Origin of the sequence: Herbaspirillum sp. YR522, from assembly GCF_000282575.1 — a bacterium.
GTDB lineage: Bacteria > Pseudomonadota > Gammaproteobacteria > Burkholderiales > Burkholderiaceae_D > Herbaspirillum.
This window is the reverse complement of record NZ_AKJA01000037.1, coordinates 1-56626: the sequence shown is the minus strand read 5'-3', so window position 1 is coordinate 56626 and position 56626 is coordinate 1. Positions and strand designations below refer to the sequence as shown.

56 protein-coding genes (1 of these 56 cut by a window edge) are annotated in these 56626 nt (G+C 62.9%); 37 read left to right on the top strand and 19 right to left on the bottom strand.

The window, feature by feature from the left end; translation table 11 throughout:
* On the bottom strand, positions 1 to 1028 hold the 5' portion of the coding sequence (gene thrC, locus PMI40_RS06580) for a threonine synthase (RefSeq protein ID WP_008113398.1). The gene continues 433 nt to the left of window position 1, outside the view; 1028 of the gene's 1461 nt are visible here — the first part of the coding sequence; the start codon lies at positions 1026 to 1028; its stop codon lies beyond the left edge, outside the window.
* Positions 1029 to 1379: 351 nt separating this feature from the next.
* Between thrC and PMI40_RS06575 the strand changes: the two genes are divergently transcribed.
* On the top strand, positions 1380 to 1817 hold the full coding sequence (locus tag PMI40_RS06575; protein ID WP_008113396.1) for a surface-adhesin E family protein: 438 nt from the start codon (positions 1380 to 1382) through the stop codon (positions 1815 to 1817).
* A gap of 102 nt (positions 1818 to 1919) precedes the next feature.
* Here the strand turns inward: PMI40_RS06575 and PMI40_RS06570 are convergent, their stop codons facing one another.
* A complete protein-coding gene (locus tag PMI40_RS06570; RefSeq protein ID WP_008113393.1) occupies positions 1920 to 3230 on the bottom strand; it encodes a homoserine dehydrogenase in 1311 nt (436 codons plus the stop codon).
* A gap of 82 nt (positions 3231 to 3312) precedes the next feature.
* Positions 3313 to 4542, bottom strand: coding sequence for a pyridoxal phosphate-dependent aminotransferase (locus PMI40_RS06565; protein WP_040501749.1), 1230 nt, complete (start codon positions 4540 to 4542; stop codon positions 3313 to 3315).
* A gap of 280 nt (positions 4543 to 4822) precedes the next feature.
* Here PMI40_RS06565 and PMI40_RS06560 point away from each other — a divergent pair, with 280 nt between their 5' ends.
* The 10 genes from PMI40_RS06560 (at position 4823) to PMI40_RS06515 (ending at position 15282) form a co-directional block, all read left to right on the top strand.
* Entirely contained in the window at positions 4823 to 5203 is a 381-nt protein-coding gene (locus PMI40_RS06560; protein WP_008113389.1) for an Mth938-like domain-containing protein, read from the top strand.
* A 56-nt stretch (positions 5204 to 5259) separates the two neighbouring features.
* A complete protein-coding gene (locus PMI40_RS06555) occupies positions 5260 to 6978 on the top strand; it encodes a glycosyltransferase family 39 protein (protein ID WP_008113388.1) in 1719 nt (572 codons plus the stop codon).
* Complete coding sequence (locus PMI40_RS06550) at positions 6975 to 7346, top strand: EamA family transporter (RefSeq protein WP_008113387.1); 372 nt, start codon at positions 6975 to 6977, stop codon at positions 7344 to 7346. The genes PMI40_RS06555 and PMI40_RS06550 overlap by 4 nt, the downstream gene beginning before the upstream one ends.
* Before the next feature lie 106 nt (positions 7347 to 7452).
* Positions 7453 to 8574, top strand: a complete 1122-nt coding sequence (locus PMI40_RS06545; RefSeq protein WP_008113386.1) for a DegT/DnrJ/EryC1/StrS aminotransferase family protein — start codon at positions 7453 to 7455, stop codon at positions 8572 to 8574.
* A 118-nt stretch (positions 8575 to 8692) separates the two neighbouring features.
* Positions 8693 to 9649, top strand: a complete 957-nt coding sequence (locus PMI40_RS06540) for a glycosyltransferase (protein WP_008113380.1) — start codon at positions 8693 to 8695, stop codon at positions 9647 to 9649.
* The gene (locus PMI40_RS06535) at positions 9646 to 10563 is read left to right on the top strand and encodes a formyltransferase (protein ID WP_008113378.1); all 918 of its coding nucleotides are present in this window, start codon (positions 9646 to 9648) and stop codon (positions 10561 to 10563) included. Before PMI40_RS06540 ends, PMI40_RS06535 begins: the two co-directional genes overlap by 4 nt.
* Before the next feature lie 36 nt (positions 10564 to 10599).
* A complete protein-coding gene (locus PMI40_RS06530; protein ID WP_008113377.1) occupies positions 10600 to 11655 on the top strand; it encodes a bifunctional UDP-4-keto-pentose/UDP-xylose synthase in 1056 nt (351 codons plus the stop codon).
* A gap of 154 nt (positions 11656 to 11809) precedes the next feature.
* Entirely contained in the window at positions 11810 to 12751 is a 942-nt protein-coding gene (locus PMI40_RS06525) for a polysaccharide deacetylase family protein (RefSeq protein ID WP_008113375.1), read from the top strand.
* A 46-nt stretch (positions 12752 to 12797) separates the two neighbouring features.
* Positions 12798 to 13274, top strand: coding sequence for a peroxiredoxin (locus tag PMI40_RS06520; protein WP_008113374.1), 477 nt, complete (start codon positions 12798 to 12800; stop codon positions 13272 to 13274).
* Positions 13275 to 13587: 313 nt separating this feature from the next.
* Complete coding sequence (locus PMI40_RS06515) at positions 13588 to 15282, top strand: PhoH family protein (RefSeq protein WP_008113373.1); 1695 nt, start codon at positions 13588 to 13590, stop codon at positions 15280 to 15282.
* A gap of 474 nt (positions 15283 to 15756) precedes the next feature.
* On the opposite strand, the gene PMI40_RS06510 is transcribed toward PMI40_RS06515, so the two are convergent.
* The 7 genes from PMI40_RS06510 to rpsF form a co-directional block, all read right to left on the bottom strand.
* A complete protein-coding gene (locus PMI40_RS06510; RefSeq protein WP_008113372.1) occupies positions 15757 to 16764 on the bottom strand; it encodes an inorganic phosphate transporter in 1008 nt (335 codons plus the stop codon).
* An 82-nt stretch (positions 16765 to 16846) separates the two neighbouring features.
* Positions 16847 to 17473 carry a DUF47 domain-containing protein gene (locus tag PMI40_RS06505; RefSeq protein ID WP_008113371.1) on the bottom strand — a complete coding sequence of 209 codons (627 nt, stop codon included), beginning with the start codon at positions 17471 to 17473 and terminating at the stop codon, positions 16847 to 16849.
* Positions 17474 to 17613: 140 nt separating this feature from the next.
* Positions 17614 to 19059 carry a replicative DNA helicase gene (locus tag PMI40_RS06500; protein WP_008113369.1) on the bottom strand — a complete coding sequence of 482 codons (1446 nt, stop codon included), beginning with the start codon at positions 19057 to 19059 and terminating at the stop codon, positions 17614 to 17616.
* A 205-nt stretch (positions 19060 to 19264) separates the two neighbouring features.
* A complete protein-coding gene (gene rplI / locus PMI40_RS06495; RefSeq protein ID WP_008113367.1) occupies positions 19265 to 19717 on the bottom strand; it encodes a 50S ribosomal protein L9 in 453 nt (150 codons plus the stop codon).
* A gap of 24 nt (positions 19718 to 19741) precedes the next feature.
* Entirely contained in the window at positions 19742 to 20026 is a 285-nt protein-coding gene (gene rpsR, locus PMI40_RS06490) for a 30S ribosomal protein S18 (protein ID WP_008113365.1), read from the bottom strand.
* Positions 20027 to 20068: 42 nt separating this feature from the next.
* A complete protein-coding gene (gene priB / locus PMI40_RS06485) occupies positions 20069 to 20407 on the bottom strand; it encodes a primosomal replication protein N (RefSeq protein WP_238540905.1) in 339 nt (112 codons plus the stop codon).
* Positions 20408 to 20773: a 30S ribosomal protein S6 gene (rpsF, locus tag PMI40_RS06480; RefSeq protein WP_008113362.1), complete on the bottom strand. Its 366-nt coding sequence runs from the start codon at positions 20771 to 20773 to the stop codon at positions 20408 to 20410.
* A gap of 295 nt (positions 20774 to 21068) precedes the next feature.
* On the opposite strand from rpsF, the gene lexA reads away from it, so the two are divergent.
* The 10 genes from lexA (at position 21069) to PMI40_RS06430 (ending at position 31171) form a co-directional block, all read left to right on the top strand.
* The gene (gene lexA, locus PMI40_RS06475; protein WP_008113361.1) at positions 21069 to 21722 is read left to right on the top strand and encodes a transcriptional repressor LexA; all 654 of its coding nucleotides are present in this window, start codon (positions 21069 to 21071) and stop codon (positions 21720 to 21722) included.
* A 190-nt stretch (positions 21723 to 21912) separates the two neighbouring features.
* Complete coding sequence (locus PMI40_RS06470; protein ID WP_008113359.1) at positions 21913 to 23874, top strand: tetratricopeptide repeat protein; 1962 nt, start codon at positions 21913 to 21915, stop codon at positions 23872 to 23874.
* Between the two features lie 362 nt (positions 23875 to 24236).
* Positions 24237 to 25328 carry a flagellin gene (locus PMI40_RS06465; RefSeq protein WP_008113358.1) on the top strand — a complete coding sequence of 364 codons (1092 nt, stop codon included), beginning with the start codon at positions 24237 to 24239 and terminating at the stop codon, positions 25326 to 25328.
* A 79-nt stretch (positions 25329 to 25407) separates the two neighbouring features.
* Positions 25408 to 25773: a flagellar protein FlaG gene (locus PMI40_RS06460; RefSeq protein ID WP_008113357.1), complete on the top strand. Its 366-nt coding sequence runs from the start codon at positions 25408 to 25410 to the stop codon at positions 25771 to 25773.
* 246 nt (positions 25774 to 26019) lie between these two features.
* A complete protein-coding gene (fliD, locus tag PMI40_RS06455) occupies positions 26020 to 28053 on the top strand; it encodes a flagellar filament capping protein FliD (RefSeq protein ID WP_008113356.1) in 2034 nt (677 codons plus the stop codon).
* A gap of 37 nt (positions 28054 to 28090) precedes the next feature.
* Positions 28091 to 28546, top strand: a complete 456-nt coding sequence (gene fliS / locus PMI40_RS06450) for a flagellar export chaperone FliS (protein ID WP_008113355.1) — start codon at positions 28091 to 28093, stop codon at positions 28544 to 28546.
* Positions 28547 to 28548: 2 nt separating this feature from the next.
* Complete coding sequence (locus tag PMI40_RS06445; RefSeq protein WP_008113351.1) at positions 28549 to 28878, top strand: flagellar protein FliT; 330 nt, start codon at positions 28549 to 28551, stop codon at positions 28876 to 28878.
* 2 nt (positions 28879 to 28880) lie between these two features.
* Positions 28881 to 30059: a flagellar hook-length control protein FliK gene (locus PMI40_RS06440; protein ID WP_008113350.1), complete on the top strand. Its 1179-nt coding sequence runs from the start codon at positions 28881 to 28883 to the stop codon at positions 30057 to 30059.
* Entirely contained in the window at positions 30046 to 30390 is a 345-nt protein-coding gene (locus PMI40_RS06435; protein ID WP_008113349.1) for an EscU/YscU/HrcU family type III secretion system export apparatus switch protein, read from the top strand. The genes PMI40_RS06440 and PMI40_RS06435 overlap by 14 nt, the downstream gene beginning before the upstream one ends.
* A gap of 25 nt (positions 30391 to 30415) precedes the next feature.
* Positions 30416 to 31171 carry a flagellar brake protein gene (locus PMI40_RS06430; RefSeq protein WP_008113347.1) on the top strand — a complete coding sequence of 252 codons (756 nt, stop codon included), beginning with the start codon at positions 30416 to 30418 and terminating at the stop codon, positions 31169 to 31171.
* A gap of 186 nt (positions 31172 to 31357) precedes the next feature.
* Here the strand turns inward: PMI40_RS06430 and fliE are convergent, their stop codons facing one another.
* Complete coding sequence (gene fliE / locus PMI40_RS06425) at positions 31358 to 31717, bottom strand: flagellar hook-basal body complex protein FliE (RefSeq protein WP_008113345.1); 360 nt, start codon at positions 31715 to 31717, stop codon at positions 31358 to 31360.
* A 255-nt stretch (positions 31718 to 31972) separates the two neighbouring features.
* Here fliE and fliF point away from each other — a divergent pair, with 255 nt between their 5' ends.
* The 16 genes from fliF to PMI40_RS06345 all read left to right on the top strand — a co-directional run bounded on the left by fliF (position 31973) and on the right by PMI40_RS06345 (position 48182).
* Positions 31973 to 33736: a flagellar basal-body MS-ring/collar protein FliF gene (gene fliF / locus PMI40_RS06420; protein WP_008113338.1), complete on the top strand. Its 1764-nt coding sequence runs from the start codon at positions 31973 to 31975 to the stop codon at positions 33734 to 33736.
* Positions 33729 to 34724: a flagellar motor switch protein FliG gene (gene fliG, locus PMI40_RS06415; protein WP_008113336.1), complete on the top strand. Its 996-nt coding sequence runs from the start codon at positions 33729 to 33731 to the stop codon at positions 34722 to 34724. The genes fliF and fliG overlap by 8 nt, the downstream gene beginning before the upstream one ends.
* 69 nt (positions 34725 to 34793) lie before the next feature.
* Positions 34794 to 35495 carry a flagellar assembly protein FliH gene (fliH, locus tag PMI40_RS06410; RefSeq protein ID WP_008113335.1) on the top strand — a complete coding sequence of 234 codons (702 nt, stop codon included), beginning with the start codon at positions 34794 to 34796 and terminating at the stop codon, positions 35493 to 35495.
* 51 nt (positions 35496 to 35546) lie between these two features.
* Positions 35547 to 36953 (top strand): flagellar protein export ATPase FliI, encoded by a 1407-nt coding sequence (gene fliI, locus PMI40_RS06405; RefSeq protein ID WP_008113333.1) that lies wholly within the window; start codon positions 35547 to 35549, stop codon positions 36951 to 36953.
* Between the two features lie 36 nt (positions 36954 to 36989).
* Positions 36990 to 37430: a flagellar export protein FliJ gene (fliJ, locus tag PMI40_RS06400; protein WP_008113332.1), complete on the top strand. Its 441-nt coding sequence runs from the start codon at positions 36990 to 36992 to the stop codon at positions 37428 to 37430.
* Positions 37431 to 37495: 65 nt separating this feature from the next.
* A complete protein-coding gene (locus PMI40_RS06395) occupies positions 37496 to 38746 on the top strand; it encodes a flagellar hook-length control protein FliK (protein WP_008113331.1) in 1251 nt (416 codons plus the stop codon).
* Positions 38747 to 38890: 144 nt separating this feature from the next.
* On the top strand, positions 38891 to 39406 hold the full coding sequence (gene fliL / locus PMI40_RS06390; RefSeq protein WP_008113329.1) for a flagellar basal body-associated protein FliL: 516 nt from the start codon (positions 38891 to 38893) through the stop codon (positions 39404 to 39406).
* Positions 39407 to 39428: 22 nt separating this feature from the next.
* Positions 39429 to 40433: a flagellar motor switch protein FliM gene (gene fliM, locus PMI40_RS06385; RefSeq protein WP_008113327.1), complete on the top strand. Its 1005-nt coding sequence runs from the start codon at positions 39429 to 39431 to the stop codon at positions 40431 to 40433.
* A 2-nt stretch (positions 40434 to 40435) separates the two neighbouring features.
* Positions 40436 to 40891, top strand: coding sequence for a flagellar motor switch protein FliN (gene fliN / locus PMI40_RS06380; protein WP_008113320.1), 456 nt, complete (start codon positions 40436 to 40438; stop codon positions 40889 to 40891).
* A 19-nt stretch (positions 40892 to 40910) separates the two neighbouring features.
* Positions 40911 to 41483 (top strand): flagellar biosynthetic protein FliO, encoded by a 573-nt coding sequence (gene fliO, locus PMI40_RS06375; RefSeq protein WP_008113319.1) that lies wholly within the window; start codon positions 40911 to 40913, stop codon positions 41481 to 41483.
* Positions 41467 to 42273: a flagellar type III secretion system pore protein FliP gene (gene fliP / locus PMI40_RS06370; RefSeq protein WP_008113318.1), complete on the top strand. Its 807-nt coding sequence runs from the start codon at positions 41467 to 41469 to the stop codon at positions 42271 to 42273. The genes fliO and fliP overlap by 17 nt, the downstream gene beginning before the upstream one ends.
* 11 nt (positions 42274 to 42284) lie before the next feature.
* Positions 42285 to 42554 carry a flagellar biosynthesis protein FliQ gene (gene fliQ / locus PMI40_RS06365; RefSeq protein WP_008113317.1) on the top strand — a complete coding sequence of 90 codons (270 nt, stop codon included), beginning with the start codon at positions 42285 to 42287 and terminating at the stop codon, positions 42552 to 42554.
* Between the two features lie 45 nt (positions 42555 to 42599).
* On the top strand, positions 42600 to 43403 hold the full coding sequence (fliR, locus tag PMI40_RS06360) for a flagellar biosynthetic protein FliR (protein ID WP_008113316.1): 804 nt from the start codon (positions 42600 to 42602) through the stop codon (positions 43401 to 43403).
* Positions 43404 to 43512: 109 nt separating this feature from the next.
* The gene (locus tag PMI40_RS06355) at positions 43513 to 44721 is read left to right on the top strand and encodes an efflux RND transporter periplasmic adaptor subunit (RefSeq protein ID WP_008113315.1); all 1209 of its coding nucleotides are present in this window, start codon (positions 43513 to 43515) and stop codon (positions 44719 to 44721) included.
* Between the two features lie 9 nt (positions 44722 to 44730).
* Complete coding sequence (locus PMI40_RS06350) at positions 44731 to 46722, top strand: MacB family efflux pump subunit (RefSeq protein ID WP_008113314.1); 1992 nt, start codon at positions 44731 to 44733, stop codon at positions 46720 to 46722.
* A gap of 14 nt (positions 46723 to 46736) precedes the next feature.
* Positions 46737 to 48182, top strand: a complete 1446-nt coding sequence (locus tag PMI40_RS06345; RefSeq protein ID WP_051001766.1) for an efflux transporter outer membrane subunit — start codon at positions 46737 to 46739, stop codon at positions 48180 to 48182.
* A gap of 63 nt (positions 48183 to 48245) precedes the next feature.
* Here PMI40_RS06345 and flgL read toward each other — a convergent pair whose 3' ends face one another.
* The 8 genes from flgL to PMI40_RS06305 all read right to left on the bottom strand — a co-directional run.
* Positions 48246 to 49379 (bottom strand): flagellar hook-associated protein FlgL, encoded by a 1134-nt coding sequence (flgL, locus tag PMI40_RS06340; protein ID WP_008113310.1) that lies wholly within the window; start codon positions 49377 to 49379, stop codon positions 48246 to 48248.
* 31 nt (positions 49380 to 49410) lie between these two features.
* Positions 49411 to 51711: a flagellar hook-associated protein FlgK gene (gene flgK / locus PMI40_RS06335; protein ID WP_008113308.1), complete on the bottom strand. Its 2301-nt coding sequence runs from the start codon at positions 51709 to 51711 to the stop codon at positions 49411 to 49413.
* Positions 51712 to 51860: 149 nt separating this feature from the next.
* On the bottom strand, positions 51861 to 52832 hold the full coding sequence (flgJ, locus tag PMI40_RS06330) for a flagellar assembly peptidoglycan hydrolase FlgJ (protein ID WP_008113307.1): 972 nt from the start codon (positions 52830 to 52832) through the stop codon (positions 51861 to 51863).
* Positions 52833 to 52866: 34 nt separating this feature from the next.
* On the bottom strand, positions 52867 to 53988 hold the full coding sequence (locus tag PMI40_RS06325) for a flagellar basal body P-ring protein FlgI (protein ID WP_008113306.1): 1122 nt from the start codon (positions 53986 to 53988) through the stop codon (positions 52867 to 52869).
* A gap of 41 nt (positions 53989 to 54029) precedes the next feature.
* A complete protein-coding gene (locus PMI40_RS06320) occupies positions 54030 to 54689 on the bottom strand; it encodes a flagellar basal body L-ring protein FlgH (RefSeq protein WP_008113305.1) in 660 nt (219 codons plus the stop codon).
* A 58-nt stretch (positions 54690 to 54747) separates the two neighbouring features.
* Complete coding sequence (gene flgG, locus PMI40_RS06315) at positions 54748 to 55530, bottom strand: flagellar basal-body rod protein FlgG (RefSeq protein WP_008113304.1); 783 nt, start codon at positions 55528 to 55530, stop codon at positions 54748 to 54750.
* Positions 55531 to 55572: 42 nt separating this feature from the next.
* The gene (gene flgF / locus PMI40_RS06310) at positions 55573 to 56310 is read right to left on the bottom strand and encodes a flagellar basal-body rod protein FlgF (RefSeq protein WP_008113301.1); all 738 of its coding nucleotides are present in this window, start codon (positions 56308 to 56310) and stop codon (positions 55573 to 55575) included.
* Between the two features lie 107 nt (positions 56311 to 56417).
* Positions 56418 to 56626 (bottom strand): flagellar basal body rod C-terminal domain-containing protein (locus PMI40_RS06305; protein WP_008113300.1); only part of this gene is annotated, 209 nt, incomplete at its 5' end.

Sequence of the window (56626 nt, the reverse complement as noted above, 5' to 3'; positions counted from 1 at the left end):
TCGCGGCCCAGCAGGTCATACACGAAGCGCTCGAAATTGGACGCCTTGCTGATGTCCATGCTGGGGCTGCTGGTGTGATAGGTCTCGGCCGACTTGCGCACCCGGTACACGCCGGTGCGGAAGAACTCGTCCAATACGTCGTTCTCGTTGGTGGCCACCACCAGCTTGTCGATCGGCAGGCCCATCATGCGCGCGATGTGGCCGGCGCAGATATTGCCGAAATTGCCCGACGGCACCGTAAAGGAAACCTTCTGGTCGTTGCTGTCGGTGGCCGCCAGGTACCCACGGAAGTAATACACCACCTGCGCCACCACCCGCGCCCAGTTGATCGAATTGACGGTCCCGATCTTCTGGGCCGCCTTGTAGTCCAGGTCGTTGGAAATCGCCTTGACGATATCCTGGCAGTCGTCGAACACGCCTTCGACGGCGATATTGAAGATATTCGGGTCCTGCAGGCTGAACATCTGGGCGGTCTGGAACGCGCTCATCTTCCTGTGCGGCGACAGCATGAACACGCGAATGCCCTGCTTGCCACGCATGGCGTACTCGGCCGCGCTGCCGGTGTCGCCCGAGGTGGCGCCGACGATGTTGAGCTCGGCGCCCTTCCTGGCCAGCGCGTATTCGAACAGGTTGCCCAGCAACTGCATCGCCATGTCCTTGAAGGCCAGGGTCGGGCCGTTCGACAGCGCCTGCAATACCAGCTTGTTGCCGTCCTTGTGCTCCAGCGTGCGCAAGGGCGTGATCTGGCTGGCATCGTCGCCGCTGCGGGCATTGCAATAGACGTCGGCGCCATAGGTCTTGTGCGCCAGCGCCTTGAGATCGGACTCGGGGATATCGGTGGCGAACTTGCGCAACACCTGGTAAGCCAGGTCGGCGTAGGACAGCGAGCGCCACTGGTCGAGCTCGGCGCCGCTCACCTGCGGATACTGCTGCGGCAGGTACAGCCCGCCGTCCGGCGCCAGGCCGCCGAGCAGGATTTCGGAAAAGGAAGGAGTGGCCGAGTGACCGCGGGTGGAGACGTATTGCATGGCGTTTGATGGCAGCAGGATGCGTGGAGATACGACAAGGGTCGCCATTATAACGTCCCTGCCCGCAAAACCTGGTATTTGACGTGGAGCCCTCGCGCCGGAAATGGAGTGGCTGGCGGCACGATGACCGCCTGCACTGCGTTACGAAGGTCGATGCAATCTCCCGCATCCAAGCCGGCCTGTCAGCATTGCAGTGAATACATGCCCGCGCGTGTGAAATAAAACGTTACCACCCTTGAAAGCCCGCGCACCTCGGGCTATGCTGCGGCACTTCGAGCAAAGCCCGCACGGTCGTGTCCGGCGGGCAAATCGCCTCGGCAAGCGTTTGAACTCAACAAGGAAGAAGACAGCATGACTCAAAAGATCAAGACGTTGCTGGCCAGCGCCGGCCTGTTTGGCACCCTGCTGGCGGCGGCCCCTGTCCATGCGGAGAACTGGCAGTCGCTGGGTGGTTCGGACCAGTCCGAACTGCTGATCGACACCGATTCCATCGTCGAAAGTGGCGGCATCCGCGAAGCGTGGTCGCTGTGGAACTTCAAGGAAGCGCGCGAAAACAAGGGTGATACCGGGTTTCCCACGCTCAAGTCGTACAAGGACCTGCACCAGTACAACTGCAAGGCCGGCAGCATGAAGCTGGTGCGCGAGATCATCTACGCCGACAGCGACGGCAAGGGCGACAAGCGCGACCATTCCGACGCCCTCAAGGGAATGGAGTTTTCCAAGCCCAAGCCGGTATCGGTAGGCGAAGCCATGCTGCAGGCGGTATGCGGCTTCGAGCTCAAGAAATAAGCCGCACCCCGCCGCACCAACGAAAAACGGAGCTTTATGCTCCGTTTTTTCATGGCTGCAGGGTTGCCCCTGCCGTGCGCACTCCGGCCTCTCCGGCGTCGATCAGTTCAACTCTTCCAGGCGGATCTTGGTGACCTGGCCGACCACCGTGGCCAGGGCTTCGATGCTGGCGATGGCGGCCTCGATGTTCTTTTCCTGGGTCTGGTGGGTCAGCATGATGATGTCGGTCTGTTGCTCGCCTTGGCCCGGTTCCTTCTGCAGCATGGCGTCGATCGAGATCGACGAGTCGGCCAGGATGCGGGTCACGTCGGCCAGCACGCCCGGCTTGTCGGCCACGCGCATGCGCAGGTAGTAGCTGGTGGTCACTTCGCCGATCGGCAGCACCGGCGTGTCGGCCATGGCATTGGGCTGGAACGCCAGGTAAGGCACGCGGTGGCCCGGCTCGGCGGTGGCCAGGCGGGTGATGTCGACCAGGTCGGCGATGACTGCCGAGGCGGTCGGCTCGGAACCGGCGCCCTTGCCGTAGTACAGCGTCTCGCCCACGGCGTCGCCGCGCACCATCACCGCATTCATGGCACCTTCGACGTTGGCGATCAGGCGAGCCGTCGGGATCAGCGTGGGATGCACTCGCAGCTCGATGCCGGCCGCCGTCTGGCGCGTCATGCCCAGCAACTTGATGCGATACCCCAACTGCTCGGCGTAGGTGATGTCGCTGGCCTGCAGCCGGGTGATGCCTTCGACGTGGGCGCGCTCGAACTGCACCGGGATACCGAAGGCGATCGAGGCCATGATGGTCAGCTTGTGGGCCGCATCGATACCTTCGATGTCGAAGGTCGGGTCGGCCTCGGCGTAACCCAGGCGTTGCGCTTCCTTTAGCACCACATCGAAGTCCAGACCCTTGTCGCGCATCTCGGAGAGGATGAAGTTGGTGGTGCCGTTGATGATGCCGGCGATCCACTGGATGCGGTTGGCCGTCAAGCCTTCACGCAGCGCCTTGATGATCGGGATGCCGCCGGCCACGGCGGCCTCGAAGGCGACCATCACGCCCTTTTCCTGCGCGGCCTTGAAGATCTCGTTGCCATGGGTGGCGATCAGGGCCTTGTTGGCCGTGACCACGTGCTTGCCATTGGCAATGGCCTTCAAGACCAGGTCCTTGGCGATGCCGTAGCCGCCGATGAGCTCGATGACGATATCGATATCCGGGTCATTGACCACCAGGTTGGCGTCGTTGACCACCTTGACCTCGCCGCGGGTGAGCTCGGTGGCGCGCGCCGTGTCCAGGTCGGCCACCAGGGTAATTTCAATGGCGCGGCCAGCGCGGCGCGCGATCTCTTCCTGGTTACGCTTGAGAACATTGAAAGTACCGGAACCCACGGTGCCGATGCCGAGCAAACCTACTTTGATGGATTTCATATTGTCTTCGAGTTGAAAAAAATGCCGTTCCCGGGCGTAGCTCCGGGAGCGGGTGCTGCAAGCGATGCTGCCAGGGCGCCGTTCAGGCGGTGCCGTGGCGACGACGATACGCCTCGAGGAAGTGGGCGATACGGCCCATCGACTCGGTCAGGTCATCGGTGTTGGGCAAGAACACCACCCGGAAGTGATCCGGCGTGGGGCAATTGAACCCGGTACCCTGCACGATGAGTACCTTTTCCTCGGCCAGCAGTTCGTAGGCGAATTGCTGGTCGTCCTTGATCGGATAGATCTCGGGGTCCAGGCGCGGGAACATGTACAGCGCCGATTTCGGCTTGACACAGGTCACGCCGGGAATCTCGGTGAGCAGCTTGTGGGCCAGGTCGCGCTGCTTGGTCAGGCGGCCGTTGGGCCCCACCAGGTCGTTGATGCTCTGGTAGCCGCCCAGCGCGGTCTGGATCGCGAACTGGCCCGGCGCGTTGGCGCACAGCCGCATCGAAGCCAGCATGTTGAGGCCCTCGATGTAGTCGCGGGCATGCTTCTTCTCGCCCGACACCACCATCCAGCCGGCCCGGTAGCCGCACGAGCGGTAGTTCTTCGACAAGCCGTTGAAGGTGATGAACAGCACATCGTCGGCCAGCGAGGCCAGCGAGGTGTGGGTATTGCCGTCGTAGAGCACCTTGTCGTAGATCTCGTCGGCCAGCACGATCAACTGGTGGCGTCGCGCCAGCTCGATGATTTCCTTGAGCACGTCCACCGAGTACAGCGCGCCGGTCGGGTTGTTGGGGTTGATCACCACGATCGCCTTGGTATTGGGCGTGATCTTCTTGCCGATGTCGTCGATATCGGGCTGCCAGCCGGCCTGCTCGTCGCACACATAATGCACCGGAGTACCGCCCGAGAGGCTGACCGCGGCGGTCCACAGCGGGTAGTCCGGCGATGGCACCAACACTTCGTCGCCCGTGTTGAGCAAGGCGTTGACGCTCATGACGATCAGCTCGGAGGCGCCGTTGCCGAGATAGATGTCGTCGATGGTGACACCCTCGATATGCTTTTGCTGGGTGTAGTGCATGACCGACTTGCGCGGCGCGAACAACCCCTTCGAATCGGTATAGCCGGAAGCATTGCCCATGTTGCGGATCATGTCCTGCACGATCTCGTCGGGCGCATCGAAGCCGAACGCGGCCAGGTTGCCGATATTGAGCTTGATGATCTTGTGGCCTTCTTCTTCCATCTGCCGCGCTTTTTCCAGCACGGGGCCACGAATGTCGTAACACACATCTGCCAGTTTCCTGGATTTCTGAATCGGTCGCACAGCCATTCCTCTAGTTGTTTGCCAACGGCGCGCCGGGGAACGCGCCGCTCGGGTCTGCCGCGAACTGTCGCCCGGGTCACGCGTGGTGGCGCGCCCGAACCGACAATGGGAACCGGCCATTTTGCCCAAAGCTGTCCAATTTATCAATCAAATAGGCGCTGCCGGAAAGGAAACGGCTACAATGCTGCACTTTACGACCTGTTCGCTGCAATGCATGTCGGAATGACATCACGGCCCTGCCGACCAACGATGCTCCGGATGTGTGCCAGCCCATCCCGCGATGAAGCTCCATTCAACCGAAACCAAGCAGTACCAGACCGTCACCGCCTACGACGCCGACGGGGTCGAACTCAATGCGATCCGTTTCACGCACAGCCTGGTGGTGCTGCCTGAAAGCGAGCCCGCTGCCTGGCCGGTGCGCGACTTCGACGCCCTCACCGCGGCCGACTTCGCACAGATCGAGGCGACCCAGCCGGACGTGGTGATCCTGGGCACCGGCGAGCGCCAGCGCTTCATCCATCCCAAGCTGATCATGGCGCTGACGGCGCGCCGCATCGGCGTCGAATGCATGGACAACCAGGCTGCCTGCCGCACCTACAACATCCTGATGGCCGAGGGTCGCAAGGTGGCCCTGGCGCTGGTGCTGCCCGGCCAGCCCTGATCGCCGCGGCCCGGCGCGACAAGAAACCCAAGAACACGCACAAGGAAACTGCCGTAATGCGCGACCTGTACAAATCGAAAGCGTTCGTCTGGACGCTGCTCATCCTGTTCCTGCTGGTCTGGTTTGCCATGCTCGGCGCCCGCACGCTGGTGCCGTCGGACGAAGGCCGCTATGCCGAGATGGCGCGCGAGATGGTCGCCACCCAGGACTGGATCACCACCCGCCTCAACGGCATCAAGTACTTCGAGAAGCCGCCGCTGCAGACCTGGATGAACGCCGTCACCTTCGAGCTGTTCGGCCTGGGCGAGTGGCAGGCGCGGCTCTGGACCGGGCTGTGCGGCCTGCTGGGCATCGGCCTGGCCGCCTACACCGGCACCCGCGTGATGAACGGCCGGGTCGGCTTCTACGCCGCCCTGGTGCTGGGCTCGAGCTTCTTCTGGGCCGGCATGGCGCACATCAACACGCTCGACATGGGCCTGGCAGGGATGATGACCATCACCCTGTGCGCCCTGCTGCTGGGCCAGCGCAACGGCGCCTCGCACGAGAGCCAGCGCAACTGGATGCTGCTGTGCTGGGCCGGCATGGCGCTGGCGGTGCTGTCCAAGGGATTGATCGGCATCGTGCTGCCGGGCGCGGTACTGGTGCTGTACACCGTCCTGGCCCGCGACTGGGCGATCTGGAAGCGGCTGCACCTGGTCAAGGGGCTGATCCTGTTCTTCGTCATCACCACGCCGTGGTTCGTGGCGGTGTCGCTGAAGAACCCGGAGTTCCCGGAGTTCTTCTTCATCCACGAGCACTTCCAGCGCTTCACCAGCAAGATCCACAGTCGCCCCGGCCCCTGGTACTACTTCGTCCCGATCCTGCTGCTGGGGATCGTGCCATGGCTGGGCGTGTTCTTCCAGGGCCTGTGGCAGGGCATGCGCGACCAGCGTGACAGCGGCGGCTACCACAGCATCAACGGCGGTCGCTTCCAGCCCGGCAAGCTGCTGCTGGTGTGGTCGGCGTTCATCTTCGTGTTCTTCAGCATCTCGGGCTCGAAGCTGCCCTCCTACATCCTGCCGATCTTCCCGGCGCTGGCCTTGCTCATCGCCAGCTACCTGGAACGCGCCGACCATAAGGCGCTGGCCTGGGCCGGCTCGCTGGTGGCCGTGCCCAGCGCAGTGGCGCTGGCCTTCATCCCGCGCGTGCCGTCGATGGCCAAGAACGACTTCGCCCGGCCCCTGGTCGAGGCGCATGTGCCCTACCTGTACGCCGCGGCGCTGCTGTTCTTCGTCGGCGGCATCGCCGCCATCCGTCTGGCACGCCAGCACAAGGACGCCGCCGTCACGGCGCTGGCGGCCAGCGCCTTCATCGCCGGCCAGTTGCTGATGCTGGGTCACGACCCGCAAGGCCGCTATTCGGCCGGCATCGATTACGTTCCCGCAATACAGGCCGAGCTCAAGCCGGAGACCCCGATCTACGTGGTGGGTCGCTACGAGCAGGCGCTGCCGTTCTACCTGCAACGCACCATGATCATGGTGCAGCATGCCGACGAACTGTCGTTCGGCCTGAAGCAGGAACCGCAACTGTGGCTGCCCACCATCGATGCCTTCGTCGCACAATGGGTGGCCGACCACGCCGCTGGCAAGAAGGACATCGCCATCATCGACCCGGGCGTGTACCAGCAACTGCAGCAACGCCAGCTGCCCATGCGCGTCATCGGCCAGGACCCGCGACGCGTGATCGTGGCCAATGACCCACAGGCAGCCGGCGCCAGCGGCAAGGCGGCGCCATGAACCTGCCTACCTTCGGCTTCATCTTCGTCGGCATCTGCCTCAATGCGGTGGCCCAGTTGCTGCTCAAGGCCGGTACCAATGCCGTGGGCGCGATCCACCTGACGGCCTCGAACTGGTTCTCGACCGGCATCAAACTGGCCACCCAGCTGCCCATCATCGGTGGCCTGGCGTGCTACGTCATCTCGGTGGTGGTGTGGATCATCGGCCTGTCACGGGTCGACGTCACCATCGCATACCCGTTGCTGTCGCTGGGCTACATCATCAATGCCGTGGGCGCCTGGTACTTCCTGGGCGAAGTGGTCTCGGCCCAGCGCCTGCTGGCCATCGGCGTGATCATCGCCGGCGTTGTCTTGTTGACCAGAAGCTGATTTACAATAGCGCGCTGCCCGCACGGCGCCGGCAACGCGCTATTGCTGCAATACAACAAAACAAGATCACGAATTCGAATACCCGCCAGACTGGACACCAAGACCCATGAGCCTGCCCTTCCTGCCATTTGCCAAACCCACCATCGACGAGTCCACCATCGCGGCCGTGGCCGACGTGCTGCGCTCCGGCTGGATCACCAGCGGGCCCAAGGTGCAGGCCTTCGAGAAGGCCTTGTCCGATTACCTGGGCGGGCGCATCGTGCGCACCTTCAACTCCGGCACCTGCACCATGGAGATCGCGCTGCGCATCGCCGACGTGGGACCGGGCGACGAAGTCATCACCACCCCCATCTCGTGGGTGGCGACGGCCAACGTGATCCTGGAAACGGGCGCCACGCCGGTATTTGCCGACATCGACCCGATTACCCGCAACATCGACCTCGATCGCCTGGAAGCGGCCATCACCCCGGCCACCCGCGCCATCATCCCGGTCTACCTGTCGGGCCTGCCGGTCGACATGGATCGCCTCTACGACATCGCCAGGCGGCACAACCTGCGCGTCATCGAAGACGCCGCGCAGGCGCTTGGCTCGACCTGGAACGGTCGCCGCATCGGCTCCTTCGGCGACTTCGTGTCGTTCAGCCTGCAGGCCAACAAGAACATCACCTCCAGCGAAGGCGGCTTCCTGGTGCTCAACAACGCCGACGAGGCGCGCCTGGCGGAAAAATACCGCTTGCAGGGGGTCACCCGCAGCGGCTTCGACGGCCTCGAGGTCGACGTGCTGGGCGGCAAGTTCAACATGACCGACGTGGCCGCCGCCATCGGCCTGGGCCAGTTCGCCCAGGTCGATGCGATCACCGCCCATCGCAAGCAGCTGGCACGCCATTACTTCAGCTGCTTCGGCAGCGACTTCGAAGCCCAGAGCGGCGCCCAGCTGCCGGTGGCCGACTTCGAGAACTCCAACTGGCACATGTTCCAGCTGGTATTGCCCGAACGCATCACCCGTGCCGTCTTCATGGAAAAGATGATGGAAAAGCAAGTCGGCATCGGCTACCACTACCCGGCGATCCACCTGCTCAAGCTGTACCGCGAGCGCGGCTTCGGCGAAGGCATGTTCCCCGTGGCCGAACGGGTCGGCCAGCGCATCGTGTCGTTGCCGATGTTCAATGTCATGAGTAAAGACGACGTCGAACGGTCGGTGGAAACGGTAAAATCCGTGCTGCGTTGATTTTGCCCCCGTCCCGGGCAAGCATCGGCGCCCTGGCGGCATCACCCAACCCGGGCCCGATCCGCGCCAGCATTTTCGCGGTGTCGGGCCCTTGGCCTATTTTCAGTATTACGCATTGATGAAACCAGAACTGTCCGTCGTCATCCCGGTTTATAACGAGGAATCGGGCCTTGCCAAGCTGTTCGAGCGCCTCTATCCGGCGCTCGACGCCTTGGGCTACAGCTATGAAGTGATCTTCGTCAACGATGGCAGCCGCGATCGCTCGGCCGGCATCCTGGCCGAGCAGTACCGCCTGCGCCCGGACGTCACCCGGGTGGTGCTGTTTAACGGCAACTACGGCCAGCACATGGCGATCATGGCCGGTTTCGAGGCCACCCGCGGCGAGGTGGTGGTCACGCTCGACGCCGACCTGCAGAACCCGCCCGAGGAAATCGGCAACCTGGTGGCCAAGATGCGCGAAGGCTACGACTATGTCGGCTCGATCCGGCGCGAGCGCCAGGATTCGGCCTGGCGCACCTATGCCTCCAAGGCCATGAACCGCCTGCGCGAAAAGATCACCCGCATCAAGATGACCGACCAGGGCAACATGCTGCGCGCCTATGGCCGCAACGTGATCGACCTGGTCAACCGCTGCAGCGAGGTCAACACCTTCGTGCCGGCGCTGGCCTATACCTTCTCGCGCAACCCGACCGAAATCGTGGTCGAGCACGAAGAGCGCTCGGCCGGAGAATCGAAGTATTCGCTCTACAGCCTGATCCGCCTCAACTTCGACCTGGTGACCGGCTTCTCGCTGGTGCCGCTGCAGTTCTTCTCGCTCCTGGGCATCGGCCTGGCATTCGCGTCGGCGGCGCTGTTCGTGCTGATCGTGCTGCGGCGCCTGATGCTGGGCGCGGAAGTGGGCGGCGTCTTTACGCTGTTTGCGATCACCTTCTTCCTGATGGGCGTGATCCTGTTCTCGATCGGGCTGCTGGGAGAATACATCGGCCGCATCTACATGCAGGTGCGGGCACGACCACGCTATGTGGTCCAGGCCATCCTGGAGCATTCCAGCGACGACGACAGGCAGGGCACATGAACGCTGTCGTCTTCGCCTATCACGATGTGGGGCTGCGCTGCCTGAAGGTACTGCTGGCGCGCGGCGTGCGGGTGTCGCTGGTGGTGTCGCACGAAGACAGCCCGGGCGAGAACATCTGGTTCGGTTCGGTGGCGCAACTATGCCGCGAAGCCGGGATCGCCTGCATCACCCCGACCGATCCCAAGTCGCCGCAATTGCTGGCCCAGGTGCAGGCGGCGCAACCCGACTTCATCTTCAGTTTCTACTACCGCCACATGCTGCCGCAGGAAATCCTCGGCGTACCCAGGCACGGTGCATTCAACATGCATGGCTCGCTGTTGCCCAAGTATCGCGGCCGGGTACCGATCAACTGGGCGGTACTGCATGGCGAGACCGAAACCGGCGCCACGCTGCACGAGATGACGGCCAAACCCGATGCCGGCGCCATCGTGGCGCAGACCTCGGTGCCGATCCTGCCCGACGATACCGCCCACGAAGTGTTCGCCAAGGTCGTGGTGGCCGCCGAGCAGACCCTGTGGTCGGCCTTGCCGGCCATGCTGTCGGGGCGCACCCCCCGCCTGCCCAACAACCTGGCCGCGGGCAGCTACTTCGGCGGGCGCAAGCCCGAGGATGGCCGTATCGACTGGCGACGTACCGCGCGCGAGGTCCACAACCTGGTGCGCGCCGTGGCGCCTCCCTACCCTGGCGCCTTCGAAGAAATCGCCGGTGATAAAATCACGATCACGCGTACCCGCCTGGTGCTGCCCGCGGCCCACCCTGCGCTGCAGAAAACGCATGGCATGCAGGACAAGTTCTTCGAAGGGGGCAAGTTGTACGCGCGCTGCGGCGACGGCGACTTCCTCCAGATCCTCGGCATCCAGATCAACGACCAGGATGCCTCGCTCAACAATTACCTGAAATACATGGCCTCCTGATCCACCTGGATCACGGCCTAACCACTAGCTAACATCATGAAAAAAGTCCTCATTCTCGGCGTCAACGGCTTCATCGGCCATCACCTGTCCAAGCGCATCCTGGAAACCACGGATTGGCACGTCTATGGCATGGACATGATGACCGATCGCATTACCGACATCCTCGACAACGAGGCCTACAAGTCGCGGATGCATTTCTTCGAAGGCGACATCACGATCAACCAGGAATGGGTCGAATACCACGTCAAGAAGTGCGACGTGATCCTGCCGCTGGTGGCCATCGCCACTCCGTCGACCTACGTCAATGCGCCGCTGCGGGTGTTCGAACTGGACTTCGAAGCCAACCTGCCGATCGTGCGTTCGGCCGCCAAGTACAAGAAGCACTTGGTGTTCCCGTCGACCTCGGAAGTCTATGGCATGTGCCACGACGACGAATTCGATTCCGAAGAATCCGAACTGATCTGCGGCCCGATCAACAAGCCGCGCTGGATCTATTCGTGCGCCAAGCAGTTGATGGACCGCGTGATCTGGGGCTATGGCATGGAAGCCGGCCTGAACTTCACCCTGTTCCGTCCGTTCAACTGGATCGGCGCCGGGCTGGATTCGATCCACACGCCCAAGGAAGGCAGCTCGCGCGTGGTGACCCAGTTCTTCGGCCACATCGTGCGCGGCGAGAACATCTCGCTGGTCGACGGCGGCCAGCAGAAGCGCGCCTTCACCTATATCGACGACGGCATCGATGCGCTGATGAAGATCATCGCCAACGAAGGCGGCGTTGCCTCCGGCAAGATCTATAACATCGGCAACCCGGTCAACAACTTCTCGATTCGCGAACTGGCGCACATGATGCTGACGCTGGCCGCCGAGTACCCCGAGTACGCCGAATCAGCCAAGCAGGTGCAACTGATCGAAACCACCTCCTCGGCCTACTATGGCAAGGGCTACCAGGACGTGCAGAACCGCGTGCCCAAGATCACCAACACCTGTGAAGAGTTGAACTGGAAGCCCGTCACCACCATGCCCGACACCCTGCGCAACATCTTCGATGCCTATCGCAGCCAGGTGGCCGAAGCACGCGCGCTGATGGATTGACCTGCATCGCAGGCCAGCTGACCGACCGCGCCCGATGGCGCGGTTTGTTTTTGCGGTTCCGGGACCGCTGTATATTGTCGCCGACCGAGCACAATGCTAGTGTGCTGGGTTGGCAGTTTGTCGAACTGCCAATCCAGCAGACCATCACCCACTCATGCCAAAACTTACTCTCAAGATCGACGCCGACACCTATCGCGGCACCCGCGTGGGCGTTCCCAACCTGATCGACCAGTTGCGGCGTCATGATGCCGGCGCCACCTTCCTCTTTTCGCTTGGCCACGACCATACCGGCTGGGCGCTCAAGCAGATCTTCCGGCCCGGTTTCTTCAGCAAGGTGTCGCGCACTTCGGTGGTGGAGCACTATGGCCTCAAGACCCTGATGTACGGCACGCTGCTGCCGGCGCCCGACATCGGCAAGACCTGCGCCGACCATATGCGCCGCGCCGGCGCGGCCGGCTTCGAATGCGGCATCCACACCTGGGACCATCGGGTATGGCAGGACGACGTGCGCGGCGCCGACGCCGCCTGGACCCAGGAGACCATGCAACTGGCCTATGGCCGTTACCACGACATCTTCGGGGTCGCACCGACCACCCATGGCGCCGCCGGCTGGCAGATGAATCCGCATGCCTTCCTGCAGCTCGACGAGTTCGGCATCGCCTATGCATCGGACGGCCGGGTCCAGCTGCGCGAGGATGGCCGCATCGCCGATCCCGACGCCGGCCCGCACCGGCTGTCGATCAATGGTCGAACACTCGACTGCGTGCAGCTGCCCACGACGCTGCCCACGCTCGACGAGATCCTGGGGCGTACCATCGGCGGCAAGCTGATCGACGCCGGCAACGCGGCGCAACTGCTGCTCGGGCTCACCCGCGAGCGGCGCGATCACGTCTTCACGCTGCACGCCGAACTTGAAGGGCAGAAGCTTGCCCCCATCTTCGAACAATTGCTCGGCGGCTGGCGCGCACAAGGCTACGAGTTGTGCTCGATGGGCCAGTACCACGCCAGCGTCAAGGACGACGTATTGCCGATCCTACCGGTTGCCTGGGGCGAATTGCCCGGCCGCTCCGGCGAGATGATCGTCCAGGCCAGCTGAGCTTTGCCACGATACGACCAACAACAAACAACCTACAAGGCACACCTTGACCGATCGTCCATCACTGCACCACAAGACGGTGCCCGAGTTCTCGGCCGCCATGACCAGCGGCAAGACCTTCCACCTGGCCGATTACCGGGGCCGCAACCTGGTGCTGTACTTCTATCCGAAGGACAATACCCCCGGCTGCACCACCGAAGGCATGCAGTTCCGCGACCTGCACCCCGAGTTCCTGGCGCACAACACCGACATCTTCGGTGTCAGCCGCGACAGTGTGAAGTCGCATGAGAACTTCAAGGGCAAGCTCGGCATGCCCTTCGAACTGATCTCGGACCCCGACGAAACGCTGTGCAACATGTTCGATGTCATGAAGCTGAAAAACATGTATGGCAAACAGGTGCGTGGCGTCGAGCGCAGCACGTTTGTGATTGACGGCACCGGCAAAGTGGTGAAAGAATGGCGTGGAGTCAAGGTTCCAGCCCACGTCGACGACGTGCTGGCCTTCATCAAAACCATCGCCTGAGAGCACGCTTGCCGGCAACGCCAGACCGCCGGCAGGGTTGATCAAAAGGCCACGACGCGATTGCCTGGCAACCATCCCGCCGTGCTTGACGAATAACGGTCAATCGAAACAAGCCTTTGAATTCAAATAGAAAAGCGTCACACGGAAGCCGTTCCTGGTTTAGGCCTCAGGCCTGCCACAGCGGCTTTTTTTCTTTTCCGCCGGCCATGGCCATCCCCCTTTTGCGTTTTCCGCCTCCCTTGCCGTTAGCAGTCTTGCCATTCCTGTTCGCTCTGACAAAGCGGTGTTTTCTTCATTCATTACCGAGGTTCTGATGCCCCTGCCCAAAATGCCGAGCAAACCAGCTGCGTTATTGTCCATCGAAGACTATCCAAAGGCCGAGAGCAATAAACCTGTCAAACCGAACATCGCACTCGTAGACACCGCCCCGCCCGCGCCCGCCCGGGCTGTGGTGGCCAAGGCCGCCGAGCCGGCCGCCAAGCAAGCGCCACGCGCGCGCAGCACCACCGCCAAGGCCGCCGCGGCCGACAAGCCCACGAGTGGCGCCAAGGCGGTGGAGAGCCGCTCCAAGTCGACCACCAGCCGCGCCGCCGACAAGATGGGCATGTCCAAGCTGTTCGTGCTCGACACCAACGTGCTGATGCATGACCCGACCTCGCTGTTCCGCTTCGAGGAACACGACATCTACCTGCCGATGGTCACGCTCGAAGAGCTCGACAATCACAAGAAAGGCATGTCGGAGGTGGCCCGCAACGCGCGCCAGATTTCGCGTTCGCTCGACGCCCTGGTGAGCGACATCGCCGAAGACGCCATCGACCTCGGCATACCGCTGGCCAAGCTGGGCAACAAGGACGCCAAGGGGCGCCTGTTCTTCCAGACCAAGCTGCAAAACGCCGCCCTGCCCGATGGCCTGCCCCAGGGCAAGGCCGACAACCAGATCCTCGGCGTGGTGCGCGCGCTCGACCAGCAATACCCGGAGCGTCCGGTGGTGCTGGTGTCCAAGGACATCAACATGCGTCTCAAGGCGCGTGCCATCGGCTTGCCGGCCGAGGACTACTTCAACGACCACGTCCTGGAAGACACCGACCTGCTGTACTCCGGCATCCAGCAGTTGCCCGATGATTTCTGGAACAAGCACGGCAAGGGCATGGAGTCGTGGCAGGAAAACAAGCATGGCACCGGCTACACCTATTACCGTGTCACCGGTCCCTATGTGCCGTCGTTGCTGGTGAACCAGTTCGTCTTCATCGAGCCGCGCAACGGCGAGCCTTCGTTCTACGGGCAGGTGTCGCAGATCAACGGCAAGACCGCCGTGCTGCAGACGCTGCGCGATTTCGGTCACGCCAAGAACAGCGTCTGGGGCATCACCGCACGCAATCGCGAACAGAACTTCGCGCTGAACCTGCTGATGAACCCGGAATGCGACTTCGTCACGCTGCTGGGCCAGGCCGGTACCGGCAAGACCCTGCTGGCGCTGGCGGCGGGCTTGGCGCAGGTGCTCGAGACCAAGCTCTACAACGAGATCATCGTCACCCGGGTGACGGTCCCCGTGGGTGAAGACATCGGCTTTTTGCCCGGCACCGAGGAAGAGAAGATGGGGCCGTGGATGGGCGCCTTCGACGACAACCTGGAAGTGCTCAACAAGTCCGACGGCGACGCCGGCGAATGGGGCCGGGCCGCGACCCAGGACCTGATCCGCTCGCGCATCAAGATCAAGTCGCTCAACTTCATGCGCGGCCGCACCTTCGTCAACAAGTTCCTGATCATCGACGAAGCCCAGAACCTGACGCCCAAGCAGATGAAGACGCTGGTCACCCGTGCCGGCCCTGGTACCAAGATCATCTGCCTGGGCAACATCGCCCAGATCGACACGCCGTACCTGACCGAAGGTTCCAGCGGCCTGACCTACGTGGTCGACCGCTTCAAGGGCTGGTCGCATAGCGGTCACGTCACCCTGGCGCGCGGCGAACGCTCGCGCCTGGCCGATCACGCCAGCGATGTGCTGTAGGTCCGCAAGTTAGCCTTGTCCTGCCTGGAAAGACAATGACCACCCTCGCGGTGGTCATTTTTTTTGGGCTCGATGTCCGGTGGCGGTGCTGCGCCCGGTCCCCACGACAACAAGGGCACACCCGCCCGCACATGAAAAATGGCCCGCGGGAGGGAGTAATGCTGTTCAGTTAAGCGCGTTTCATCCGATTATTTTCCGTTCGGCGTCGGTACGCCTTCGATACGGTCCTGCGGACCACCTCAGTCCGAACGGTGGTTGGGTGATCGACAAAAAGTAAACTATTTCCCGTTCGTACTGAGTAGCTGCCTTGGCAGCATATCGAAGGCGCTGCTGACTTTGCCGCCAGCGCGCCTTCGAGGCCATCCTGCGCATCACCTCAGCGCGAACGGTCTATCAATGCAAAAATGCCGTTCAGTCTTAACTGAACGGCATTACCCCGGGAGGGAGGGCCATTTTGGACGCGCCAGGCGGGTATTACAGGATCTTGGTGCCCAGCCACCAAGCAATGGCGGCGACGAAGGCCGACGCCGGGATGGTGAAGATCCAGGCCCAGACGATGTTGCTGGCCACGCCCCACCGCACCGCCGACATCTTCTGCGATGCGCCCACGCCGACGATGGCGCCGGTGATGGTATGGGTGGTCGAGACCGGAATGCCGAATGCGGTGGCGATGAACAGGGTGATGGCGCCGCCCGTCTCGGCACAGAAACCACCTACCGGTTTCAACTTGGTGATCTTCTGGCCCATGGTCTTGACGATGCGCCAGCCACCGAACAGGGTGCCCAGGCTGATGGCGCAGTAGCAGGAGATGATCACCCACATCGGCGGCGCATCGCCGGTCGACTGGCCGGCTGCGATCAGCAGCATCCAGATCACGCCGATGGTCTTCTGCGCGTCATTGCCGCCATGCCCGAGGCTGTACATCGAGGCCGACAGCAACTGCAGCCGGCGGAACCAGCCATCGATCTTGCGCGGCGTCGAGCGGAAGAAGATCCACGACACCATCAGCATCATCAATGAACCGAAGATCAGGCCCAGCAATGGCGACAGGACGATGAACAGGATCGTCTTGAGCAGGCCGGCCGAGATCAGCGCGCCGGTGCCGGCCTTGGCCACCGCGGCGCCGACCAGGCCACCGATGAGCGCATGCGAGGACGAGGAAGGAATGCCGTAGTACCAGGTCACCAGGTTCCAGAAGATCGCACCGACCAACGCGCCGAAGATGACATAGTGATCCACCACGCTGGGGTCGATGGTGCCCTTGCCGACCGAGGCCGCCACATGCAGCTGGTGGAACACGAACACCGCCGCCAGGTTGAAGAAGGCGGCCATGGCGACCGCGGTCTGCGGGCGCAACACGCCGGTCGACACCACGGTGGCGATCGCGTTGGCGGCATCGTGGAAGCCGTTCATGAAATCGAACAGCAGCGCCAGGACGATCAGGAGCGCCAGGATATGTAGGCTGATTTGTACTGTATGCATGGAAAGGACCGTGTTTGCTGGAGGCGGCCGACAGGCCGGTCATCGTGCCACCGGGCCCGCATGGGCCGCGGCGACATCGACATCAGGCGTTCTCGACGATGATGCCTTCGATGATGTTGGCCACGTCCTCGCAGCGGTCGGTCACGGTTTCCAGGATCTCGTAGATGGCCTTGAGCTTGATCAGGGTACGCACGTCGGGTTCGTCGCGGAACAGCTTGGACATGGCCGCGCGCATGACGTGATCGGCGTCGGATTCGAGGCGATCGATTTCCTGGCAGATGGCCAGGATCTGGCGCGAGTTGTCCATATTGTGCAGCAGGCCGACGGCTGCCTGCACCTTCTCGGCACAGGTCAGGCACAGTTCTGCCAGGCGCTTGGCCTCAGGCGTGATGGCCTTGATGTCGTAGAGCGAAATGGTCTGGGCCGCATCTTCGAGCAGGTCGAGGATATCGTCCATGCGGGTGATCAGCTGGTGGATATCGTCGCGGTCGAGCGGCGTGATGAAGGTCTTGTGCAACAACTCGATGGTGTTGTGCGTCACCTTGTCGGCCTGCTTCTCGACCGTCTCGATGGCATGCACGCGAATTTCGAGGTCGTCGAAATTGGTCATCAGCGCGACCATCTCTTTTGCACACTTGACCGCCAACTCGGCATGCTGATTGAACAGGTCAAAGAATTTGCCTTCGGTCGGCATCAGTCGTCCAAACATGTTTCACTCTCTCATCAATATGTCGCGCCCGCCTGTGGGCGCTGTTTATACCGGCGGCGATCCGATTGCCGCCTCCGGCGTATATCTTCCCGCGCTGCGTGGCGCCCCCATGGCAGCCGCGCAGCGCAGGACTTCCTCCGTCAATCGCCGCCGTAGGGGTTGGCGAGATTGCCGATATAGTTGTCGTACTTGGTGTATTGCCCCAGAAACGAGAGCCGGATACTGCCGATGGGGCCATTACGCTGCTTGCCGATGATGATCTCGGCAGTCCCCTTGTCGGGCGAGTCCGGATTGTAAACCTCGTCGCGGTAAATGAACAAAATAACGTCGGCATCCTGCTCGATGGCGCCGGATTCGCGCAAGTCGGACATCACGGGACGCTTGTTGGGACGCTGTTCGAGCGCGCGGTTGAGCTGGGACAGCGCGATCACCGGGCAATTGAGTTCCTTGGCCAGGCCCTTCAGGCTACGCGAGATTTCCGAGATCTCCGAGGCGCGGTTCTCGGAAGAACTGCCGCCATTGCCCGACATCAGCTGCAGGTAGTCGATGATGATCAGGCCCAGCTTGCCGCATTGGCGCGCCAGTCGCCGCGAGCGCGCGCGCAATTCGATCGGGCTCAGGGCCGGGGTCTCGTCGATGTAGAACTGCGCGTCGTTCATCTTCTGGATGGCGTGCGTCAGGCGCGGCCAGTCCTCGTCGAGCAGGCGGCCGGTACGCAGGCGATGCTGGTCGAGCCGACCCACCGAGCCCAGCATACGCATGGCCAGCTGGGTACCGCCCATTTCCATCGAGAACACCGCCACCGGCAGGCCGCTTTCGATGGCCACCGTCTCGCCGATGTTGATCGAAAATGCGGTCTTGCCCATCGAGGGACGGCCGGCCACGATGATCAGGTCGCCCGGTTGCAGGCCGGAGGTCATCTTGTCGAGATCGATGAAGCCGGTCGGTACGCCCGTGATGTCGCTGGTGTTGTCGCGATTGTAGAGCTCGTCGATGCGCTCGACCACCTGGGTCAGCAGCGGCTGGATTTCCATGAAGCCCTGGGTGCCGCGCGAGCCTTCCTCGGCGATGGCGAAGATCTTCGACTCGGCCTCGTCGAGCATCTGCTTGACGTCCTTGCCTTGCGGATTGAACGCGTTGCCGGAGATCTCGTCGGCCACCGTGATGAGCTTGCGCAGGATACCGCGGTCGCGCACGATCTCGGCGTAACGACGGATGTTGGCGGCCGAAGGCGTGTTCTGGGCCAGCGCATTGAGGTACACCAGGCCACCCACCTCCTCGGCCTTGCCGCTGTTGGACAGCGCTTCGAAGACGGTGATGACGTCAGCCGGCTTGGTGGCGTTGATCAGCTTGACGATGTGCTCGAAGATGATGCGGTGGTCGTAGCGATAGAAGTCCTCGGGACTGACGAAGTCGGCAATCCGGTCCCAGGCGGCATTGTCGAGCAACAGGCCACCCAGCACCGATTGCTCCGATTCGATCGAATGAGGAGGTACCCGCAGCGAATCGACCTCGGGATCGGAGGAACCCCGGAACGGCGGGAAGGAGTCTTTCGTGGCGCGGGATGATTCTTTCATGGCGCGCATTATAACCTGCTCTCGGACATGGGCCTTGTGGCCAGACGGCTGTGGCGCCGGGCATCGGGCGCAGGCAACCGGATTACCCCGCTCCCCGGCGCTTGCTTTACGGGGCCGCGCGACGGACGGCGGGATGCGGGGCGGAAAACGGCAACAAAAAAGCCAGGCGAACCCGGCTTTTTTGTTGCAAATTGAATTGCAGCGAGCGCAATGATTACGCTTGCTCGCCCTTCACGGCGATGGTCACATCGACCACCACGTCGGTGTGCAGGGCAACTGCAACGGCGTGCTCGCCAACGATCTTCAGCGGGCCGTTAGGCAGGCGAACTGCCGACTTCTCGACCACGAAGCCCTTCTTGGCCAGCGCTTGAGCGATGTCGAAGTTGGTCACGGAACCGAACAGGCGGCCATCGACACCGGCCTTCTGGCCGATCTCGATGGTCGAACCCGCCAGCTTCTCGCCTTGGGCCTGAGCCGCTGCCAGCTTTTCAGCAGCGGCCTTCTCGAGGTCGGCACGCTTGGTTTCGAATTCGGCGATCGCGGTTTGCGTGGCACGACGTGCCTTGCGTTGCGGGATCAGGAAGTTACGTGCGAAACCGTCCTTGACGCGGACTACATCGCCCAGGCTACCGAGATTACCAATCTTTTCCAACAGAATGACTTGCATGTTTTTCTCCTATTTCTCGGCCGATTACGCGTTGTGCAGATCGGTGTAAGGCACCAGGGCCAGGTAGCGTGCGCGCTTGATCGCGGTGTCGACCTGACGTTGGTAGTGCGCCTTGGTGCCGGTCAGGCGTGCCGGCATGATCTTGCCGTTTTCCTGGACGAAGTCCTTCAGGGTCTCGACGTCCTTGTAATCGACCTGTTCAACGCCAGCGGCGGTGAAACGGCAGAATTTCTTGCGCTTGAACAGCGGGTTTTGCTGTTGGCGCTTTTGCTTCAGTTTGCTTTTATCGAACTTTTTACCGAATGCCATGATGAGGCTCCTGTATCTGTAAATTGGGTGATATCTATCGGATCAACCGATCAGATCAAAATCAACGATGTGAAACACGACGCTCTTGCTGTTGCGATTCCTGCGGGCCAGAAAACCGGTGAACCGGAACGTGCCACCTAACGCTGCCCGATTGAGTCGACCGGAGATTTCCCCGGCGGCCATGGCCGCCATGTCGAACTCCACCTGGCGCTTCATACCCGCTTCCACCTGTTCCGACTGGTGCTGCAATCTCGCAGTCACGATCGGAATACCGGCCGGTGTGTAACGCAATACATCGCGTTCGGCCAGCAAGGCGGTTACTTGAAGCTGGTTTTCTGCATGGGCGCTGGTGCCGCTGGTGCTTTCTATCGCAACTGGCAATTAGGCTGCCGGTGCTTCAGTGCGGGTCTTGGCCGCGTCTTCCTTCTGCACTGCCTTCAGGATTGGCGAAGGACCGGTTTCGGCCTTCTTGGTCTTGACGGTCAGGTGACGCAGGACTGCATCGTTGAACTTGAAGCCGGTTTCGATTTCGGCCAGCGTTTCGCTGTCGACTTCGATGTTCAGGCAGACGTAGTGTGCCTTGGCCAGCTTCTGGATCTGATAGGCCAATTGACGACGGCCCCAATCTTCGACACGGTGCACCTTGCCGCCGCGAGTGGTGACGATGCCCTTGTAGCGCTCGATCATCGCCGGAACTTGCTCGCTTTGGTCCGGATGGACGATAAATACGATTTCATAATGACGCATGTAGACTCCTTGTGGACTATTGACAGACGCCCACCCCGGCGTCAAGACGGGTGTGGGAAGAGGAAAGCCGGCAACTATACTCGAAACGAGGCGACACCGCAATGAAATGACACGCCAGGCGAGGCGCGGCGACCACAGATGGCCTTCGGCTACCCGGTTCGACCGAACATTATCTATATAAGACGCATTGCCGCCGGTGGTCGACGTCATGTTGCCGTTGACACAAAGAATGTAACTGTATAAAAATACAGACTGTTCATACAAACAGCCTTTTTACCCGAAAAAGGCCTCCAACATGCTCAAGCTGACCGCGCGCCAGGAACAGATCCTCAACCTGATCAAGAACGCCATCGAAAACACCGGCTTCCCTCCCACGCGCGCCGAGATCGCCGCCGAGCTCGGGTTTCGCTCGGCCAACGCCGCCGAAGAGCACCTGCAGGCGCTGGCCCGCAAGGGCGCCATCGAGATCTCGCCGGGCACCTCGCGCGGTATCCGCCTGCGCGAAGGCGGCTCCACGGGGATCAACCTGGGCAACCAGATGGCGCTGCCCCACCCCGCACTGATGCAGCTGACGTTGCCGCTGGTGGGTCGCGTGGCCGCCGGCTCGCCCATCCTGGCTCAGGAGCACATCGAAAAGAACTACCAGGTCGACCCGGCCCTGTTCGCCTCGCGCCCGGACTACCTGCTCAAGGTGCGCGGCATGTCGATGCGCGACGCAGGCATCCTCGACGGCGACATCCTGGCCGTCAAGAAGGCCGACCAGGCCCGCAATGGACAGATCGTGGTGGCCCGCCTGGGCGACGACGTCACCGTCAAGCGCTACCAGAAGACCGGCTCGGGGATCGCCCTGCTCCCCGAGAATCCCGACTTCGAGCCCATCATCGTCATGCCTGGCGCCGACGACTTCGCCCTCGAGGGCCTGGCCGTGGGGCTGCTGCGCAGCTGGTAGGCCACTGGTTTTTGCGGCGACACGCTTGCCGCCCCCCCCCGATCCCCGTCGCGCTTGCGCGTGAAACGGGGATTTTTGCTTTCTGTTCGCACTTTCACTCCGATGCGTTGCCACATATCATGCAGGCTATCGGATTGTGTCCGGCCCGAAGGGCCAGGCGGCACACTAAATAAGAGCAAGGAAATCATCGATGTCGACGCGCAAGGGAAGTCCCAAACCACCTCCGCCCACGGGCAAGCCGCAATTGCAGGACCTGCTGGACGTGCGGGCCTGCCTTGATTTTCTGGAAGAGCTCAAGCTGGACTCGGCCCGGGAGCTTTGCGAGGCGGTACTCAAGCGCGCCCCCAACCTGGTCTTCGCCAACAACGCGCGGGGCCTGATCGCCCAGCAGGAAGGCCAATATGCGATCGCCGAGCAATACCTGCGGCGTGCCGTCAGCGCCGACCCGTATAACGCCGAGTACATCACCAGCCTGGGCAATGCGGTACTGAAGCAGGACCGCATCGACGAGTCGATCAAGCTGTACGAACAGGCCATCACCATCGACAAGGAGTTTCGCGATGCCCGCATCGGGCTGGCCAACGCCTTGCACGAGAAGAATGACCCGGATGCCTCGATCGCCTATTTCGAGGACGCCGTGCGACGCGAGCCCGATGCACCCGGCCCGCTGTCGCACCTGGGTCGCGCCCTGACCGATGCCAAGCGCTATGACGAAGCGGTCACCACCATCCTCAAGTCGCTGGCGCTGGACATCAGCTTTGCGCCGGCCCATACCGCCCTGGGCGAAGCGTTCTATGCGATGGGCATGTACAAGGAATCGCTGGAGTCACACAAGACCGCCTTGCTGATGGACCCCAAGGATACCTACGCCCATAGCAAGATCGCCGATGCCTACCTGAAACTGGACCAGCCCGACCTGGCCCACGAGCATTACCAGCAGATCATCGAGATCGCGCCCAAGGACCCCAACAGTTACGCCCGCCTGGCCGTCAGCATTGCCGCCACCCAGCAGCGCATTGACGAAGCGATGGAACTGTTCAAGAAGGCGCTCGAGATCGACCCGCGCCACGCCCTCACCTATAACAACCTGGGCGTGGTGCTGCACGACCAGGGAAAAACCATGGAAGCGCTGTCCTACTTCGAGAAGGCGCTCGAGAACCAGCCAACCTATCTCACCGCGTTGCACAACATGTCACTCGGACAATTGTTGCATGGACGCCTGAAGGAAGGCTGGAAAAACCACGAAAGCCGCCTGATCGTGCGCGAGCGCACCCACGTCTATCGCGTCATCCACAAGCTGTTCAACCTGATCCCCAAATGGGACGGCGTGTCTTCGCTGGCCGGCAAATACATCCTGCTGCTGCACGAACAAGGCTTTGGCGACAGCATCCAGTTCGTGCGCTACGTGGGCCTGCTGCAGCAACGCGGCGCGCGGGTGGCGCTGCATGTGAAGAATCCGCTGTACCGCCTGTTCGAGACGTATTCACCGGACGTCACGCTGGTGCGGGAGACCGACCCGATCCCACCCTGCGACTGCGCATATGTGCTGATGAGCCTGCCGCACGCGCTGGGCACCGATACGGTGGAAGATATCCCCGCATCCCCGGCCTACCTGTCGGCCGACCCCGCCGAGCGGGAACGCCTGCGCCTGCGGCTGGCCGAGGTGTCGCCCGACCCCCGCCGCTTGCGCGTGGGCATCGTCTGGGGCGGCAACCCCGAGCACGGCAACGACCGCCGCCGCTCGATTGCATTGCATAAATTGCAACCCCTGTTCGACCTCGACGGCATCGATTTCTTCTCGCTGCAAAAGGGCAAGCCGACCGAGGACTTGAAGCAATTGCCACCCCGCACGACGGTATTCAATATCGGCGAGCAATTCAACGATTTTGCCGATACCGCTGCCGCCATCGCCAACATGGACCTGGTCATCAGCGTCGACACCTCGGTGGTGCACCTGGCGGGCGCGCTGGGCGGACGTACCTGGACCCTGCTGGCACGCACCCCCGACTGGCGCTGGCTGCTCGATCGCGACGACTCGCCCTGGTATCCCAACATGCGCCTGTTCCGCCAGACCGAGGACGACAACTGGGAACCCGTGATCGAACGCATGGCCATCGAGCTGGCCGCCCTACGCGACAGCAAGGCCGCCTGACCCCGCGCAGGCCTGCAACACAGCCGCCCCTTCCACCGGAACGGGCGGCTGTCGTCATATGGGCACCGTTTTTTTCGCCGATCTACTCCAATTCCATGGGGAAATTTAATTTCCCGCCTGCATCAGAAAAAAATCCTAAAGTTTTTAGGAAGGCCGCCGAAAAAGGATTTGCTTGGTACATAAAGCACGTGGTTTTAGTTCGGAAGGCCCTGAAAAAGATTTTTGTGAAAAGCCCTAAACTTTTTCCAAGGCCGCCCGATAAAGCAAGTAACAGAGGTTGAAACGCCTGAGGCTCATGGGTAGAAGACCAAAGTTAAGCACTGAAACTCGTATCATCGGTCTCAAATCTTAGGAGAATTAACATGGCATCAGTCATTAATACCAACATTGCGTCGCTCAACACCCAACGCAATCTGAACACTTCGCAATCGTCGCTCAATACCTCGATCCAACGTCTGTCGTCCGGCCTGCGCGTCAACAGCGCGAAGGACGACGCCGCTGGCCTGGCCATCGCCGACCGCATGAACGCCCAGGTCAAGGGCCTGGCCGTTGCACAACGTAACGCCAACGACGGTATCTCGCTGGCGCAAACCGCTGAAGGCGCACTGTCGACCGTTACCGACAACCTGCAACGTATGCGTGAGCTGGCTGTTCAAGCTTCGAACGGCACCAACAGCGCACAAGACCGCAAGACCCTCAACGACGAATACAAGCAACTGTCGGATGAAGTCTTCCGCGTGCTCAACGGCACCCAGTTCAACGGCCAAAACCTGTTCACCGGTGTTGGTTCGGGCGCCAGCGCAGGTGTTGGTTCGACGTCGGCCAGCGGCAAGGCTTCGCTGAGCCTGTCGTTCCAAGTCGGCGCCAACGTGACCGACAACAAGCTCAACGACCAGATCACCATCTCGTTGTCGGACTTGTCCAACGATGGCAGCATCGCTGACGTCATCGGCACCAGCGCCAAGGGCCTGATCGGTCTGGGCGACACTTCCGGCGTGAGCACCAAGCAAGCCGCCTACACTTCGGCCAAGGCCAAGCTGGACAACCTGTTCGCAACCGGCTCGACCCTGTCGGCAAGCGCACTGGCCTCGTCGGCTGTGACCCTGCAAAAGTCCATCGACAGCGCCAAGCTGGACCTGGACAAGGCAGTGGCCGCTCCTTCGGCTCAAAGCGATGCACAGAAGGCAATCAAGAACCTGGACAAGGCCATCAGCCTGGTGTCGTCCAAGCGTGCAGAGTTCGGTGCGGTGCAGAACCGTTTCAGCGCGGTTATCGCCAACTTGCAAGTGTCGAGCGAGAACATCACGTCGTCGCGCAGCCGTATCATGGACGCCGACTACGCCGCAGAAACTGCCAACCTGACCCGTGGTCAGATTCTGCAACAGGCTGGTACCGCGATGTTGTCGAAGGCAAACGCGTCGCCGCAGTCGGTTCTGTCGCTGCTGCAAGGCTAATCCGCTACGCTGATTAGATGACGTGCGGAGAATAGATTATTATTCTCCGCACGTTCCCATTAAGGAAGGGAGTAACATCATGTCGATCACCCCAATCAATAATACAGCTATAGGGGATTCGGGCACTGCCTACGCATTACCGACGCCGGTGCCGCAGTCCGCTCCAGTAGCGTCAACCATTGCCATTACGGCAACACCCGCCGCCACACAACAAAAGCCCGAACAGAAGGAAGTTGACACGGCCGTTGCCAAGCTCAACGATTTCGCCGCCAGCAACAACACTTCGCTGAACTTCTCTCAAGACAAGGACACGGGTGAGACGGTCATCAAAGTCATCGATACCGACACCGACAAGGTCCTGCTGCAGATCCCGACGGTAGAAGCCATTGCCATATCGAAGTCGATCGAGAAGATGCGCGGCCTGTTGCTTAACGACAAAGCCTGACGTCTGGGCTTACCAGCACTCTGTCACTGACTGAAGTCTGGTATGAACTGTAGTACTGCGAATAACATCATGTGCCAGGCACTGCCGCGACATATGATGCGTCCGGTACTCCATTTCATAACGGATTTAAATTTCCCGCACAGCGTCATCAAGCATCGACGCCGACCTTGAGAGCGCCCTTCTGCCCCTCTTGACCGCGGCTCGCATGCAAGGCTGTGCGAAACGCATGGATTCAGGAGCAAAACGATGGCGACTTCCACCGGTACCATTTCCACTTCCGCAGGCCCTCTCGACGTAGCCACGCTGGTCAGCAAGCTGGTACAGGCCGAGGCCAACACCCAACTGACCCCGTTGACGGACCAGGCGACCAGCTATAACACGCTGATCTCGGCCTATGGCACCCTCAAGGGTTCGCTGTCGACCTACCAGAGCGCCATCAAGGCCCTGACCTCGGCCAGCTTCAGCTCGCAGAAAGCCACCCTCAGCAATGCCGGCACCGGCACCGGCCTGACCACCGACCCGCTGACGGCCGACATCAACACCGACACCTCGACCAAGATACTGGCCCAGAAACTGCAATCGAAGGGCTTTACCGCCGGCACCATCTTCAATGCAGGCGACTCCATCGCCATCAAGGTCGGCACCAACGCCCCCACTTTCGTCACGCTCAAGGCCAACGCCACGCTGTCGGGCGTGCGTGACGCCATCAACGCCGCCAAGGCAGGCGTGACCGCGTCGGTGGTCAAGGACGGCAGTGGCGAGCGCCTGGTGCTCGAATCGAACACCGGCGGCACCGCCAACACGATCAAGATCACGGCCAACAATTCGCTGTCCGACCTGGCCTACGACCCCAACAGCAGCACGCCCAGCACGGTGACCCAGCTGCAGGCGCCACGTGACGCCTCCAAGGCCGCTTCCGGCAGCTATACCATCGGCGTGACGCAACTGGCGCAAGCGCAGAAGATCAGCTCGGCCGGGATCGCTCCGGCCACCAAGTTCGAAAACGGGCTGCTGGCCATCAAGACCGGCAACGGCTCGACCACCGTCATCAAGCCCGCCACCAACACGCTGGCCGGCGTGCGCGATGCGATCAACTCCAGCGATGCCGGCGTGACCGCCACCATCGTCAGCGACGGCACCAACGACCACCTGGTGGTGTCGGCCAAGGACAGCGGCGCGACTAATACCATCCGCATCACCGGCACCGAGGACTTCGCCGCGTTCAGTTTCGACCCGAGCGGCAAGTACACCTCGCCCAATGTCACCCCGGGCCAGGCCTATGCCAGCGGCACCCTGAACCTGAAGGTGGGCGACAGCACGGTGGCGATCAACCCCACCGATGTCAACGGCAGCGGCGCGATCGACCTCAATGACGTCATGCAGGCCATCAACACCGCCAACGCCGGCGTCACCGCCAGCATCAGCAACGACGGTACCAACGATCACCTGGTGCTGACCCCGGCCGGCACCAGTGCCGTGTCGCTCACCGGCACCAGCGACTACGCCGGCCTGACCGGCGGCACCATGGGCCAGTTGATGAAAGCCCAGGACGCCAAGATGTCGATCGACGGCGTGGTCGTCACCAGCGCCAGCAACAAGGTCGAGAACGCCGTCTCGGGCGTGACCTTCAACCTGGCCAAGGTCACCACTGCCGACGACAAGTTCACGCTCAACGTCGCCAACGACACCAGTGGCATCACCACCACGGCCACCAGCTTCGTGACGGCCTACAACACGCTGGCCAAGTCGATTGCCAGCCTGACCAAGCAGACGCCGTCGACCACGCTGGGCGAATCGACCAATTCTTCGCCGCTGGCCAGCGAATCGTCGGTGCAGAACATCATGTCGCAACTGCGCAGTACGCTGTTTGGCAGCGTCACCGGCGGTAACGGCATCAGCTCGCTGGCCGACATCGGCATCAGCTTCCAGAAGGACGGCACGCTGGCGCTGGACAATACCAAGTTGACCACTGCCTCGTCGGCCAATTTCGCCGGGATCGACAACCTGTTTTCGTCCACTGGTGGTATTGTTACCAAGCTCAACACGCTGATGGAAGGTATCCTGGGCGATGGCGGCATCATTGCGACCAAGACCAATGGCCTGCAAGCCAGCCTGAAGATCAATACGGACCGTCAGACGGCAGTGCAGGCGCGGTTGTCGACCTTGAAGGACACCTACACCAATCAGTTCAACAGGCTCAATGTGACGCTGGCGAGCATGCAGTCCACGCAGAGTTACCTGACCCAGCAGCTGTCGAGCCTGTCCAGCAGCAGTAGCTGATTCGATGCTGGTGAAACAGCGAGCATAGGAGAACGTCATGTTCGGAAGCATTAAGCGCGGGGCCAACGCCTATGCCAAGGTCGGCATAGAGACCGGCGTATTGGCGGCCAGTCCGCATAAACTCATCACGATGCTGTTCGACGGCGCGCTGATGGCCATTGCCATGGCCAAGAAACACATGGCCGAGGGCGATATCAAGCACAAGGGCGAGTCGATCACCAAGGCCATCCTGATCATCGACAACGGCCTTCGCGCCAGCCTCAACAAGGACGTCGGCGGCGAGTTGGCGCTCAATCTCGACTCGCTGTACGAATACATGAGCCGCCGCCTGTTCGAGGCCAATGTCAACAACAATGGCGACATCCTGACCGAAATACACGGCCTGCTCGACGGCATCCGCGACGCATGGCAGCAGATCGATCCGCAGGGTGGCGGCAGTGCGCCCGCTGCGCAGCCGGCCTTTGACGCCCGGCAGAGCCTGGCCAAGGCATGACCATGAACGGCGACCAAGTCATCTCGATCTACGAGTCGATCGCCCGCCTGACCGACCAGATGCTGGCCGCCGCACGCGCCAGCGACTGGGAACTGCTCGCTTCGCTCGAAGAGCAGTCCGGCGTTCATATCGCCACCCTGCGCAATCTCGAGGACGATATCCAGCTGTCCGAGCAGCACCGCAATCGCAAGGTCGAGATCATCCGCAAGGTGCTCGAGGACGACCGTGCCATTCGCAATCTCACCGAGCCTGGCCTGCGCCGGCTGTCGGCCCTGATCCAGAGCAACCACACCGAACAGAAACTTCTCAATACCTACGGCATGGGCGGTTGACCATGTTGCCGCGGGTCGACATTCCCAACGCCGTCACGCCCGTCAACTCGGTCGAGGCGGCGACGGCTGTCATCTCGGTTGCCGATACCAGGCAGGAAGCGGTCAGCCGGCTGTCCCAGATCGCCATCGGCCAGCAGATGGCCGGGCGCGTGCTGTCGGCCTTCAATGACGGCACCTTCCTGGTCAGGATCGCCAACACCGCCGCCCGCATGGTGTTGCCCGCCAATGCCCGCACCGGCGATTCGCTGGTCCTGACGCTGGTCGGCAAGGACCCCCGCCCCACCTTCGCCCTCAAGGAAGGCAGCCTGCAGCAGGACGACGAGAGCGCGGCGGTGGCGCTCAGCACCGCCGGGCGGGCCATGCAGAAAGACCTCAAGAGCCTGCAGCAGGTGCAGCGCGAGGGTGCCGGTGCCGGCGGCGTGGCCGAGAACGCCGACGTGCCAGAAGAGTTGGGGGCCGGCACCGGACGCCAGAGCCAGGCCAATGGCCAGACCAGCAGCACCACCACGCTGAGCAATGCCGGCAAGCTGATCGACAGCCTGCTGCTGGCATCGCAACAGGGCAATGTCGCCAAGCACGTATCGTCGCCGGCCCCGCTGGGCCAGGCCGGTGCGTCCGCCGGCCAGATGGCCGGCGCCCTGCACGACGCCATCACCTACAGCGGCGTGTTCTATGAGTCGCACGTCTCGGCCTGGGCCGAGGGCAAGCGTGCCGCCGAGGAGTTGCTCAAGGAACCGCAGTCGCAAGTGGCGCGCCAGGCCAATGGCAATATCAGCCTGCTCAACCAGAACGACCCGGCGCAAAGTCCGCTGGGCCAGATCGTCAACCTGCAACTGAACGCCCTCGAACAGCAACGCGTGGTATGGCATGGCGAAGTCTGGCCGGGGCAGCAGATGGAATGGGAGATCAGCCAGGGACAGGGCGACGGCGGGCAACCGCCGGACGCTGAATCGGAGCAGGCGCCGGCCTGGCACAGCGTGGTTCGCTTCAATTTCGCCCAGCTGGGCCAGGTATCGGCCTCGATCAGGCTGATCGGCCAGCAGATCCACGTCCAGGTGAAGGCAGACAATCCGGCGGCCACCGCCGCCCTGCGCAACAACGGCTCGCTCCTGGCCAACGCCATGGCCGCCGCCGGCACTTCACTGGACTCGTTGGTCGTCAAACAAGATGGACAAGCCTAATATCCCCCTGCAGAACGCGGTCGCGCTGGCCTACAACGCCAGCCGCGCGGCGCCGACCGTGGTGGCCAAGGGCAGCGGCCTGGTGGCCGAGGCGATCATCGCCCGAGCTCGCGAAAGCGGGGTGTTCGTCCACGAGTCCAAGGAGCTGGTATCGCTGCTGATGCAGGTCGAGCTCGACCAGCAGATTCCACCCGCGCTGTACCGGACTGTCGCAGAATTGCTTGCATGGCTTTATCGTATTGAAAATATGCAATTAATAGAGCCGGTGCTGTATGATACGGGACCAAATTACTCAAATAATCCATCGGGGGAAAGCGATTTAATTCGCTGAATTCGACGTAAGTACAGACGCACAGATGGCTAACAACGACGAGATCGACGACGACAGCCCATACCGGGTTCACTCACGGAGGGAAATCCTTTCCCTGCTGACCAGCATGCTGGATAAAAACCAGTTGCTGAGCCTGTTCATCAAGGGCGGTTCCGAATCCGTCATCACCTCGATCCTCGATATCGACGACGATGACGATTCGATCATCATCGATGCCGCACCCAGCGCCACGCTCAACGAGCATATCGTGGCCAGCAAGACCATCGGTTTCGAAGCGCTGTACAACAATATTCGCATCACCTTCAATGCCGACCAGGCAACCGCTTGCGAGCACCAGAACCGCCCGGCCCTGAAGATTGCCATCCCGGCCAGCCTGGTGCGCCTGCAGCGCCGCGAATACTTCCGTATCGCCACGCCGATTGCCAAGCCGCTGCGCTGCACCTTCCGCGTCACCCAGGCCGATGGTTCGTTCATCACCATCGTCACGATGCTCAACAACATCAGCGCCGGCGGCGTGGGCATTACCGACGAAAAGAAGATCCTGCCGACCACCGTGGGCGTGATCTACGAAGACTGCCAGCTCGAACTGACCGACAACACGCTGGTATCGGTCAAGTTGCAGGTCCGCGACTGCAAGGAATTCAAGCTGACCACCGGCAAGACCGTCAATCGCTATGGCTGCGAATTCATCGATATCCCGCGCGCGGTGCTGGCCGCCATCCAGCGCTTCATCACCAAGCTCGAGCGCGAACAGAACGCCAAGGCCTCCGGCATGATGTAACCGCCGCCCCCCACCGAAAAAAGCCTGCATTGCAGGCTTTTTTTACGGCCGGAAATTCCTGGCATTGCAGCATGGAAAGAGCGGTCGATACCGGTTTATTTCCCCGCAAGAAATAAACATCGCACCCGGCAACAAAAAAGGCGCCCGCAGACGCCCTTCTGGCATACCGTCCGACCCAGCCGGCGCTCACACCTGCATGGTCATGATGTCGCGGTAGGCAGACACCAGCTTGTTGCGCACCTGAATGCTGGTCTGGAACGAGATGCTGGCCTTCTGGCCGGCGATCATCACATCCGACAGGTTCACGTTGTCATCGCCCAGGGCGAACGCCTGGGACATCTTCGCGGCGCTCTGCTGCGAAGTGTTGACCTGGTCCATCGCGCCCTTGAGCACATCGGCGAAGTCGACCCGGGGCGCGGCCTTTTCGGCCTGCAACGCGCCCGGCCGGGCAATTTCGGATACGCCCTGGGCCTTGGCCGCAGCTGCCTTCAACTGGGCCACCATCGCCTCGATGCGGCTGGTATCGATCACACTTTGTACGGCCATTTTGCTAGCTCCTTGATCAGCTTTTGGGCGCTTGCGACACGCCCGAACGCACTAATTCCTTATAGATCAGCACCTTAGCATGATTGCATTTACATCTCGCAACAATAAGCGGGTAATTTTCAGGTCTGTTCGGGCGATCAAATTCCCTCGCCGCACGGACAATCCACACTGAGCAAAAATCCTATTCGAGGGCAGGTAAGCAGTGGACAAAGTCATTATCAAGCCGGCAACCGAGGGCGCGCCAAAGGACAAATCATGGCGGTAGCAGCCGACGGTACGATGACCAGCGACTCCAACAATCAAGGCGTGCCCGGCGACGGGACGGCCCCGCCGTCGCCGCCACCCGGCGTGATGGGCTATGCCCGCTCGCCGCAAGGCCGCCGCATCCTGCTCATCATCGCAGCCGCTGCTACCGTGGCGCTGATGATCGGCATCTGGATGTGGAGCCAGAAGATCGAATACCGGGTCCTGTTCTCCAACTTCAACGACCGCGATGGCGGCGCCATCGTGGCTTCGCTGCAGACCATGAACGTGCCCTACAAGTACTCGGATGGCGGCTCGGCCATCCTGGTGCCCGAGAACATGGTGCACGATGCGCGCCTGAAGCTGGCCGCACAAGGCTTGCCCAAGGGCGGCAACGTCGGCTTCGAAGTGATGGAGAACCAGAAGCTGGGCGTATCGCAGTTCCTCGAGCAGGTCAATTTCCAGCGCGCACTCGAAGGCGAACTGGCGCGTTCGGTGCAATCGCTGTCGTCGGTGCAATCGGCGCGCGTCCACCTGGCCCTGCCCAAGGCGTCGGTGTTCGTGCGCGACCAGCAAAAGCCGACCGCGTCGGTGGTGCTGAGCCTGTACCCGGGCCGCTTCCTGGATGGCCAGCAAGTCAGCGCCATCGTCCACCTGGTGGCCAGCAGCGTACCTGAACTGTCGCCCAAGGCGGTGACCATCGTCGACCAGAACGGCAACCTGCTGTCCGACACCACCAAGCAAGCCCAGACCAATACCCTCGACCCGACCCAGCTGAAGTATGTCCAGGACATGCAGCAGGACATCGTCAAGCGGGTCGAATCGATCATCGCGCCGATCGTCGGCAACGGCAACGTGCGCGCCGAAGCCACGGCCGACATCGACTTCTCGCGCACCGAGCAGGCCTCCGAGGCCTACAAGCCGAACCAGACCCAGGACACCGCCGCCGTGCGCAGCAAGCAGAGCAGCGAAGCGTCCAATTCGTCGTCCGGCACCTCGGGCATCCCGGGTGCACTGAGCAACCAGCCCCCTGCCCCGGCCACCGCGCCGATCGTCAACCCGGCCGCCGCCAACGCGCAGGGCCAGGCCGGCGCGGCCGCACCGGCGGCACCGACGGCCAGCTCGCAGGGCAATTCGCGCAAGGACGAGACGGTCAACTACGAAGTCGACAAGACCGTGCGCTACACCCAGCAGCCGATCGGCGGCGTGCGTCGCCTGACCGTCGCCGTGGTGGTCAACTACAAGCGCACGCTGGACAACACCGGCAAGATCGTCATGCGTCCGCTGACCGAGGCCGAGCGCAACCAGATCACCGACCTGGTGCGCGAAGCGATGGGCTTCAACAAGGATCGCGGCGACTCGCTCAACGTGGTCAACACCCAGTTCAATACCGACCTGGAACCGGAAGTGCCGCTCTGGAAGCAACCCGGCATGATCGAGCTGGCCAAGGAAATCGGCAAGTACGTGCTGCTGGCCGCGGTGTTGCTGTACCTCTACTTCGGTGTGCTGCGCCCGATCATCTGGAAGCTGTCGGGCCGCGAGGAACGCGAACGCCTGGCCAAGGAAAAAGCCGAGGCCGAAGCCGAAGCCGCCGCCGCCGCTGCCGCCGCCGGGTTCGATCCGGACGATCCGGATGCCATCGTCAACCTGTCCGGCGAGCCGGCCATCGACGAGCGCGCGCAGTACAAGGCCAATCTCGAAACCGCCAAGCAGTGGGCCAAGAACGATCCGAAACTGGTGGCAAGCATCATTAAGACATGGGTGAACAATGAGTAACGACGGCGTTCAGAAAGGTGCCATCCTGATGCTGGCACTGGGCGAAGACGAAGCCGCCGAGGTCATGAAGTATCTCGGGCCCCGTGAAGTCCAGAAGCTCGGCGCGGCCATGTCCGCCCTCAAGAACATCAGCTTCGAGGACATCAATGCCGTGCTCGAGGACTTCGTCGCCGAAACCGGCCAGGCGTCGTCGCTGGGCCTGGATTCGGACGAATACATCCGCAGCGTGCTGACCAAGGCCCTGGGCGACGACAAGGCCACCTCGCTGCTCAACCGTATCCTGGGCGGGCGTGATGCCAGCGGCATCGAAAGCCTCAAGTGGATGGATGCGCAATCGGTGGCCGAACTCATCCGCAACGAGCACCCGCAGATCATCGCCACCATCCTGGTGCACCTCGAGCGCGACCATGCCTGCGGCATCATGAACAATTTCACGGAACGTCTGCGCAACGATGTGATCCTTCGTATTGCCACCCTCGACGGCGTCCAGCCAGCCGCGCTGCGCGAGCTCAACGACGTGCTGACCAAGCTGCTGACGGGCAACGAAAGCCTCAAGAAGCAACAGATGGGTGGTATCCGCACCGCGGCCGAGATTCTCAACTTCATGTCGGGCGAGAACGAGACTTCGGTGATGAACAACCTGCGCTCCTACGACGAGGACATGGCGCAGAAGATCATGGACGAGATGTTCGTCTTCGAGAACGTCATCGATATCGATGGCCGCGGCATCCAGTTGCTGCTGCGCGAAGTCCAGTCCGAGTCGCTCATCGTTGCGCTCAAGGGTGCATCGCAAGGGCTGCGCGACAAGATCTTCGCCAACATGTCGCAGCGTGCGGCGGAGATGATGAAGGAAGATCTCGAATCCAAGGGGCCGGTGCGCCTGTCCGAGGTCGACGCGCAGCAGAAGGCGATCCTGCAGATCGTGCGCCGCCTGGCCGACGAAGGCCAGATCGTGCTGGGCGCCAAGGGCGAGGACGCCTTCGTCTGATGACGCAAGTCAAGGCGGCGACCATCGCACCGTGTTCGCCTGCCTGTTAGAGCTGGAGTGAATGTAGAGATGCGTGCGAAGATCATTCCCAAGGAAGAAATGACGCCCTACCAGCGATGGGAGCTGGCGTCTTTCAACGAGCCCGAGCCGGAGCCGCCGCCGCCCGAGCCGGTGGAGGAGGACGATCTCGAGGAACCCCCACCACCGCCGCAACTGACGGCCGAGCAGCTCGACGCCATCCGCGAGGCCGCGCGCCAGGAGGCCTTCGCCGAGGGCCGCCAGCACGGGCTGGAAGCCGGACGCGCCGAGGGCTACATGGCCGGGCTGCAGCAGGGCCAGAAGGAAGTCAACGAAACCATCGCCCACCTGCGCCAGATCGCCACCAACTTCAGCACCGAGGTGGCCCAGTGCAGCGAGACCATGGCGCCCGAACTGCTCGGCCTGGCGCTGGACCTGGCCAAGGCGATGCTCAAGACCGCGCTCAAGGTGCAACCCGAACTGGTCCTGCCGACCGTCAGCGAAGCCATCCAGACCTTGCCGGTACTGCAGTTGCCGGCCACCGTCACGCTGCATCCGGACGACGCCGCGCTGGTGCGCGAACACATGGAACAAGAGCTGGCCCAGCACGGCTGGAAGATCGAGGAAGACCCGCAGATCTCGCGCGGCGGCTGCCGCATCGCCACCCGCACCAACCAGATCGACGCCACTGCCGAGACCCGCTGGAAGCGCCTGGCCGAGTCGCTTTCACGCAAGCTCGACTGGCTGGACTGACGTCATGACAGCGCCTCACGCCCACCCCGCCGCATCGTTCGGGAGCGTCGCATGAATTCGCCGATGCCATCCCACAGCAGCCTGTGGCGCGCCTACCTGCACAACTGCCGCAGCCTGGTCGAGATGACCGAGGCGACCCAGACCGCCGGCCGCATCACGCGCGTGGCGGGCCTGGTGATGGAAGCGGTCGGCTTGAAGTTGCCGGTGGGCAGCCCGTGCAACGTGCCACTGCCCAATGGCACCATGATCGAGGCCGAAGTGGTCGGTTTCCAGGACGATCGACTGTTCCTGATGCCGCAAAGCGATGTCGAAGGCATCGTGCCCGGCACCCGGGTGTTCCCGGTCGAACCGGTCAAGCCACCACCGCGCACCGGCCCCATCGCCTTCACCCCGCAACGCAGCGACGAGCACAGCCGGCGCCTGCCGGTCGGTGACGAATTGCTGGGCCGGGTGCTGGACGGCGCCGGCCGCCCGCTCGACAATTACGGCGCCCTCCATACCGAGCGCTCCGCGCCCTTGTCGGTGCGCGCCGCCAACCCGCTGGGCCGGGCACCGATCCGCGACATCCTCGACACCGGTGTGCGCGCCATCAACAGCATGCTTACCGTGGGCCGCGGCCAGCGCATGGGACTGTTCGCCGGCTCAGGCGTCGGCAAGAGCGTACTGCTGGGCATGATGGCCCGCTATACCTCGGCCGACGTGATCGTGGTCGGGCTGATCGGCGAACGTGGTCGCGAGGTCAAGGAGTTCATCGAGGAAATCCTCGGCCCCGAGGGGCGCGCCCGTTCCGTGGTCGTGGCCGCGCCGGCCGACACCCCGCCACTGATGCGCTTGCAGGGCGCAGCCTATTGCACCGCCATTGCCGAGCACTTTCGCGACCAGGGCAAGGATGTGCTGCTGATCATGGATTCGCTGACCCGCTACGCCATGGCACAGCGCGAGATCGCGCTGGCCATCGGCGAGCCACCGGCCACCAAGGGCTACCCGCCGTCGGTATTCGCCAAGCTGCCGGCGCTGGTCGAACGGGCCGGCAACGGCGACGAGGGTGGCGGCTCGATCACCGCGTTCTACACCGTGCTCACCGAGGGTGACGACCAGCAGGATCCGATTGCCGACGCCGCGCGCGCGATCCTGGACGGCCACATCGTGCTGAACCGTCAACTGGCCGAAGCCGGGCATTATCCCGCCATCGATATCGAACAATCGATCAGCCGCGCCATGCACAGCATCACCACCCCGGAACATCAACGCCGGGCGCGGCATCTCAAGCAGCTGTACTCGCGCTACCAGCGCAACCGCGACCTCATCAGCGTGGGTGCCTACGCTGCCGGTTCCGACCCGATCCTGGACGAAGCCATTGCCTTATTGCCAAGGATCGAAGCATTCTTGCAGCAAGGCATCCACGAGCAGGCGGATGTATCAGAGAGCTTGAGGCAACTTACCGCTCTATTCGGGTGATTGAGCACCTTCGCCCAAAAATATAATCGTACTACCATGGCTACCCCCTCTGCACTCGACACGCTGATCGACCTGGCGACCAAAGAGACCGACGAAGCGACCAAGCGCCTCGGCCGGGCCGTGCGCGTCAGCGAGGAAGCGCAGCAGAAGCTTGGCATCCTGCAACAGTACCGCGACGACTACGCGGCACGGTTCCAGGACACATTGACGACCGGGCTGACGGCGTTGAGCTATCGCAATTTCCAGCTGTTCCTCGAGAAGATCGATGTCGCCATCGAGGGCCAGGAAAACGTGGTGCGCAGCAGCCAGCAACGGGTGGCCGAATCGCGCCTGGCGTGGCAGGCGTGCGAGCGCAAGCGCATGTCGTACAACACGCTGGCCACGCGTGCCCGCGACAAGGAACTGAAGAAAGAAAACAAGCGCGACCAGAAGGCCATGGACGAACACGCGGCCCGCATGTTCTTCTACAAGCGCTAAGCACAGCAGCACCGACGATTACGACCGACGAACAAACGAGCCGAACCACTGGACCGACGCCCATCATGAATACTTCCCTGCCGCTGTTGAATGTGGTTTCCGGCTCGCAAGCCACCGCATCGCGCTCGTCCAACCAGGCCGACAGCTTCAGCGCCGAGGCGCCCTTCAAGCAGGTGCTCAGCAGCCAGGTCAACAGCCGCAACGCCGAGAGCCACCAGCAAGACCAGCCCAAGGCACCAGAAAAGGAAGCCGCGCAACCGGCCCAGCCGGCGCCACAGCAGCAGAGCGCCAGCAGTTCGGGCACCAGGAAGGCCGACGCCGACAGCGCCAAGAAGGACGACGACAGCGACCAGGACGACGATACCGACACCGCCGCATCGGCCCAGCTGCTGGCACTGGTGGCCAACCTCGAGCAGAACGCGGTCAAGCCGGTCGGCGACGATAAGGGCGAGAGCACCGAAGGCGACCTGCTGGCACAGGCCAAGCGCGGCGCGCCCAAGCTGTCGCTGCAGGGCGAGGACCAGCCGGCTACCGAGGGTCGCGGCAAGAAAACCGATTTCGCGGCAGTGCAGGACAGCGCGCTTGCCAACAGCAAGAAGGAGGCCACACCCGACCTGGCGCAACAGAACCAGCTCGACGCCGCCCGTGCGGCCAAGGCGGGCGAGAAGTCGCCGGCCGAGCTGGGCGCCGAAGGCAAGGCCGCCACGCCCCAGGCCGACCTGACGGCCGTGGCCGCGCGGGCGCAAGGCGCCAAGACGGCCGCCGATGCGTTCAACCTGCGCCAGGACAACGCCCCGCTCACCCCGGCGCCGGTGGCCCTGCCCGCCATGCAGCAAGCCGTGGCGGCAGCCCAGCCACAAGCGGTGTTTGGCACCTATACCGACAAGATCCAGCCCAATGTGGGCAGCGCCGGCTGGGACCAGGCAGTGGGCCAGAAGGTCACCTGGATGGTCAGCGGCGGCCTCCAGAGCGCCACCCTGTCGCTGAACCCGCCCGACCTGGGCCCGCTGCAGGTGGTGCTGAGCGTGAACAATTCGCAGGCAGACGCCACTTTCACCACGGCCCAGCCCGAGGTCAAGCAGGCGCTCGAGAACGCCATGCCGCGCCTGCGCGAAATGATGGAACAGGCTGGTATCCAGCTGGGCCAGGCCACCGTCAACACCGGCATGCCGAACCAGCAGCAGGGCCAAGGCCAGCAAGCTGCCAGGTCGTCGTCGGGCCGTGCCTTCGGCGACGACGCCGAAGCCGAAGTGCTGGCCGTGACCACGCCGGTCACCGCCAGCGGCGGCCTGGGCATCGTCGACACCTTCGCCTGATTGGCCCGACCCAAGATGCAATACGCCTTACCGCAGTACCGGGGATTCGATTTATCGTCCGCGCCGGACTCAACAACAAGAATTCTTTGCCGATAAGCATCACATCCAAGCAATACGCGCTGACGAACTGAAAGGAAGAAGTAGATGGCCACGAAAGGAAAAGCTCCCGCCAAGGGAGCCGAAGCAGAAGCAGCTCCAGCCAAGTCCAGCAAGAAGATGCTGTTCATCATCGTCGGTGCCGTCCTGGTGCTGGTCATTGGTGGCGCCGCGGCGTTCTTCATGATGGGCGGCAAGAAAAAAGGCGGCGACGATCACGCCGAGGAAAAGGCCGAGGCCAAGGCACCGACCTTCGTGGTCATCGAACCGTTCGTGGTCAACCTGCAGCAGGAAACGGGCGACCAGTACCTGCAGGTGGCGATGACGCTGCAAGTGCCGGACGGCCCGACCGCGGAATCGCTCAAGCTGTTCATGCCCCAGGTGCGCAGCCGCCTGCTGATGGTATTGTCCAGCAAGAAAGCCTCCGAGCTGCTGAGCAGCGAAGGCAAGCGCCGCCTCACCGACGAGATCGTCGACCAGTTGGGCGAACCCTTCTCCGGCAAGGGCAAGGGTCCTGTCATCAATGACGTGTTCTATACGTCATTCGTGATCCAGCAGCAGTAACAAGGGAATCAAGTCACAGACCATGGCCGAGCACTTTCTATCACAGGAAGAAGTCGATGCCCTTCTGAAGGGTGTCACGGGCGACGAAGACGAAGAAAAGATCGTCGAAGAAGCGCCTGGTACGGTACGTACCTATAATCTTGCGACGCAAGAGCGCATCGTCCGCGGACGCATGCCGACGCTGGAAATCATCAACGAGCGCTTCGCTCGCCTGTTCCGCATCGGCCTGTTCAACTTCATCCACCGCACCGCCGAGATCTCGGTGGGTCCGGTGAAGGTATCCAAGTACAGCGAATTCATCCGCAACCTGGTGGTGCCGACCAACCTGAACCTGGTTCACATCAAGCCCTTCCGCGGTATCGGGCTGGTGGTGTTCGACCCGCAGTTCGTGTTCATGCTGGTCGACAACATGTTCGGTGGCGATGGCCGTTTCCATACCCGTATCGAAGGTCGTGAATTCACGCCCACCGAGCAGCGCATCATCATGCGCGTGCTGGAAATCACCTTCGAGACCTACGCCAAGTCCTGGGAACCCATCTACCCGATCGAATTCGAGTTCATTCGTTCAGAGATGAACACCCAGTTTGCCAACATCGCCACCCCCAACGAGGTGGTGGTGTCCACCACCTTCACGGTCGAACTCGGCCCGGTCAGTGGCGAAATCCACATCTGCACCCCGTACTCGATGATCGAGCCGGTGCGTGACCGCCTCACCAGCAGCATGCAGGGTGAGGCGCTCGAAGTGGACAAGCGCTGGATCCGGCTGATGAAGCAGCAGATCCAGACCGCCGAGGTCGAACTGATCGTCAATTTTGGCACCGCCCGCGTCAACTTTACCGACCTGCTCAACATGCAGGTGGGCGATGTGATCCCGCTGCAGAGCACGCCCACCGTCAATGCACAGGTCGACGGCGTGCCCGTGATGGAATGCAGCTACGGCCAGCTCAATGGCCAATACGCCCTGCGCGTCGAGAAGCTGCTGTCCATCACCCAGAATGAACCACCGGAAAGCTTTCAAGGAGAGTAGTAATGGCTGATGAGAACGTAGCAGGTCAAGGCGCGGCGGAGGATGATCCGTGGGGCGCGGCCATGGCCGAGCAGACCAAAGCCGAAGAGTCGCAGAAAAAAGGCCAGATGGACGACGAAGCCGGCATCAATGCCTCGGTCGCCACCGCCACCGTGTTCAAGGACCTGAGCTCGGCCGACATCCAGACCAACACCCCCAACGATATCGATTTCATCCTCGATATCCCGGTGCAGCTGACGGTCGAACTGGGACGCACCAAGATTGCCATCAAGAACCTGCTGCAACTGGCGCAGGGCTCGGTGGTGGAACTGGACGGCATGGCCGGCGAACCGATGGATGTGCTGGTCAACGGCTGCCTGATCGCCCAGGGCGAAGTGGTGGTGGTCAACGACAAGTTCGGTATCCGCCTGACCGATATCATCACGCCCGCCGAACGCATTCGCAAGCTCAACCGCTGAGCGGAGCAGCCTTTATTCGATGAAGCGTCTTTTCCCCCTCTCTCGCGCCAGCGGCCACGGCCGCGGCGTGATCCGATGGCTGGCAGCGGCAGGCAGCTGCGTGCTGCTGGCCAATCAAGCCCTTGCACAGGCCACCCTCAACAACGCCCCCGCCGCCCCGGCAACGCCGCCGGCCAATGCCGCCAGCGCGGCCAACGCGACCTTGCCATCGACCAGTGGCAGCGTCGTCACCATGCTGCTGGGCTTGCTGGCGGTGCTGGCCGTGATGGCCGGCGTGGCCTGGGTGCTCAAGCGCGCCGGCCTGACCCGCGCGCTCTCGGGCAACAGTGCCGCGCGCGTGATCGGCGGCGTCAGCGTCGGCACCCGTGAACGGGTGATGGTGGTCGAGGTCGGCGACCAATGGATCGTCGTGGGCGTGGCGCCAGGGCGTGTCAATGCGCTCACCACCATGCCGCGCCAGGAACACGTGGCGTCCCAGGTGGCGCCGGCGGCCGGCCCGGCCTTTGCCAGCTGGCTCAAGCAAACGATGGATAAACGAAACGGCGGGGCCCCTTCCGGCTCCCGCACAGGCAATGATGGCAGCACACGATAACTTGCAGCACGATGCAGCCTGGTCCACCTGGCGCCGCGCACTGGCGGCACTGGGCTCGCCGAGCATCCTGGTCCTTCTCCTGTTGTGCCTGCCGCTGGCGGCATCGGCACAGCAAGGTGGCATCCCGGCACTGACCAGTACCCCGGCCCCGGGCGGCGGCACCAACTACTCGCTGCCGATCCAGACGATGCTGATGCTGACGGCATTGTCGTTCATCCCGGCGGCGATGTTGATGATGACCTGCTTCACCCGCATCATCATCGTCCTGTCGCTGCTGCGACAGGCCTTGGGCACGCAGTCCACCCCCCCCTCGCAGGTGCTGCTGGGACTGGCGCTGTTCCTGACCTTCTTCGTGATGGGACCGGTGTTCGACCGCATCTACACCGAGGCCTACCAACCGTTTTCCGAGAACAAGATCCAGATGATGGAGGCGCTCGAGAAGGGATCGGCGCCGCTCAAGGAATTCATGCTCAAGCAGACCCGCCAGGCCGACCTGGCGCTGTATGTGAAACTGTCGCGCACGCCCGACCTGCAAGGTCCGGAAGATGTATCGCTGCGCATCCTGGTGCCGGCCTTCGTCACCAGCGAGCTCAAGACCGCGTTCCAGATCGGATTCGCCATCTTCATCCCGTTCCTGATCATCGACATGGTGGTCGCCAGTATCCTCATGGCGATGGGCATGATGATGATGTCGCCGGCCATCGTCTCGCTGCCGTTCAAGCTGATGCTGTTCGTGCTGGTCGATGGCTGGCAGTTGCTGATCGGGTCGTTGGCCCAGAGCTTTTACTAGGAGCAGAACGGATGACACCCGAAAGCGTCATGACGATGGGCCGCCAGGCCATGGAAGTCACCCTGATGATCGCCGCGCCGATGCTGCTGACGGCATTGATGATCGGCCTGGTGGTGAGTATCTTCCAGGCCGCCACCCAGATCAACGAGCAGACCCTGTCGTTCATTCCCAAGCTGGTCGGGGTGTTCCTGGCGCTGATCGTGGCCGGCCCCTGGATGCTGACCGTGATCGTCGACTACATGCACCAGATGTTTTCCGGTATCCCGGCGATGGTGCAGTAAGCGTGCGCTGGCCTGCGCCAGCGACCTGTGCCCGCCCTTGCCCCGATGCTCAATTTCACCAGCCAGCAACTGCAGATCTGGATCGCCATGTTCATCTGGCCGACCACCCGCGTCCTGGGCGTGCTGGCCACGGCCCCGCCGTTCGGTAGTGCCAGCGTGCCGATGCTGGTCAAGCTGCTGCTGGGTTGCGCCATCGGCGTCCTGCTCGGGCCGGACGTGCCATTGCCGGCCGCGCTCGATCCCAGTTCGCTCACGGGCCTGCTGATCCTGTTGCAGCAGTTGATCATCGGCCTGTCCATGGGCATGGCCATACGCATCGTGTTCGCCGCCGTCGAGGCTGCGGGCGAACTTACCAGCGCCACCATGGGCCTGTCCTTCGCCGCCTTCTTCGACCCGCAGACGCAGGGCCGTACCTCGGTCATCAGCCAGTTCTTCAACCTGCTGGCGACCATGGTCTTCCTCAGCATCAATGGCCATCTGGTGCTGCTGGCGGTGCTGGCCGACAGTTTCCACACGCTGCCCATCTCGGCCAATCCCATGACCACCGAAGGCTTGCACCAGCTTGCGCTGTGGGGTGGCCGCGTCTTCAGCATGGGGTTGCAGATGTCGCTGCCGCTGCTCATCGCGCTGCTCATCACCAACCTGGCCCTGGGCATCCTGACCCGCTCGGCGCCCCAGCTGAACCTGTTCGGCATCGGCTTTTCGATCACCATGATGAGCGGCTTCATCCTCATTGGCGTGTCCCTGCCCTACATGCTTACACCATTGCAGCACTTCATGACGGAAGGGATCAATATGGTACGGATGCTGGGGAGCGTCCCGCCCGTCGCGGCACCGCCGCGGCCGTGATGGTCAGCATTTACTGTCCTGACACGCTTAATTTACACTCCTTGACGATCCGCCCGAAGTGCCGGGGGCACACTGGCGGCTTAACCATCGCTCCACCTCACCGATTCACATGAACATCAGCCAGTTTCGCAAGCCGAAGGTCTTCATCCCAGTCCTTGTCGTCATCGCCATCGCCGGCTTCGTCGCCATCAAGTTGTTGGCGCCGCCACCCCCGCCGGTCTACCTCAGCGCGGTGGCCACCCGCTCCGATATCCAGGACACGGTGCTGGCCAGCGGCACCGTCAAGGCCTACCAGCAGGTCAGCGTCGGCGCCCAGGCCACCGGCCAGGTCAAGTCGCTCAAGGTGAAACTGGGTGATACCGTCAAGAAGGGCCAACTGGTGGCCGAGATCGATTCGCTCAACCAGGTCAATGCGCTGCGCTCGGCGGAATACGCGCTCGACAACCTGCGCGCCCAGCTGCGCTCCAAGCAGGCCACGCTCAAGCAGGCGCAATTGACGCTGGCACGCCAGCAGCAGATGCTGGCCGGCGAGGCCAGCTCGCGCGAGACCTTCGAGACCGCACAGACCACGCTCGACACCACCCGCGCCGATATAGAGTCGCTCCAGGCGCAGATCGCCGGCGGGCGCATTTCGGTCAATTCGGCCCAGGTCACGCTGGGCTATACCAAGATTACCTCGCCCATCGACGGCCAGGTGGTGGCGGTGGTGACGCAGGAGGGCCAGACGGTCAACGCCAACCAGAGCACCCCCACCATCATCAAGGTGGCGCGCATGGACAAGGTCACCATCAAGGCCCAGATCTCCGAGGCCGACGTGGTCAAGGTCAAGCCCGGCCAACAGGTGTACTTCACGATCCTGGGCGACCTCGATCATCGCTACCAGACCACGCTGCGTTCGATCGAACCGGCGCCCGACTCCATCCTCCAGGACGACACCACGTCGTCGAGCGTATCGAGCGCCTCCACCAGCGCCAGCTCCACGGCGATCTACTACAACGGCCTGCTCGACCTGCCCAACGCCGACGGCAAGCTGCGTATCTCGATGACGACCCAGGTCAACATCGTGCTGGCCGAGGCGCGCGACGCCGTCGTCATCCCGTCGACCGCATTGGGCGAGCGTGCCGCCGACGGCAGCTATACGGTGCGCGTCATCGATGCCCAGGGCATGGCCCAGCCACGCCGCGTCAGGATCGGCATCAACACCAACGCGCGGGTGCAGATCGTCGAGGGCCTGCAGGCTGGCGAGAAGGTGGTCATCGGTGATGGCGCGCCCGCGCCCAGTGACAGCAGCCAGCACCACGGCCCGCCGCCGATGTAAGGCCGCACCATGACCACACACCACATTGCACCGGCATCGACCGGGGCGCTGCTGGAGTTGCGCGGGCTGCAGCGCGATTTCCCGGCGGGCGAACAATCGATCACGGTCCTCAAGGACATCAACCTCGACATCCATGCCGGCGAGCTGGTGGCCATCGTCGGCGCCTCGGGCTCGGGCAAGTCGACGCTGATGAACATCCTCGGCTGCCTCGACCAGCCCACGCTGGGCAGCTATCGCGTCGCCGGTCGAGCCACCGGTGAATTGAGCGCCGACGAACTGGCGCAATTGCGCCGCGAGCACTTCGGCTTCATCTTCCAGCGCTATCACCTGCTGTCCGACCTGGACGCCACCGGCAATGTCGAGATGCCGGCCATCTACGCCGGCAAGGAACCGACTGCGCGGCGCGCACGGGCGCGCCAATTGCTGACCCGGCTGGGCCTGGCCGAGCGCATGCATCATCGACCGGGCCAGTTGTCGGGCGGCCAGCAGCAACGGGTCTCGATCGCGCGCGCCCTGATGAACGGCGGCGATGTCATCCTGGCCGATGAACCCACCGGAGCGCTCGATACCCACAGCGGCGTGGAAGTGCTCAACATCCTCAAGGAACTGCACGCCGAGGGCCACACCATCATCATCGTGACCCACGACATGCAGGTCGCCAGTCACGCCCAGCGCATCATCGAATTGCGCGACGGCGTGGTCATCGGCGACCGCCGCAACGAACCGGCCGCAGGGCTGGCCGAAGGCCACCCGACGGCCCCGGCCGCCACCCCGCAGCGCCAGGCCCGTCCCTGGCGTGCCGCGCTGGACCGCTTCAACGAAGCGCTGCGCATGTCGCTGCTGGCCATGAATGCACACCGCCTGCGCAGCTTCCTGACCATGCTCGGCATCATTATCGGCATCGCCTCGGTGGTGTCGGTGGTGGCGCTGGGCAGCGGCTCGCGCGAGCGCATCCTGGAAGATATCAATTCGATGGGCACCAACACCATCGACGTCTTCCCCGGCGCCGGCTTCGGCGACATGAAGGCGGCCGCGATACGCACCCTGACCCCGGCCGACGCGGTGGCGCTGGCCGAGCAGGATTTCGTCGACAGTGTCACCCCCAGCGTGTCGACCTCGTCCTCGGCGCGCTATGGCAACATCGCCGTCACCGCCACCATTGCCGGCGTGGGCGACCAGTATTTCCGGGTGCGCGGCCTGAAGATGGATATCGGCCAGGGCTTTGGCGCCGGCAGCGTGCAACGCCATGTGCAGGAAGCGGTGATCGACGCCAACACGCGCGCCAAGCTGTTTCCGGGCAAGACCAACCCGCTGGGCGAGGTGATCTTCGTCGGTAGCGTACCCTGTCGCATCGTGGGCGTGACCAAGAAACGTGAAAACGGCTTCGGCAACAACGACTCGCTCAACGTCTGGGTGCCCTACACTACCGCCATGAGCCGGCTCACCGGTCGCAACTACCTGCAGGGAATCACGGTGCGGGTGGCCGACAAGGTCTCCAGCGCGGCCGCCGAACAGGGCATCGTCAAGTTGCTCACGCTGCGCCACAAGACGCAGGATTTCTATGTCTTCAATACCGACAGCATCCGCCAGACCATCGAGAAGGCCACCGCCACCATGACCCTGCTGGTATCGATGATCGCCGTGATTTCGCTGGTCGTGGGCGGTATCGGCGTCATGAACATCATGCTGGTGTCGGTCACCGAACGCACCCGCGAGATCGGCGTGCGCATGGCCGTGGGCGCGCGCCAGGGCGACATCATGCAGCAGTTCCTGATCGAGGCCGTGCTGGTGTGCCTGGCCGGCGGCCTGCTGGGCGTGTTGCTGGCGCTGTCGTTCGGCGTCGTCTTTGCCCAGGTCACCGACAAGATCAGCATGATCTATTCGCCGGTTTCCATCGTCAGCGCCTTCGCCTGCTCGACGCTGATCGGTGTCATCTTCGGCTTCCTGCCAGCGCGCAACGCGGCCCGCCTGAACCCTGTCGACGCCCTCGCGCGCGAATGAACCTGTCGCATCCCATGTCCACCACCTCATCCCGCGCGGCGCTGCCGCGCCTCTTCCCGGCCACGACACTGGCCATCGCCGTAGCGCTGGTGCTGGGCGGCTGTGCCGGCCAGCGTACCGCTTTCGAACCGGTGCAGACCCATACCCCTGCGACCTGGAGCCAGCGTACCGACGCCCCGGCGCTGAGCGCCGACCAGTGGTGGCGGCAGTTCGGCGATCCTGCATTGAATGCGTTGATCGAGCGCGCCGTGCGCAGCAACAACAACCTGGCGGTGGCCGCCATCAAGGTGCGCCGCGCCCAGCTCGACGCCGGGCTGGCAGCCGACGCCCGCATGCCGGCGCTGTCGGCTCAGGCCAACACCAGCAGCAACCGTGCGCTCGATGGCAACCGGGCCAGCTACCGCAGCTCGACCGGCAATGTCACGCTGTCCTATGAGGCCGACCTGTGGGGCCGCCTGGGCGCCAACTACGACGTCAAGCGCTGGGAGGCGCTGGCCACCGAACAGGACCGCCAGAGCGCCGCGCTGAGCCTGGTCGGCACCACCGCCAACCTGTATTGGCAAGGCGCCTATCTCAATGGCCGCATCGCAACGGCCAACGACAGCATCGCCTATGCCAGCAAGACCCTGGAGCTGGTACGCACGCAATACGGCGCCGGCGCGGTATCGACCCTGGAGGTGCTGGAAGCCCAGCAGAACCTGTTGAACCAGCAATCGACCCTGACGCAACTGGTCCAGCAGCAGGTCGAGAACGCCAACGCGCTGGCCATCCTGTTCGACAGCCCGCCCGGGGCGACCACCGCCCTGCCCGCACGGCTGCCGCAGCAGCCATTGCCGGACCTGGCAGCGGGCCTGCCGGCCAATCTGCTGGGACGTCGCCCCGACCTGCGCGCGGCCGAGATGCGACTGCGCGAAAGCCTGGCCTCGGTCGATGCCACGCGCACCAACTATTATCCCAAGCTGGTACTCACCGGTGCGCTTGGCACCACCAGCACCGAGTTGATGCAACTGATGCAGAACCCCATCGCCTCATTGGGTGCGCAGCTGTCGCTGCCGTTGCTGCAATGGAACCAGATGCAGCTCAGCGTAAAGATCTCGCAGGCGGACTACGAGAGCGCCGTCACCAACTTCAGGCAGACCCTGTATGCCGCCTTCGCCGACGTCGAGAATGCCTTGTCGGCGCGGCGCCAGTACGCCGCCCAGGAGGCGCTGCTGCAACGTAACCTGGAAGCCGCGCGAGGCGCGGAGCGCCTCTACGAACTGCGCTATCGCTCGGGCTCGGCCACCTTGCGGGTCTGGCTGGACGCGCAGGAAAGCCGTCGCAACGCCGAGAATTCGCTGGCGGAGGCACGCCTGAACCGCTTGAAGAACCAGATGACGCTGTACCAGGCGCTAGGAGGCAACCCGCAACCGGCATCGGGCCAGGACCTGGCCGGGGCTGCGGCGACACCGGGCTCATGAAATGCAAAAAGGCGAACCGAGGTTCGCCTTTTTTCTTGATCGGCCCAGACTGCGGCCGTGGTACTACTTCAGGTAATTGAGCAGGCTCAGGCTGCTGGTGGTGACGAATACCTTCTGCGCGGCCTGCAGGTACTGGGTGCTCAACGAGTATTGGCTGATCAGTTGCGTCACGTCCTCGGTATTACGTCCCAGCAGATTGTTGAGCGTCTGGCTATAGCTCTCGTCCTTGACCTTGCCGGCCGCATCCAGGGTATCGAGCTCGTTCTGGCGCGCACCGACCGAGGCGCTGGCCGAACCGACGTTGTTGATCATCGTGTCGATCTGGGTATTGAATTTCTGCAGGTTGCGGGTCAGCGAAGCCTGGCTGCCAGCCAACGGTGTACGCGCTGCGTCGGCGGCGTCGGCCTTGAGCTTGGCGGCGGCGGCGGTCGAGAACAAGGTGCCGTAGTTGGCGTCGTCAGGCTTGGCAGCATCCAGCGCCGCCTGCGCGTCCTTGTATTCCTGGATCGGGAACGAGCCCGAGCCGGTCGGATATTCGAAGGTGTTGGCGGCGGCCTCGTCGGCCAGGTTGGCCGCTTCCGTGACCGGGATCGACATCAGGCCGATGATGTTGTTCATGGTCTGGAACATGTCCTGGCCGCCGCCCTGGAAGATCGACTGGCCCGAGGCGCTGATATCCATCTGGCGCGACGAATCCACCTGCAGCGTCATCGAACCCTGGTCGCCGCTGTAGTTCACATTGCCGTTGCCGTCCAGCGAGAACGGCTGGGTCGTGCTCTTGAAGCCGGAGAACACATAATTGCCGTTGCCATCGGTGGCGTTGGCGTACCCCAGCAGTTCCTGGAAGTTGCCCTTGAGCTCGGTGGCCAGGTTGATGCGCTCGGTGTTGGTAAAGGATGCGTTACCGGCCTTGATCACGTTCGACTTGAGCGAGGTCAGCATCTCGGTGGTGCTGGTCAGGGTGGCCTGCACCTGTGCCAGCGAGCTGCTGGCGTTCTTGCGATTGATCGCGTATTGGGCGTTGAGCTCCTGGCTCTGCGTCACATCCAGCGCACGGGCGGCCGCCACCGGGTCATCCGACGGCAGCAGCACGCGCTGCTGGGCGGTGACCTGCTGGTTCAGCTTGACGATGTCGCTTTGCATCTTCGTCATGTCGCCGTTGCTGATCTGGTACATCATCTGGGTGCTGATACGCATGTCGGTCTTCCTCTAACTCTCTGGATGCGGATTAGTTACCCAACGTGAACAGCACGTTGAGCATGTCGCTGGCTGCCTGGATGATCTTGGCCGCGGCCTGGTAGGCCTGCTGGTTCTTGAGCATGTTGGCCAGTTCCTCGTCCTGGTTGACCCCGGATTCGGACTGCTGTTCCAGCTGGATCGCCTGCAACCGCGCCTTCTCGGCGGTGTTGGTCACATTGATCTCGTTGGTCTTGTTGCCGATGGTGCCCACCAGTTGCGAATACGAACCCTGGAAGCTGGTGTTGCCGATCGTGTTGGCGGTCTGCAAGCCGGCCAGCAACTGCGCGTTGCGGTTGTCGGTCTTGGCGTCGGTGTTGGGCGAGACGGCGAACTGGTCGCCGTTGGCCGGCTGGCCCGAAATCTTGAAGGTGACACCCTGGATCGTATAGGTGTCGCCCGCCACGTAGGGAATGCTGGTGGCGCCGGCGGCCAGGTTGGTGGTGGTGCCATCCTGGTGCTTGATGGTCACCGGACCCGCGGTCGGCGTCGGCGACGGCGTGAATCCTGGCGGCGTGGCGGTCGAATTGTAGGTAAATTGGAGCTTGGTGCCGGCAGCCAATGGACTTGCCACGTAGCTGGCGTCGACCGTGCCGGCGCTGATGCTGGCCGTACCCTTGTTGCCAGCCACGGGCGCGAAGTTGAAGCTGTCGCCCACCGCCGGTGTACCGCCCAGCACGAAGCTCACGCCGCCGCTGGTGATGGTGGCGCCGCTCGAATACGGGATCGGCGCACCGGCGGCATAGGTCGTGGTAACACCGGCGGCGGTGGTCACGCTCACGGACGGTGCCGGGGTGACGCCGGTCCAGGCCGAGGTCAGGGTGTTGCCGGCGCCCATGGTAAAGCTTACCGACGAACCCTGCGTGAAGGTCGATGCGTCCAGCGACTGGTTGGACACGATACCGCTGCCGGTGTTGCCGGTGGTCGTCAGGTTGAGGCTGTTGGTGGCGTTGCCCGAGGTCACGATCGGCGCGGCCGTGGCGATCTGCTGGGTATTGTTGAGCGCCAGCGTCAGCTGCGCTGCGCCATCGACCGTCGGCTTGATCTTGAAGCTGTCGCCGGCAGCCATCGTCGGCGCCGAATAAGTCACGCCATCGACGGTGACCGGGAAGTTGGTCGGCGGCGTCGCCGTCGGGTCGATCACCGTCTTGGTATTGTCCGACAGCCGCGTGATGGTGTAGGCGCTGCCGTCATAGCCCAGCGAATAATCGCTGGTGGTCAAGGCACTGGCGTTGGTGATCGAGGTCGTGATCGAGGCCGTGGGGCTGTTGGTGCTCTTGCCGCTGACGGTCGGTTGTCCGATGTTGAAGAAATTGGTACCGGGCACGCCGTTCTGGTCCAGGCCCAGCTTCTGCTGGTCGTTGAAGGCCGAACCGAGGATGGTGGCGATGCGACCCAGGTTGTTCTGGGCCGAGTCCAGCGTTTCGGTGCGGTACTTCAGCAGGCCGCCCAGGCTGCCGCCGTCATAGAAGGACTTGTCGGGAATGATCGCCGTCTTGCCGGCCAATTGATAACCCACCTGCAGGCGCGAGACATCGTCCACCGAAGGCGTCGCCACCAGCTTGGTCACATTGCCGCCCACCACCAGTGGCTGGCCGGAGCCGATGAAGACGCTCATCGAGCCGTCATCCTGCGGCACGGTGCTGACCTTGACGTACTTGTTGATGTTGGCGATCACCTGGTCGCGCTGGTCCAGCAGGTCGTTGGCAGCCGCACCGCCACTGTTGCCCTGGGCCTTGACGATGGCCTTGTTGAGCTCGTCGAGCTGGGTGGCATACGAGTTGACGGTATCGATCGTCGATGTGATCTGCTGGTTGACGCTGGTGCGACTCTGCTGCATCTGGTCGTTCAGGCTCTGGAAGCGCGCCACCAGTGTCGACGCCCCCGACAGCACAGCCTGGCGCGAGGCATCGGTATTGGGCGTGGCCGCCAGGTTCTGGATGGTCTTGAAGAAATCCTGCAGCGCCGGCGACAGGCCGGCATCGGTATCGGCCACCAGGTTGTTGAGCTGGGATATCTCCGAATAGTAGGAATCGAGCGAGCTGGCGGTGGTTTGCGAGGCCAGCTGCTGCTTGGCCAGGAAGTCGTTATAGACGCGCTTGATCTCGGCTACCTGTGTACCCTGCCCCACGAAGCCATAGCCATAGTTGATACCGCCGGCCGTGCTCTGCACCACCACCTGGCGATTGTAGCCGGGCGTGGTCGCATTGGAAATGTTATGGCTGGTGGTCGCCTGCGCCGCCATGGCGGCCTGCAACGCACTTTGTCCGATATTGAAGATGTTGGTTGCCATGCTGGGTCTTCTCAAAGGCTCATTTGGGAACGCATCTCAAGTGAATCGATGAAATGAGTTCTGCGGAATAACCAGATCAACGGCAGTATTGAGGAAAACTTTAGGCGATCTGACAGATTTCTGACAGACCGCCCCACTGCCGACGCAGGTCAGGCCAGGGACTGGCGGATGATGCGCGAGAGCTTCTCGGCGTAGTGCGGGTCGGTGGCGTAGCCGGCACGCTGCAGGCCGTAGGCGAAACCATGCGCGTCCTGGGCGCTGGCCAGCACCTTCTCGTAGCGCGGATTGCTGCGCAGCAAGTTGGCGTAGTCCTTGAACGCATCGGCATATGAGTCGTAGGCGCGGAATTTCTCGACCCGCTTCTGCGGCTTGCCGTTGATATATTCGATGGTGGTCGCCTCCACCACCTTGCCGGTCCAGTTGCCGGTGGCCTTGATACCGAACAGGTTGTGCGCCGAGCGGCCATCCCGGGTGGTGATCTCCTTCTTGCCCCAGCCGGTCTCCAGCGCCGCCTGCGCCAGCATGAACTTGGCCGGGATGCCGGTCATGCGGCTGGCCATCTCGGCGTCGCCCTGCAGCCGGTTCTGGAAAGCCTCGACGTGGGCCGGCTTGTTGCCCGACTTGCGCTTGTTGCGCCCTTGCCCATCCTCGTCGCTCTGCTGCGTTGCCTGCTGTGCCGCGAAGCTCTGCACGAAGCGCGCACGATCGGCTTCGCTCATGTCCTTGACCAGCGGAATGCCCATCGGCAGTCCATCGTCGAGCTGCTGCTGTTGCAATTCCAGTTCCTGCGTGTCGGGCAACTTCTTGGGCAGCGACGCCGACAGCTGGCGCGTCAGCACATCGGCCAGGCCGATGCCGCGCTGGGCCAGGTTCTGGCTCATCTGCTGGTCCAGCATCGACGTAAACATCTTGGTCTGCTCGTTGTCGAACGGCCCGTTCTGGGGCGTCGCATCGCGCATGCTCTTCATCATCATGTTCAGGAACAAGGCCTCGAACTGCTTGGCCGCACCCTTGATCGCCTCGGGCGAGTTCAGCTTGGCCGCCTCGCGCAGGCCGTTGAGTCCGTTGGCGTCGACCGCCAGGCCTTGGGTCGGGTTCGAGGGGTCGATCTTGTTGAGCATGAATTACCTTCGTCTTGTCAGCTTAGGCGCCGGATTAGATCACTTCAAGCTCGGCACGCAGGGAGCCGGCCGCCTTCATCGCCTGCAGGATCGCCAGCAGGTCCTGTGGCGAGGCGCCGATGGCGTTGAGCGCCCGCACCACCTCGGCCAGCGAGGCGCCACCCTTGAGCAGCATCACCTTGCCCGGCTCCTTGTTGATCGAGATCTGGGCATTCTGCACCGCTGCCGTATTGCCGCCCGCCAATGCATTGGGCTGGCTGACCGCATTGTCGGCCTGGATCACGACCGACAGGTTGCCGTGCGACACCGCGCAGGTCTCGAGCATGACGCTCTGGTTCATCACCACCGAGCCGGTACGGGCGTTGAGGATGACCTTGGCCGACAACTTGCCGGGCACCACGTCGACGTTTTCCAGCGCCCCCAGGAACGACACCCGGTCGCTGCTCGACAAGGGCGCCCGTACGCGGATCACACGGCCATCCTGCGCCATGGCGGTATCCGAACCGAAGCGCTTGTTGAGCGCCTCGACCACCCGGCTGGCGGTCGAGAAATCGTTATCGTTGAGTTCGAGCACGATCTGGTCGCCGCCGCCCAGCGCGCTGGGCACCGAACGTTCGACCGTCGCCCCGCCCGAGATGCGGCCGGCCGACAGATGGTTGACGGTGGTGCTGCTGCCGGCGGCCGACGCGCCGGCGCCGCCGACGACCACGTTGCCCTGGGCGATGGCGTAGATCTGGCCATCGGCGCCCTTGAGCGGCGCCATCAGCAAGGTGCCGCCGCGGATGCTCTTGGCGTTGCCGATGGACGACACCGTGACATCGAGCATCTGGCCTGGCTGGGCAAAGGCCGGCAGCGTGGCCGTGACCATCGCCGCGGCCACGTTCTTGAGCTGCATGTTCGAACTGGTGCCCGAAGGCAGGTTCACGCCCAGCTGTTGCAGCATGCTGACCACGCTTTGCACGGTAAAGGGGGTCTGGGTGGTCTGGTCGCCGCTGCCATCAAGGCCGACCACGAGACCGTAGCCGACCAGCTGGTTCTGGCGCACGCCCTGGATGCTGGCCAGGTCCTTCAAGCGCTCGGCCTGGGCGGGCAACACCGCCGCCATGCACAGCACGGCGCTTGCCAGCAGCACCAGCTGTTTGCGAATCTGTTTCATGGCAGGACGTCCTTCGTTAGACATGGTTGCAGCAGCCTTCATCAGAAAGGAGAGACACTGAAGAAGAAGCGCGACAGCGACGACATGAACTCGGCCATGTCGACGCGGGTATTGGTGCGGTATTCGACCCGGGCGTCCGATACCAGCGTCGACGACACGGTGTTGCCGGTCTGGATGTTGTCGGGGCTGACGGTGCCCGAGAAGCGCACGTACTCCACGCCCTTGTCGAGTGCGACCTGCTTCTCGCCACTGACGATCAGGTTGCCGTTGGGCAGCACCTCGGTGACGGTGACGCCGATGTTGCCGGTGAAGGTGTTGCTGGAACTGATGGCGCCCTTGTCCTCGAACTTGTTGCTCGAACTGCCGCTGGCGGCCAGTTCCTTGATCGAGGTACCGAAGATGGTCGGCGCGGTGGTGGCCACTGTGCCGGTCTTGCTGGCCGAGCTGCCGGCCGTCTTGCCGGCGCTGGTGCGCTCGTTGATGACGATGGTCAGGGTGTCGCCCACCAGGCGGGCACGACGGTCTTCGAGCAACGGGCGATAGGCCGCCGACTGGAAGATCGCGCCGGTGGTCGGCGGCGGATACGACGCCGGCTGCGGACGCGCCGTCTTCGGGCCTTCGACGATGGAATCGGGCACCGTCGTGCAACCCGACATGACCAGCACACCCGCGATGGCGGCAAGTTTCAGCAAGCGGACCATATCTGCCTCATCTCTGTTCAATCTACTGACGACCAATTCGAACCTCTTTACCTGCACGTTACAGCTGCGACAGCTTGGCCAGCATCTGGTCGGACGTGGTGATGGCCTTGCTGTTGATCTCGTAGGCGCGCTGGGTCTGGATCATGTTGACCAGTTCCTCGACCACGTTGACGTTGGAGGTCTCGACATAACCCTGCCACAAGGCGCCGGCGCCGTTGGTGCCTGGCGCATTGGGGTTGGGCGCGCCGGAGGCGGCGGTCTCGACATACAGGTTCTCGCCGCGGCTCTGCAGGCCGGCGTTGTTGATGAAGGTGGCGACCTGGATCTGGCCGATCTGGGTGGTGGCGGTGGAGCCGGCCTGCATGATCGACACGGTACCGTCACGGCCCACGCTCATCTTGGTGGTATTGAGCGGGATGGTGATGGGCGGCTGCAGCGTGTAGCCGCTGGAGGTCACCAGCTGGCCCTGGCTGTCGGTCTGGAAGGCGCCGTCGCGGGTATAGGCGGTGGTACCGTCCGGCAGCAGGATCTGGAAGAAGCCCTCGCCCTGGATCGCCAGGTCCTTGTCATTGTTGGTCTGGTTGACGTTGCCCTGGGTGAAGATGCGCTCGGTGGCGACCGGGCGCACGCCGGTACCGATCTGCAGGCCCGACGGCAATTGCGTCTGTTGCGACGACTGCGCGCCGGGCTGGCGTACGGTCTGGTACAGCAGGTCCTCGAACACGGCGCGCGAGCGCTTGAAGCCGTTGGTGCTGACGTTGGCCAGGTTGTTCGAAATCACGTCCAGTTGCGTCTGTTGCGCATCCAGGCCGGTCTTGGAAATCCACAGGGAACGAATCATTTGTTTCTCCGGTAATAAGCGGTGAGGTCAGCCAGGCGACGATCAGGTCAGTGACAGGATCTGCGTCGCCTTGGTGGCATCGCTTTCGGCGGTCTGGATGACCTTCATGTTCATCTCGAACTGGCGCGACAGGTTGATCATGTTGACCATCGCCTCCACCACGTTCACGTTGCTGCCTTCCAGCGCACCACTGGCCAGGCGCACATTGGCGTCCGGCTGGGCGGCACCGGTGATGGTGCGAAACATGCCATCGTCGCCACGCTTGAGGTTCTTGTCGTCCGGGTTGACCAGCTTGATGCGGCCCAGCACGTTGACCGCATTGGGCACGCCGGTCAACGGAATCGACGACACGGTACCGTCGGCGGCAATGGCCACGGTGGTGTCGGGCGGGATCGTGATCGGGCCGCCATCGCCCAGCACCGGCTGCCCCGACTGGGTCTGCAGCACGCCGTTCTGGTTGATCTTCAAGGCGCCGTTGCGGGTATAGGCCTCACCGCCGTCGGCGGTCTGCACCGCCAGCCAGCCGCGCCCCTGGACCGCCACATCCAGCGCACGCCCGGTGTCTTGCAGCGGACCCTGGCTGAAATCGTTGCCGGCGGTCGAGTCGACCACGAAGGCGCGCGTAGCCAGGCCGGGGCCGACCACGGGCGCCGAGCGGAACGTGTTGAGCTGGGTCCGGAAACCCGTCGTGGTGGCATTGGCCAGGTTGTTGCTGGCAGTGGCCTGCTGCTCAAGCGTATGCTTGGCGCCGGACATCGCGGTGTAGACCAGACGATCCATGGTATTCCTCTTGCGGCCAGGGTAACGCGCCGCGGGTTGAAACCGGTCGCGGGCATGGCCCGCGACCGACAAGCATGCGCACCCGGAGGTGCGCGACGAACATCACATCAACGCAGGCTGACCAGCGTCTGCAGCACCGTATCCTGCACCTTGATGGTCTGCGAGTTGGCCTGGTACACGCGCTGGGCCACGATCATGTTGACTAGCTCGGCGGTCAGGTCGACGTTGGAGTCTTCCACCGCGCGCGCCTGCAGCGTGCCGAAGGTGCCGGTGGTCGGGACCCCGACCAGCGGCTCCCCCGCGGCCGCGGGGGGCG

What these genes read in the sequence shown, in the direction of transcription:
- PMI40_RS06345 (WP_051001766.1), top strand. Translation starts at nt 46,737, where the DNA reads ATGTCCACCACCTCATCCCGCGCGGCGCTGCCGCGCCTCTTCCCGGCC.
- flgG (WP_008113304.1), bottom strand. Translation starts at nt 55,530, where the DNA reads ATGATTCGTTCCCTGTGGATTTCCAAGACCGGCCTGGATGCGCAACAG.
- rpsF (WP_008113362.1), bottom strand. Translation starts at nt 20,773, where the DNA reads ATGCGTCATTATGAAATCGTATTTATCGTCCATCCGGACCAAAGCGAG.
- PMI40_RS06445 (WP_008113351.1), top strand. Translation starts at nt 28,549, where the DNA reads ATGAACGGCGACCAAGTCATCTCGATCTACGAGTCGATCGCCCGCCTG.
- PMI40_RS06500 (WP_008113369.1), bottom strand. Translation starts at nt 19,059, where the DNA reads ATGCGCGCCATGAAAGAATCATCCCGCGCCACGAAAGACTCCTTCCCG.
- fliM (WP_008113327.1), top strand. Translation starts at nt 39,429, where the DNA reads ATGGCCGAGCACTTTCTATCACAGGAAGAAGTCGATGCCCTTCTGAAG.
- fliP (WP_008113318.1), top strand. Translation starts at nt 41,467, where the DNA reads ATGGCAGCACACGATAACTTGCAGCACGATGCAGCCTGGTCCACCTGG.
- fliD (WP_008113356.1), top strand. Translation starts at nt 26,020, where the DNA reads ATGGCGACTTCCACCGGTACCATTTCCACTTCCGCAGGCCCTCTCGAC.
- fliG (WP_008113336.1), top strand. Translation starts at nt 33,729, where the DNA reads ATGAGTAACGACGGCGTTCAGAAAGGTGCCATCCTGATGCTGGCACTG.
- flgJ (WP_008113307.1), bottom strand. Translation starts at nt 52,832, where the DNA reads ATGCTCAACAAGATCGACCCCTCGAACCCGACCCAAGGCCTGGCGGTC.
- PMI40_RS06435 (WP_008113349.1), top strand. Translation starts at nt 30,046, where the DNA reads ATGGACAAGCCTAATATCCCCCTGCAGAACGCGGTCGCGCTGGCCTAC.
- fliS (WP_008113355.1), top strand. Translation starts at nt 28,091, where the DNA reads ATGTTCGGAAGCATTAAGCGCGGGGCCAACGCCTATGCCAAGGTCGGC.
- PMI40_RS06515 (WP_008113373.1), top strand. Translation starts at nt 13,588, where the DNA reads ATGCCCCTGCCCAAAATGCCGAGCAAACCAGCTGCGTTATTGTCCATC.
- fliJ (WP_008113332.1), top strand. Translation starts at nt 36,990, where the DNA reads ATGGCTACCCCCTCTGCACTCGACACGCTGATCGACCTGGCGACCAAA.
- PMI40_RS06460 (WP_008113357.1), top strand. Translation starts at nt 25,408, where the DNA reads ATGTCGATCACCCCAATCAATAATACAGCTATAGGGGATTCGGGCACT.
- lexA (WP_008113361.1), top strand. Translation starts at nt 21,069, where the DNA reads ATGCTCAAGCTGACCGCGCGCCAGGAACAGATCCTCAACCTGATCAAG.
- PMI40_RS06550 (WP_008113387.1), top strand. Translation starts at nt 6,975, where the DNA reads ATGAACCTGCCTACCTTCGGCTTCATCTTCGTCGGCATCTGCCTCAAT.
- PMI40_RS06525 (WP_008113375.1), top strand. Translation starts at nt 11,810, where the DNA reads ATGCCAAAACTTACTCTCAAGATCGACGCCGACACCTATCGCGGCACC.
- PMI40_RS06540 (WP_008113380.1), top strand. Translation starts at nt 8,693, where the DNA reads ATGAAACCAGAACTGTCCGTCGTCATCCCGGTTTATAACGAGGAATCG.
- PMI40_RS06320 (WP_008113305.1), bottom strand. Translation starts at nt 54,689, where the DNA reads ATGGTCCGCTTGCTGAAACTTGCCGCCATCGCGGGTGTGCTGGTCATG.
- PMI40_RS06465 (WP_008113358.1), top strand. Translation starts at nt 24,237, where the DNA reads ATGGCATCAGTCATTAATACCAACATTGCGTCGCTCAACACCCAACGC.
- flgF (WP_008113301.1), bottom strand. Translation starts at nt 56,310, where the DNA reads ATGGATCGTCTGGTCTACACCGCGATGTCCGGCGCCAAGCATACGCTT.
- fliR (WP_008113316.1), top strand. Translation starts at nt 42,600, where the DNA reads ATGCTCAATTTCACCAGCCAGCAACTGCAGATCTGGATCGCCATGTTC.
- rpsR (WP_008113365.1), bottom strand. Translation starts at nt 20,026, where the DNA reads ATGGCATTCGGTAAAAAGTTCGATAAAAGCAAACTGAAGCAAAAGCGC.
- PMI40_RS06440 (WP_008113350.1), top strand. Translation starts at nt 28,881, where the DNA reads ATGTTGCCGCGGGTCGACATTCCCAACGCCGTCACGCCCGTCAACTCG.
- PMI40_RS06355 (WP_008113315.1), top strand. Translation starts at nt 43,513, where the DNA reads ATGAACATCAGCCAGTTTCGCAAGCCGAAGGTCTTCATCCCAGTCCTT.
- flgL (WP_008113310.1), bottom strand. Translation starts at nt 49,379, where the DNA reads ATGCGTATCAGCACCCAGATGATGTACCAGATCAGCAACGGCGACATG.
- fliH (WP_008113335.1), top strand. Translation starts at nt 34,794, where the DNA reads ATGCGTGCGAAGATCATTCCCAAGGAAGAAATGACGCCCTACCAGCGA.
- PMI40_RS06555 (WP_008113388.1), top strand. Translation starts at nt 5,260, where the DNA reads ATGCGCGACCTGTACAAATCGAAAGCGTTCGTCTGGACGCTGCTCATC.
- PMI40_RS06395 (WP_008113331.1), top strand. Translation starts at nt 37,496, where the DNA reads ATGAATACTTCCCTGCCGCTGTTGAATGTGGTTTCCGGCTCGCAAGCC.
- PMI40_RS06510 (WP_008113372.1), bottom strand. Translation starts at nt 16,764, where the DNA reads ATGCATACAGTACAAATCAGCCTACATATCCTGGCGCTCCTGATCGTC.
- PMI40_RS06570 (WP_008113393.1), bottom strand. Translation starts at nt 3,230, where the DNA reads ATGAAATCCATCAAAGTAGGTTTGCTCGGCATCGGCACCGTGGGTTCC.
- PMI40_RS06535 (WP_008113378.1), top strand. Translation starts at nt 9,646, where the DNA reads ATGAACGCTGTCGTCTTCGCCTATCACGATGTGGGGCTGCGCTGCCTG.
- fliE (WP_008113345.1), bottom strand. Translation starts at nt 31,717, where the DNA reads ATGGCCGTACAAAGTGTGATCGATACCAGCCGCATCGAGGCGATGGTG.
- fliO (WP_008113319.1), top strand. Translation starts at nt 40,911, where the DNA reads ATGAAGCGTCTTTTCCCCCTCTCTCGCGCCAGCGGCCACGGCCGCGGC.
- PMI40_RS06470 (WP_008113359.1), top strand. Translation starts at nt 21,913, where the DNA reads ATGTCGACGCGCAAGGGAAGTCCCAAACCACCTCCGCCCACGGGCAAG.
- PMI40_RS06545 (WP_008113386.1), top strand. Translation starts at nt 7,453, where the DNA reads ATGAGCCTGCCCTTCCTGCCATTTGCCAAACCCACCATCGACGAGTCC.
- fliI (WP_008113333.1), top strand. Translation starts at nt 35,547, where the DNA reads ATGAATTCGCCGATGCCATCCCACAGCAGCCTGTGGCGCGCCTACCTG.
- fliL (WP_008113329.1), top strand. Translation starts at nt 38,891, where the DNA reads ATGGCCACGAAAGGAAAAGCTCCCGCCAAGGGAGCCGAAGCAGAAGCA.
- PMI40_RS06505 (WP_008113371.1), bottom strand. Translation starts at nt 17,473, where the DNA reads ATGTTTGGACGACTGATGCCGACCGAAGGCAAATTCTTTGACCTGTTC.
- PMI40_RS06350 (WP_008113314.1), top strand. Translation starts at nt 44,731, where the DNA reads ATGACCACACACCACATTGCACCGGCATCGACCGGGGCGCTGCTGGAG.
- PMI40_RS06325 (WP_008113306.1), bottom strand. Translation starts at nt 53,988, where the DNA reads ATGAAACAGATTCGCAAACAGCTGGTGCTGCTGGCAAGCGCCGTGCTG.
- flgK (WP_008113308.1), bottom strand. Translation starts at nt 51,711, where the DNA reads ATGGCAACCAACATCTTCAATATCGGACAAAGTGCGTTGCAGGCCGCC.
- fliQ (WP_008113317.1), top strand. Translation starts at nt 42,285, where the DNA reads ATGACACCCGAAAGCGTCATGACGATGGGCCGCCAGGCCATGGAAGTC.
- fliN (WP_008113320.1), top strand. Translation starts at nt 40,436, where the DNA reads ATGGCTGATGAGAACGTAGCAGGTCAAGGCGCGGCGGAGGATGATCCG.
- PMI40_RS06430 (WP_008113347.1), top strand. Translation starts at nt 30,416, where the DNA reads ATGGCTAACAACGACGAGATCGACGACGACAGCCCATACCGGGTTCAC.
- fliF (WP_008113338.1), top strand. Translation starts at nt 31,973, where the DNA reads ATGGCGGTAGCAGCCGACGGTACGATGACCAGCGACTCCAACAATCAA.
- rplI (WP_008113367.1), bottom strand. Translation starts at nt 19,717, where the DNA reads ATGCAAGTCATTCTGTTGGAAAAGATTGGTAATCTCGGTAGCCTGGGC.
- PMI40_RS06530 (WP_008113377.1), top strand. Translation starts at nt 10,600, where the DNA reads ATGAAAAAAGTCCTCATTCTCGGCGTCAACGGCTTCATCGGCCATCAC.
- PMI40_RS06575 (WP_008113396.1), top strand. Translation starts at nt 1,380, where the DNA reads ATGACTCAAAAGATCAAGACGTTGCTGGCCAGCGCCGGCCTGTTTGGC.
- PMI40_RS06560 (WP_008113389.1), top strand. Translation starts at nt 4,823, where the DNA reads ATGAAGCTCCATTCAACCGAAACCAAGCAGTACCAGACCGTCACCGCC.